The organism is Streptomyces sp. ISL-87, from assembly GCF_018614095.1.
Lineage (GTDB): Bacteria > Actinomycetota > Actinomycetes > Streptomycetales > Streptomycetaceae > Streptomyces.
This window is the reverse complement of sequence record NZ_JAGGOY010000119.1, coordinates 57,500-99,378: the sequence shown is the minus strand read 5'-3', so window position 1 is coordinate 99,378 and position 41,879 is coordinate 57,500. Positions and strand designations below refer to the sequence as shown.

Here is a 41,879-nt window from a genome sequence, read left to right as displayed (position 1 = left end):
CTGAGCCCCCCGCCGCCTGAGTCCCCCACCCCACCGAGCCCCCACCCTGAAGGAATGACCCTCATCGTGACCGCATCGCGCGTACTCGTCCTCAACTCCGGCTCCTCGTCCGTGAAGTACCAGCTGCTCGACATGGCGGACTCCTCCCGTCTCGCCGTCGGCCTGGTGGAGCGCATCGGCGAGGAGACCTCGCGGCTGGTCCACGAGCCGTTGACCGGGCCGGGCGCCGAGGGCGGAAAGCGGGAGCGGCTCGGCCCGATCGCCGACCACGAGGCCGCGCTCCAGGCCGTCGCGGCGGAGCTCGCCGCCGACGGGCTGGGGCTGGACTCTCCCGAACTGGCCGCCGTGGGACACCGGGTGGTGCACGGCGGGACCAGGTTCACGCAGCCGACGGTGATCGACGACGAGGTGCTCGCGGAGATCCGGAACCTGATCCCGCTGGCCCCGCTGCACAACCCGGCGAACGTGACCGGCATCGAGGTGGCGCGCTCGCTGCGTGCGGACCTCCCGCAGGTCGCGGTCTTCGACACGGCCTTCCACTCGACGATGCCGGAGTACGTGGCGCGGTACGCGATAGACGCCGCGACGGCGGACAAGTACGCCATCCGGCGGTACGGCTTCCACGGCACCTCCCACGCGTACGTCTCGCGGGCCACGGCCCGGCTGCTCGGCAAGCCGGTGGAGGACGTGAACGTGATCGTGCTGCACCTGGGCAACGGCGCCTCGGCCTCGGCGGTGCGGGGCGGGGTGTGCGTGGAGACGTCGATGGGTCTGACCCCGCTGGAGGGCCTGGTCATGGGGACCCGCTCGGGCGATCTGGATCCGGCGGTCGTGTTCCACCTGGCGCGGGTGGGCGGTTTCTCGGTGGATGAGATCGATTCGCTCCTGAACAAGAAGAGCGGTCTGCTGGGCATGTGCGGCGACAACGACATGCGCGAGGTACTGCGGCGCGCGGGCGAGGGCGACGAGGCGGCGACGGTCGCCTTCGACGCGTACATCCACCGCCTGAAGAAGTACATCGGCGCCTACTCGGCGGTCCTCGGCCGGGTGGACGCGGTGGCGTTCACGGCCGGGGTGGGCGAGAACGCCCACCAGGTCCGGGAAGCTGCCGTGGAGGGTCTGGCGGAGCTGGGCCTGGTGCTGGACCTGGAGGCGAACGCGGTGCGCTCCCGGGAGCCGCGGCTGATCTCCGCGGAGTACGCCCGGGTGGCGGTGGCCGTGGTCCCGACGGATGAGGAGCTGGAGATCGCCGCGCAGGCCTACGCGCTGGTTACCGGGTAGTCACTTTGGACTTTCCACCAGACGGAATATTCCGCTACGAAACAAACCGATAGGATCCGCTCCATGCGCCGTTCCAAAATCGTCTGCACGCTGGGCCCCGCCGTCGACTCGTATGAGCAGCTGAAAGCGCTCATCGAGGCAGGTATGAACGTGGCCCGATTCAACTTCAGCCACGGATCCCAGGCAGAACACCAGGAGCGGTACGACCGCGTCCGGAAGGTCTCCGAGGACACCGGGCGCGCGGTCGGCGTCCTCGCCGACCTCCAGGGCCCGAAGATCCGTCTGGAGACCTTCGCCGAGGGTCCCGTCGAGCTGGTGCGCGGTGACGAGTTCACCATCACCACCGAGGACGTCCCGGGCGACAAGTCCATCTGTGGAACCACCTACAAGGGCCTCCCGGGCGATGTGTCCAAGGGCGACCAGATCCTGATCAACGACGGCAACGTCGAGCTCCGGGTGACGGAGGTCGACGGCCCGCGGGTCAAGACCATCGTCATCGAGGGCGGTGTCATCTCGGACCACAAGGGCATCAACCTGCCGGGTGCCGCCGTGAACGTCCCCGCCCTGTCGGAGAAGGACGTCGACGACCTCCGCTTCGCCCTGCGGATGGGCTGCGACATGGTCGCCCTGTCCTTCGTCCGCGACGCCAGCGACGTCAAGGACGTCCACAAGGTGATGGACGAGGAGGGCCGCCGGGTCCCCGTCATCGCCAAGGTGGAGAAGCCGCAGGCCGTCGAGAACATGGCCGCCGTGGTCGACGCCTTCGACGCGGTCATGGTGGCCCGTGGCGACCTGGCCGTCGAGTACCCGCTCGAAAAGGTCCCGATGGTCCAGAAGCGGCTCATCGAGATGTGCCGCCGCAACGCCAAGCCGGTGATCGTCGCGACCCAGATGATGGAGTCGATGATCACCAACTCCCGCCCGACCCGCGCCGAGGCGTCCGACGTCGCCAACGCGATCCTGGACGGGGCGGACGCGGTCATGCTGTCGGCCGAGTCCTCGGTGGGCGCCTACCCGATCGAGACCGTCAAGACGATGTCGAAGATCGTCGCGGCGGCCGAGGAGGAGCTCCTCTCCAAGGGCCTCCAGCCGCTGGTCCCGGGTAAGAAGCCCCGTACCCAGGGCGGCTCCGTGGCCCGCGCGGCCTGCGAGATCGCGGACTTCCTGGACGCGAAGTCGCTGGTCGCCTTCACCCAGTCCGGTGACACCGCCCGCCGGCTGTCGCGCTACCGCGCCTCGCAGCCGATCCTGGCCTTCACCACCGACGTGAACACCCGCAACCAGCTCACGCTGAGCTGGGGCGTCGAGTCGGCCATCGTCCCGCACGTGGACAACACCGACGCGATGGTCGACCTGGTGGACGCCGAGGTGCGCAAGCTGGGGCGCCACAACCAGGGCGACATCATGATCATCACGGCCGGCTCTCCCCCCGGCGTCCCGGGCACGACCAACATGGTCCGCGTCCACCACCTGGGCGCGGCTGCCGCCCAGGCCTGATCGACTCTGCCGCACAGAGACCGAGGGCGGCACCCGGGATCCCTTCCAGGATCCGGGGTGCCGCCCTCGGTGTGTTCTCACCCGGCGTCGGTCTCGGCGATCTGCCGCCGGGAGACGTCCGGGAACGGTAGACGTTGAACCCGTTGCCCTCGTCATACGAGAACGGCCCGCGCTTCGGGCGAAGCGCGGGCCGTCAACAGCTCATATAGGGCTACTACTCCGGCGGGCCGACGTAGTTCTTGAGGCCCGGGACGGTGAGGGTGCCGCCGAACTGGCCGGCCTGGACGACCTTGACGTTCGTGAAGAACGCGAACGGGACGTTCAGGGGCGGCGGGCTGTTCGGGGTGAACTCGATCGGGATGAGCCCGAAGAGGTTGCCCTTGAGACTCTCGGTGTACATCGTCACCGTGGCGCCGCGGATCTTGGAGGTGGAGCCAGGGCGGGACTTCAGGTGCGCGACGTTCCCGGTCTTGCCGACCGTCTGGTAGAGGTCCTTGATGTCCAGCGAGTCCGCGGTGAACTTCAGGACCTTCTTGGTCTTGCCGCCCGCCGTCTTCACCTCGACGATGCCGTGGTAGTCCAGGCCGTAGAGGGTCAGCAGCGAGCTGTCGAGGTACCACGGCTCGTCCGGCAGGAGCGGGATCCCCGTCTCCAGTTCGGCGTCCGCGAGCGCCTTGGCGTCGTACGTCGGACAGGGGAAGGGTTCCTTCCCGTCCGCGTCCTTCGTCGCCGAGGCCGAGGGGGAGGGCGAGGCGGTCGCCTTGCCGTCGGTGGCCTTGCCCGTCTCGTCCTTCGGGGTCTTGGCCGTGTCCTTGACGTCCTGGGTCAGCTCCTCGACCGAGACGCCCGCCTTCTTCGCCGCCTCGCGGATCGCGTCCGCGGACGGGTCGGGGGTGGGTGTCTTGGTCGTGGTCGACGGGGTCGGCGTCGGGGTGGCCGTCTTCGTCGCGTCCGCGAGGGGCTTGCCGAGCTCGTTCACGAGGCCCGTGAGGGCGTCGCCGACTCCCAGCGGGTCCAGCGGGTTCGTCGTCTTGGTCGCCGTCGGGGACGGGGACGCGGTCGGGGACGCCTGCTTCGCAGCCGGCGCCGTCGTCGTGGTGGCGGCCGGCTTCTCCGCCGTCTTGCTCGCGGACGGCTTCGGAGCCGACGGGGTCACCCCGGGCTTCGGGGCCGTCGCGGACGCGCTCGGCGAGGGGGTCGCGGTGGGCGACGTACTCGGCGAGGGCGTCTTGGACGGCGTGGGCGACGCCGACTCCGTGGGTTCGTCGGACCGCGTGACGCACGGTCCGGGCGCGAAGGGGATCTCCTTGTCGTCGGCCATGGCCAGCTTCGGCGCCATGCCCATCCCGACGAAGACCGCCGTCGGCATCGCCGCGAGCGCCATCGTCTTGCCGACAGGTATCTGGATCTTGTTCAGCAGCGACTTCCGGGGCGCCGCGTGCCGCGGGCCCCTTCCTTCGCGGGACTCTGCGCCTGGGGCCACGCCCCGCTGCGTCTCGTCACCCCGCACTGTTCCTCCCGCCATCGGCGTGGGCAGTCGTCTCGCTCGCGTATGCCGTTTCCGTATCGCGCGGGGCCGGGACGCCGTGGGGGCCGCCCGCCATCGCCTCGGCCTTGCCCAGGTCCACGGCCGGAGCGTCGGCCTCCTCCGCCGGACTGCCCGGGACCCACGCCAGGGCGAGGCCGCCGCCGACCATCGCCAGGGTGAAGCCGATGAAGAAGCCGCCGAGATTGGACACCGGCAGCGACACCAGGGCCAGCAGGATCGAGGCGACTCCCGCGAAGACCCGGATGCCCTGCTGGAACCAGAGGGCCAGACCCAACGTGATCAGCAGGACGCCGATGATCAGCGAGCCGGAGCCGGCCGTTGTCGCCATCGCGAGGGTGATGTTGCCCAGCCGGAGATCCGCGTACGGGAAGTACGCGATCGGGACGCCGCTGAGGAGCGTGAACAGCCCTGCCCAGAAGGGACGGCGACCGCGCCAGGCATAGAAGTGGTAGTACACGACGGTGAGCCAAGCGTCGTCGTCGCCGCGAACGTAAACCGGGGCCTGGGGGTTCATGGACAACAGCTCCCTGGAAACGGGTGGTACGGAGAACTCTGTGGAGCCCGGGCGGGCGGTCGGCGACGACAGCTGCCGACGCCGACCGCCCTTCCGGTCACGCACCGGGACTGATTACTTCTCGTCCTGGTAGCACGGCTGGTCGCCGCTCAGCAGACGCAGCTTGAGGTCGGGCAGTGTGAAAGTACCCGCCGTCGTCGCCCACGCCTTCTGGCGCACGTCCGTCAGCACGGCCTTCTTGGCGCGCTGGGCGAACAGGGCGCCGTTCGCCACCGTGCCGGCCTGCGGCGTGGTGGGGTGTTCCTTAGTGCCGCCCGCGGCGCCCACCGCGACACCGATGTCGAGGTCGGTGAACGTGGCGTCGGTGTCGAGCTCGGCGACATCCAGGTAGATGTTCTCCGCAATCGCCGGCTTGCCCTTGTCGCCGGTCTGCAGCCTCATCGTGATGTTGCCGAGGCCCGGAATCGGCGTGACCAGCGACTGGCACATGTTGGTGATTTCCGCGTGGCGGAACCCGGAGATGGTGACCGGGTGCGCAGCATCCTTGCCGTCGAGGCCCTTGCCCTTGGCGATGCTGCCGTACTGGATGAGGTCGTCACCGTCGAGCTTGTCGGCCGAGACCTTGAAGTCCTGGCCGGAGACGCTGAAGGACGCCGCGAGGGCACCCTGCGCCAGACCCACACCGACCGCGGCCGTGGCCGCGATGCTCGGGACCATGACGAGCGCGAAGCGCTTCCATCTGGTCCCACCACGAACCTGAGAACTCATTTTCGTTCCTCCTTCTCGGACGTACATCTCCGGTCCGGGCCGTGCCCGTCCTGGGATGGGAGAAGTGCTACGTCCTCGGGAAGGAGCGCAGGCGGCCGGGCCGCGGCGCCAAGCCGCGTCCGATACACCGGCGATCACCCCCGAGCGACAACCACTGGGTCACGCGTTCGCGCAACCAGGAGGACAGGCTCCGCCGGTGTGGCGAAGACCCCCCTGTCCTACGGCCGGTGCCACTGCCACCGGCCGACTCGGTGGGGACCCTTCGCCGCGGCTCCGGATGAGCGGCTCTGCGGGAAGGACCGAGCGTCGCCGATCGTGGTCCATTCCAGGCCGGGGCACAAGGGGGGTCGTTACTGGCGGGTAACGGCCAGATAACCGGGGTTCGACCCAGCGCCGTCGGGCAGCGACACAGGGTGTCACCAAGGGCCACGACAGACCGGTGGATTCAGGAATACTCCGGACAGTTCACGGGGTTCCACTTACTGCGAGTAACAGCGGCCGCAATTGCCAAGCTTTGGCAAAGTGCGGCCGTTGTTCCTCTACGTGTCAATAAATCGTCGGTGCTCCGCGCGGACCCGGGACACGCCCGGGCGGCGTCCTAGAACAGCACCCGCGCGAGCGCCGTGCGCGCCGCCGTCACCCGGGGGTCGTCCGCCCCGATGACCTCGAACAGCTCCAGCAGCCGCACCCGTACCACGTCGCGGTCCTCACCGAACGTCACTCGAACGGTGTCCACCAGGCGCCCGAAGGCGTCCTCCACATGACCGCCGACCAGGTCCAGGTCGGCCGCGGCGATCTGCGCCTGCGGGTCGCCCGGGTTCGCGGCGGCCGCCTCGCGCACCGCCTGCGGGTTCATGTGCTGCACCCGGGAGAGCAGCTCGGCCTGGGCCAGGCCCAGCTTGGCCTCGATGTTCGCCGGGTCGTCCGCCAGTACGTTCTTGTACGCCTGAACCGCGCCGCCGAGGTCACCGGCGTCCAGCGCCTCGACCGCCGCCGCCAGCAGCGCGTCGTACGGGCCGACCGGCTCGGCGGCCGTGCCCGCCGCCGGGGCGGGGGCGACTTCGGCGTCCGGGTCGACCTGGATGCCGAGGAGGCCGAAGCGCTCCTCGCCGAGCTGGACCAGCTGGGCGAGGGTCTCGCGGATCTGCTGTTCGGGCGCCACGCCCTGGAACAGCGGCACCACCTGGCCGGCGACCACGGCGAAGACGGCGGGAATGCCCTGGATCCCGAACTGCTGCATCAGCATCTGGTTGGCGTCGACGTCGATCTTCGCCAGGACGAGGCGGCCGTTCGCCTCGAAGGTGAGCCGCTCCAGCAGCGGGCTGAGCTGCTTGCACGGCTCGCACCACTCGGCCCAGAAGTCGAGGACGACCGGGACCTCGTTGGAGAGCTGGATGACATCGCGCTCGAAGCCGGCCTCGTCTACGTCGATGACGAGCGCGGACGGCGGCACGGCGCCGGGGTGCGCGGCGCCCGCGTCGGCGCCACCCCGCCGGGCCGATTCGGCTCGCACCTGCTCGGCCTTCGCCTTGGCTTCGCCGGCCGCCTTCACCGCGGCGAGGTCGACGACGCCGCTCATGGACATGTTTCTGGGCTGCATGCGTACATCCTCCCCCGTGTGCGCGCGCCTGCGAAAAAGATCGCGTGAATTCGCCGATGTGGTGCTGCGGTTATGCGGTCTGCGGTGATGCGGTGCGGCGCCGGGTCCCCACCTGGCGCCTGTAGCTTCGCGTGGTTGTCGCTCTTACGCTACGACCCGTAGCGTAACTCCCTGCGGCCATCCGCGCCCAGTGATCTCAACCACAGCGATTCGGGGTCCGGTGGTTCCGCTACCGGCGGGTATGGTCACCGCCATGCGCAACCCCAGCCCAGGCATCGGCCCCCCGACCGGCCGCACAGGCCGCCCCCGCAGCGCCGCTGCGGACGCGGCGATCCTCGCCGCGACGCGGGACGCGCTGGTCGAGCTGGGCTGGTCGAAGCTGACGATGAGCGACGTCTCGGCCCGGGCGGGGGTCGCGAAGACCACCCTCTACCGGCGCTGGGCGGGCAAGAACGAGCTGGTCGTGGACGCGGTCGCGGAGCTCTTCGACGCCCTCGAACTCCCCGACCGGGGTTCTCTCGAATCGGACATCGAGTACGTGGTCCTGCAGTTCGCGGATCTGCTGCGGCGCCCGGAGGCCCGGACGGCCCTGATGGCGGTGGTGGCCGAGTCCACGCGGGACGAGGCGCTGCGCGACCGGATCCGGTCGGCGATCGTGGACCGGCAGAAACGTCTCGTCGTACTGGGTCGCGAGCGGGCGCAGGCGCGGGGTGAACTCCCGTACGAGGAGGACGAGTCCCTGGCCGGCCACACCACGGACCTGATCTTCGACGTCATCGCGGGCACGGTGGTCCATCGCGCGCTGGTCAGCTCGGAACCCGTGGACGAGCTGTGGGTGGCCACCTTCACCACCCTCCTGATACACGGCCTCAAGGGCCCGGCCGGCGTTTGAGGCGGCAACGGTGAAGGGCGGGGAGAGGCTCCGCGCAACGGCAGCCTCTCTCCCCGCCCCCCCGGGTGGCTAGAATCCCGGCGGCTCCGTGTACGTGCCCCACTCGTCCCGCAGGGCGTTGCAGATCTCGCCCAGCGTGGCCTCGGCGCGTACGGCGTCCAGCATCGCCGGGATCATGTTCGACCCGTCCCGGGCGGCATCCAGCATGGCGGCCAGGGCCCCGGCGACCTTCGCGTCGTCCCGCCGCCCCTTCCGCGCCGCCAGCTCCTGCACCTGTACGCGCTCCACCTCGTGGCTGACCCGGAGGATCTCCAGGTCCCCGGTGACCGAGCCGTGGTGGACGTTGACGCCGACGACCCGCTTGTCGCCCTTCTCCAGCGACCGCTGGTACGTGAAGGCCGACTCGGCGATCTCCCCGGTGAACCAGCCGTCCTCGATGCCGCGCAGGATGCCCGAGGTGATCGGCCCGATCGGGTGCTGCCCGTCCGGGTGGGCGCGCAGCCCACGCTCCTTGATCTGGTCGAAGATCTTCTCGGCTTCGGCCTCGATGCGGTCGGTGAGCTGCTCGACGAACCACGAACCGCCCAGCGGGTCGGCCACATTGGCCACCCCGGTCTCCTCCATCAGCACCTGCTGCGTACGCAGGGCGATCTCCGCCGCCTGCTCGCTCGGCAGCGCGAGGGTCTCGTCGAGGGCGTTGGTGTGCAGCGAGTTCGTGCCGCCGAGGACGGCCGCGAGGGCCTCCACGGCGGTGCGTACGACGTTGTTGTACGGCTGCTGGGCGGTCAGCGAGACGCCGGCGGTCTGGGTGTGGAAGCGCAGCCACATCGACTTGTCGCTCTTCGCCCCGTACACCTCCTTCATCCAGCGCGCCCAGATCCGGCGGGCGGCGCGGAACTTGGCGATCTCCTCGAAGAAGTCGAGGTGCGCGTCGAAGAAGAAGGAGAGCCCGGGCGCGAAGACGTCGACGTCCATGCCGCGCGAGAGGCCCAGCTCCACGTAGCCGAAGCCGTCCGCCAGGGTGTACGCGAGCTCCTGCGCGGCCGTCGCCCCGGCCTCGCGGATGTGGTAGCCGGAGACCGACAGCGGCTTGTACGCCGGGATGCCGGTGGCGCAGTACTCCATGAGGTCGCCGATGAGGCGCAGGTGCGGCTCGGGTTCGAAGAGCCACTCCTTCTGGGCGATGTACTCCTTGAAGATGTCGGTCTGGAGCGTGCCGTTGAGGACGGCCGGGTCCACGCCCTGCCGCTCGGCGGCGACCAGGTACATGCAGAAGGCGGGCACGGCGGGGCCCGAGATCGTCATCGAGGTGGTCACGTCACCGAGCGGGATGTCCTTGAACAGGATCTCCATGTCGGCGGCGGAGTCTATGGCGACCCCGCAGTGCCCGACCTCGCCGAGGGCGCGCGGGTCGTCGGAGTCGCGCCCCATGAGGGTCGGCATGTCGAAGGCCACGGAGAGCCCGCCGCCGCCGGCGGCCAGGATCATCTTGTAGCGCTCGTTGGTCTGCTCGGCGTTCCCGAACCCGGCGAACTGCCGGATGGTCCAGGTCCGCCCGCGGTAGCCGGTGGCGTGCAGGCCTCGGGTGTACGGGTACTCCCCCGGCCAGCCGATGCGCTCGAACCCCTCGTACGAGTCCCCGGGCCGGGGCCCGTAGACCGGATCGACGGCATCGCCGGAGAGTGTGGTGAAGTCGGCCTCGCGCTTGCGGGCCTTGTCATAGCGGGCCTGCCAGCGAAGGCGGCCTTCCTCGATGGCGTCTGCGTCCATGACTCGAATTTACTAGGACGTCCTAGTAAATGTCGATGGGCAACCCCCGGGGAGTCACCCCGGGGGTGGTAACGGTTACGCCTTGGCGGTGGCCAGAGCGCCGCTGAACAGCGGCTCGACCTCGGCGCGGACCTTGCGCTCGACGAAGAACGCGGCCAGCGGGATCGTCCCCGACACGAGCACCCAGAGCAGCTTGCCGAAGGGCCACTTGGCCTTGGAGCCCAGGTCGAAGGCGAACACCAGGTAGATCATGAACATCACACCGTGGGCCTGCGAGACCGCGAAGGTCAGGTCGGCGCCGGTGTCGAAGCCGTACTTCGCCACCATGCAGGCACAGAGGATCAACAGCATGACCGCCGTCACGTAGGCCATGACGCGGTAGCGGGTCAGCACGCTTCGTTTCATGCCGACGAGCCTAACCGCCCGTTTTGCGCGATCTGGACCGGGGCGGGGTACGGGCAGCGTGACGGTGGCTACTTCTCCTCGAAGTCGGCGGCGGCCACCCGCAGGGGGCGCAGGAGCGCGAAGATCTCGCCGCACTCCTCGGCGTCGTACACGCCGAGCCCGAAGTCGATCTCCATCAGGTCCTTCGTGGCGGCCTCGACGACCTCTCGGCCCTTGTCCGTGATGGAGGCGAGGGTTCCGCGACCGTCGTTCGGGTTGGGCCGCTTGTCGACCAGGCCCGACCTCACCAGCCGGTCCACGGTGTTCGTCACCGAGGTCGGGTGCACCATCAGCCGCTCGCCGATCTTCGACATCGGCAGCTCGCCGGCCTTCGAGAAGGTGAGCAGCACCAGCGCCTCGTACCGCGCGAAGGTCAGTCCGTACGGCTTGACCACCGCGTCGACCTCGCCGAGCAGGATCTGGTGCGCCCTCATGATCGAGGTGATGGCGGCCATCGAGGGCACCGGTCCCCAGCGCTGCTGCCACAGTTCGTCGGCGCGGGCGATGGGATCGAAGGGAAGACTGAGCGGCTTGGGCACGCATCAGACCCTACCGGCAGGTCATTTGATGGCCAGCCCCGTCTCATTCCTCGGCCCGCGCAGCGGCCGGGCGGTGGCGCGGAGTTCGGCAAGGAGCAGCAGCACGACCCCGGTGCCGAGGACCGCGGCGGCGGTGACGACCACGTGGACCGCGAGGAATTCGGCGGCCAGACCGGCCAGCGCCATCCCGGCCCCCTGGAGGGTCATCATGCCGGTGCTGAGCAGGGTCATCGCCCGGCCGCGGAGCTCCTCGGGGACGGCGTCCACGTACATCCGGTCGAGTCCGAGGGTGTACGCGTGCGCCAGCCCGGCGAGCAGCAACGCAGCCAGTACGGCGACCGGGCCCGGCCGGACCGCGTAGACGAGCAGCGGCAGCAGGCCGACGGCGGCGAGCGGGGCCACTATTCGGGAACGCGTACGGGCGGTGAGGACGGAGCCGGCCCACAGTTCACCCGCGATGGTGCCGACGGGCAACGCGCACATCAGCAGCCCGAGGGCGGCGGTCCCGGCCCCGAGGCCGTCGGCGTACGGGGCGAGCAGCGCCTCCGGTACGACGAGGAACACGGGCGGCAGCCAGAACAGCAGGGTGAGCACCCGCAGCCGGCGCTCGCCGAAGACGGCCCGCAGGCCCGCGAGCGGGGAGGTGCGGCCGGCGGCCGCCGCACGGGCGGGGCGGGCCCGGGTGCCGAAGCGCAGCAGGAGCGCCGACCCGAGGAACCCGGCGGCGGTGAGCGCGATCGCCCCGCGCGGTGCGAGGACGGTGAGCAGCAGCCCGCCGAGCCCGAAGCCGATGAGCTGGGCGCTCTGGGCCACCATGCGCAGCAGCGAGCGGCCGAGGACGAAGGTCTCGCCGGAGCCGAGGATATCGGCGAGGGAGGCGCTGCGGGCTCCCTGGAACAGCGGCGCGACGAAGGCCATCGCGCAGCGGAGTACGAGGAGCCCCGCGACCGGGGTGCCCGGCAGCACCATGGCCGCGGCGCACACGGCGCAGACGAGGTCGCACCCGACGAGCACGCGCCGGGCGGGGCGGCGGTCGGCGGTGCCGGCGAGCAGGGTGCCGCCGAGGGCGTACGGGAGGAAGCCGAGGGCGAAGGTGAGGGCGCTCATCAGGGGCGAGCCGGTGAGTCGGTAGACGAGGACGGTGAGGGCGATCTCGGCGACGACGACGCCGAGGACGGACATCAGGTGCGCGGCGAAGACGGCACGGAACTCCCGGACCCGGAAGACGGAGCGGTAGCCGCCGGAAGGATTCGAGGGGGTGCCGGCCGTGGCCTGGTTGACGGTTGCCATACGCGACACCCTGGGCGGGCTACGGTGACGACGGTAGAGATTCGTCTCAGCCCGAATCATGGCCCGGATCATCGCGCCGGATCATCGAGGTCCTTCTCATCGAGTTGTAGGTGTCTGTCTCATGGGGTTCCACTTCCGCTTCGGACCCGGGGACCTGCTCCGCTGCCGGTTCTCCATCTCCCCGCAGTGGGAGACACAGGCGGCCGTACGGACGCTGCTGCGGCCGGGACGGCAGGCGTACCACCTCCCCTGGCTCCGGCAGATCCGCGCCGCGGCCGACAGGCTGGACCTGCGGCCGCTGTGGCTGCTGATGCCGCAAGCCGGTCACAACCCGGACTTCCTCAGCCCGCCGCCGATCGGACCCTCCGTCACCTTCGAGGAGGAGCTGGCGCGGGTGCGGGCCGCCGATCCCGAGGAGGCCCGGGAGGATCTCCGGCGCTCGCTGGTCTGCACCCCGGGTGCGGCGGAGAGCGACCCCGGGCGGCGGATGCTCGCGGATCCCGCGCGGGCGGTACGGGAGCTGGCCGACCTGTACGAACAGGCCTGGGCGGCGCTGATCGCCCCGCACTGGCCGCGGCTGCGGGGGCTGCTGGAGGCGGACATCCTGTTCCACTCGCGGCGGCTGGCGGCGGGCGGGCTGGAGGCGCTGTTCGACGGGCTCCACCCGGACCTGACCTGGCAGGGGAGCACGCTGACGATCCGGCGCCGCACGCACCACGACCGTTCGCTGGACGGGCAGGGCCTGCTGCTGATGCCGAGCGCGTTCGTCTGGCCGGAGGTGGTCGGCGGCTACGACCCGCCCTGGCAGCCGACCCTGGTGTACCCGGCCCGGGGCATCGGCGCGCTGTGGACGGCCTCGGCGGGACCGACCCCGCAGGCGCTGGCCCGGCTGCTCGGCCGCGTCCGCGCCGATGTGCTGTGCGCCCTCCACGAACCCGCCTCGACCACGGCCCTCGCCCACCGGCTGGGCCTGGCCCCGTCCACGGTGTCGGCCCACCTCAAGACCCTGCACGCGGCGGGCCTGGTCATCTCGGCCCGCCACGGGCACCAGATCCACTACGAGCGCACCCCGCTGGCGATCGCCCTGACCACGGGCACGTCACCGTAGGCGTCGGGAGTCAGCCGGTGTCGCGAGCCGTCGCCGCCGCCCCGCCGCCGCCCCGCCGCCGGCGGTAGTGCTGCGACTGGATCGGCTCGTCACGCTTCTCGTAGTAGTCGAGTCTCCGGGTCTTGTGATCCGCTGGAATGGGCGCCGCATACGGGTCGCGAGCCGCTATCGGCGGGGGTGCCTGGGCTTGCGCCCGCCGGCCTGAGGCACGTCAGGGCAGCTGGATCACCACACATGTGGGCCCGCGCTCCGCGAGCGTCTCGCAAACGTCCGACCCGTTGGCGGCCACGGCGTTGATAGCGATGCCCCACGCCCCGGCCGGAATGGCGACCGGTGTGTCGACCCGGTGCTCGATCACGCCCCGGTCATTGGGCCGGAGATTGCTGCGGAAGAAGTCCACCGGCGCCAGAGCTTCCCCGTCCGCATCCACGGCATACGCGTACACCTCGACGGTGGCCCATGTATCAACGCCGTCGGCGTGCACGCCGAACCTCAGCCTCGCATCGGACCGGGGCCCCGTGAGGCTGACATCGATAATGGACGGCCGCCCGTTCCCGCCCGCCGCCTTCGCGGCACCGACCACCGCCACGCTCAGCGCGACCATGTAGAAGATCACTCCGAGGATGAGCACGGCGGTCTCCCACATGTTGCCCCGCCGCGTGGGACGAATCAGCAATGCCACGATGCTGCAGACAATCGCCAGGATGGCGCAGAGCGACGCCACGTAGATGGGCCACGACTCGTTGTTGAGCGCGACGAAGACGACGTCGCTGGTGAGCCCGAGAGCGGTCATGACGCCCGCTACGGTGACCAGGGTCCCGGCGAGGATCTTGGCGACATCGTCCAGGCGCTTCCCGAGTTTGGCCTGGATTTCGTCGGGCAGCGAGGCGTGTTCCTGCCCATCGCCCGGCCTTCTCAGCCCGCTCATGGAACAGACGCTAGTCGTGGACGCGATCTCAGGCGCCAGGGTGTGGGCCGAACGGAGCAACGGCGCCGCCAACTGTGGCCAGTTTCGCGCATGACCGGCCGGTCCCGCTGGCCGGAGTGAAGGAAGCCGGAAGGCCGCGATGGACGCGGGAGGGTTCCAGTGGATCGCCCGTACGGCGTGCTGCGTGCCTCTGAGACGGCGCGCGCCACGGGAGAAGCCCCCGGTCCGCATCCCGCCGGGTACGGCCCCCGTGGATTGTCAGCCGCATGAACTCAAGGTCGGTGATCACGTCTTAGCGGGCGGTCATCTGATCCCGATCGCGGATCTCCGCTACGGGCCGGAGCCACCCGAACGATGATCCTCCGCAACGGGGCCGTGTGCGTCGCGGAGAGAACCATCCGCGTCTACCGCAGGTTCTAGGCTCCCGGCCCGCCGAGCGACGGCTCTTCACCGACCCCCAGCGGGGTCACCGAGAACGCGGTGATCATGCGTCGGCCACCTCACGGGCACGGGCCGCGATGACGCTGTCGGCCTCTTCGCGCTTGAGCAGCTTGTCGCCGTAGAGGCCGCCGAACGGCACCAGCGCGAGCAGGAAGAACAGCGCGGCCTTCTTGAAGGGCCACTTGGCCTTGTTCCAGACATCCAGCAGGAAGACCGAGTAGATGAGGAAGAGGATGCCGTGCAGCATGCCCAGCGGCATCTTCAGGTAGTCGATGTCGGTGAGCCAGCTGAGCAGCGAGCCGAAGATCAGCAGGGCCGGGAACGACAGCGCCTCCGGGACGGAGACGAGGCGGAGGCGGTGCAGGGCGGAGGCGGTCTTGATGTCCACGTGTGAACCTTCGGGATGGAGGCCTGGGGGCTGTCCCAGTGTCTCAGCCGCTTTGCGGGACCTTGACCCGGGTGCCCGTCAGCTGTCCGTACCGCCCGAGTGTGGCGGATATCGGCCGCGCAGCCCTGTTCGGGTTCGCCCGCTGCCGATAACGTCTCCCCGTGGCTCAGTTCCGACTCCAAGGCAGCAAGGTGCTCGCCGTCGACCTGACCGGGGATGCCGTCAAAGCGAAAAACGGCTCCATGGTCGCGTACGACGGTCAGATGGCCTTCAAGAAGATGACCGGCGGCGGCGAAGGCCTCCGCGGGATGGTGACCCGCCGGCTGACCGGCGAGCAGATGACCGTGATGGAGGTACAGGGGCACGGCACCTGCTTCTTCGCCGACCGCGCCAGTGAGATCAATCTGGTCAATCTGCGCGGCGAGAAGCTCTACGTCGAGTCCAGCAACCTGCTGTGCACCGACGCCGGGCTGCGCACCGGCACGACCTTCACGGGTCTGCGCGGCGCGACGACGGGCAACGGCCTGTTCACCACGACCGTCGAGGGCAGCGGCCAGGCGGCGATCATGTCCGACGGCCCGGCGGTGGTGCTGCGCGTCAGCGCCCAGTACCCGCTCTCCGTCGACCCGGGGGCGTACATCGCGCACACCGGCAACCTCCAGCAGTCCTTCCAGTCCGGCGTGAACTTCCGCACGCTGATCGGCGAGGGCTCCGGCGAGGCGTTCCAGATCCGCTTCGAGGGCGAGGGCCTGGTCTACGTGCAGCCCAGCGAGCGCAACACCGTCGGGGGCGACATCTGATGCCGTTCCGCGAGATCAACTCGAAGATGGTCGAGGCCCAGGTCATCCCGGGCCAGAAGATGTACAGCCAGCGGGGCGCGATGCTCGCGTACCGCGGCGAGGTCTCCTTCACCCCGAGCCTGACCGGCGGTCAGGGCGGGGTGATGGGCATGATCGGGCGCCGGGTGGCGAACGAGCAGACCCCGCTGATGACGGTCGAGGGCAGCGGCACCGTGATGTTCGGCAACGGCGGCCACCACATCCAGGTGATCAACCTGACCGGCGAGACGCTGTACGTCGAGGCCGACCGGCTGCTGGCCTTCGACGGCACCCTCCAGCAGGGCACGATGTTCATGGGCTCGCAGGGCGGTGTCATGGGCATGGTGCGCGGCCAGGTGACCGGCCAGGGCCTGTTCACGACCACGCTCAAGGGTCACGGCGCGGTCGCCGTGATGGCCCACGGCGGGGTCATCGAGCTCCCCATCACCCCCCAGCGGCCGGTCCACGTGGACCCGCAGGCGTACGTCGCCCACCACGGCGAGGTCCGCAACAAGCTGTCGGCGGCCCTCGGGTGGCGCGACATGGTGGGACGCGGTTCGGGTGAGGCGTTCCAGCTGGAGCTGTCCGGCCAGGGCGCCGTATATGTGCAGGCCTCGGAGGAAAAGCTGTGAATTTTGGACCCGTGACCGGCGGACCCGGCGGCCCGACGGTGTTCGACCCGTACACCCTGCCCTCCGACGACAACGTGAACGCCTACACCTTCTGCGTGGAGCTCAAGGGGAGCCAGTGGTTCCTGCAGAAGGGCAAGATGATCTCGTACTACGGGCGCATCGAGTTCAACGGCATCGGCAACGGCCGCTTCGACCGGCTGCTGCGCACCAGCTTCCACTCGCCGCTGCACGCCAGCGACTGGGTGGTGGCCGAGGGGCAGGGCAAGATGCTGCTGGCCGACCGGGCCTTCGACGTGAACTCGTACGACCTGGACAACGGGAACCTGACGATTCGGTCAGGCAACCTGCTCGCCTACCAGCCGACGCTGGCGCTGAAGCAGTCGATCGTCCCGGGTTTCCTGACGCTGATCGGAACCGGGAAGTTCGTGGCGGCGTCCAACGGACCGGTGGTGTTCATGGAGCCGCCACTGCGTGTGGACCCGCAGGCGCTGGTGGGCTGGGCCGACTGTCCCTCGCCGTGCCACCACTACGACCACGGCTACATGTCGGGCGTGATGGGCGGCCTGCGCTCGCTGACCGGCCTCGGTGGCGCCTCGGGAGAGGAGCACCAGTTCGAGTTCGTGGGGGCGGGGACGGTACTGCTCCAGTCGTCGGAGATGCTGATGGCGGAGCAGGCGGTCGGCGCGGTGGGCGCCGGGGCGGAGTCGGCCGGCGTTCCGGGGGCCGGTCACGGCGGTGGCCAGGGACCGCTGGGGCAGCTGGGTGTGCCGCGGATGCCGGGGCAGCTGGGTGACCTCCAGCGCCGCTTCGGGCTGTGAGCGCCCGCGGCGGCAGCCGTAGATCTTCATATTTTTGTACGTAATTCAACTTCTTAGGTAGAGTTCATTCATGGAGACCATCGAGACCGAGACGGCCACGCGCTGGCTGACCGACGCCGAGCAGTGCGCCTGGCGCACCCACCTGGACGTCAGCAGACTGCTGATGCACCAGCTGGAAAAGGATCTCCAGCCCTTCGGACTCACCAACAACGACTACGAGATCCTCGTGAACCTCTCGGAGTCGGAGGGTCTGCGGATGCGGATGAGCGACCTCGCGACGTCGACGCTCCAGTCGAAGAGCCGGCTGTCCCACCAGATCACGCGGATGGAGACGGCGGGCCTGGTCCGTCGCGTGAACTGCGAGTCCGACCGCCGGGGGCTGTACGCGGTGCTCACCGACGAGGGCATGGAGCTCATGCGCAAGGTCGCCCCGCACCACGTGGCATCCGTCCGCCGGCATTTCATCGACCTGCTCTCCCCGGCGGCCCTGGCGGCGCTGCGGGAGTCGCTGAACCCGGTGGCGGACCACCTGCGGGACAACCGCGGCAAGGTCTGACCGCGGCCCGCGCGCTGATCACACGCTGACCACGCACTGACCGCGCGCCGTCCTCGCGGGTCCCGGAGAATGGGCGGTAACGCTCACTCGCCGGCCCCGCCGAGCAACCGTAAGCGCATGGCCGGCCCGAGGAGGTCAGCCATGAAGCGCACTGTGTACATCTCGACGGCCGCGGCCGTGGTCCTGATGGTCGGGGGCCCGGTGGCGGCCGCCGCCGCGTCCACCGCGGACGCGGCGAGAACCACCGTGGGCGCCGCCACCGCGGCGCGCGCCGACACGGACGCCTGGGGGGCGGCGCAGGCGGCCGTGAAGCACTATCCGGGCACCGTCCAGTCCCTCGACAAGGACGGCTCGACCTGGCACGTCGACGTGATCGGCAAGAACGGCAAACACGCCGAGGTGGACGTGAGCGCCCGCACCGGCGCGGCCACCACGCGGAACACGGACGACGACGGGGACAGCGCCAAGAACAAGAAGCTGCTCGCCGCGAAGTACAACGCCCAGAAGGCGATCAAGGCGGCCGTCGCCGTCCACGCCGGCCAGGTCTGGTCGGTGGAGTGGGACGACGATGACAACGGCGGCGCCCCCCACTGGAACGTGGCGATCAAGTCCGGCAACAAGACCCAGAACGTCCACGTCGACCCCACGACGGGCAAGGCCACGCTGTCCGGCTCGGACGGCGACGGCGACAACGGCTACTGACACCGCCCGCCGCTGACACCGCCGGCCACTGACACGGGAGCCGCGCCCCTCTCGCAGGGGCGCGGCTCTCGTGCGTCGGTCAGGCGGGCCGGTCAGGCGTTGGGACGCTTGCCGTGGTTCGCCTTCTTCTTCTTGCGGGCCCGCTTCTTGTTGCCGCGCTTCGCCATGACGCCACTCCCTGTATCGGGGCATTCCGGGCGTTCGCCAGTCTATGTTCGCCCCTGGGAGTGCGCATCAGCCGGCATCGGCCCGCGGACGCCTCAGGCCTCCGTCAGCGTCGCCAGCAGGTTGTCCGCCGCCGCGTACGGATCCAGCTCGCCCTGGGCCACACGGGTGGCCAGCGCGTCGAGCCGGGCGTCCCCGTGCAGATCGGCCATCCGGGCCCGCAGGGCCGTCACCGCGATGGTCTCCACCTCGTGCGCGGCACGGGCCCTGCGCCGCTCGGCGAGGACACCCCGCTCGTCCATCCACGCCCGGTGCTTCTCCAGCGCCTCGACCAGCTCGTCGATGCCCTGCCCGCGCGCCGCGACCGTCTTGACGATCGGCGGCCGCCAGTCGTCCTTGCCCCGGGACTCCCCGAGGCCCAGCATGTGGTTCAGCTCCCGGGCGGTGGCGTCCGCGCCGTCCCGGTCCGCCTTGTTCACCACGTACACATCGCCGATCTCCAGGATTCCCGCCTTCGCGGCCTGGATCCCGTCGCCCATCCCCGGCGCCAGCAGCACCACCGAGGTGTCGGCCTGCGAGGCGATCTCCACCTCCGACTGCCCGACCCCGACCGTCTCGACCAGGATCACCTCGCAGCCGGCGGCGTCCAGCACCCGGATCGCCTGCGGGGCGGCCCACGCGAGGCCGCCCAGGTGGCCCCGGGTGGCCATGGAGCGGATGTAGACCCCCGGGTCGGAGGCGTGGTCCGACATCCGCACCCGGTCGCCGAGCAGCGCGCCGCCGGAGAACGGCGAGGACGGGTCGACGGCGAGCACGCCGACCCGCTTGCCGGCCTTCCGGTACGCCGACACCAGCGCCGAGGTGGACGTGGACTTGCCCACGCCCGGGGAGCCGGTGAGGCCGACGACGTACGCGCCGCCGGTCAGCGGGGCCAGGGTCGCCATCACCTCGCGCAGGTGCGGGGACGCCCCCTCGACCAGTGAGATCAGCCGGGCCACCGCCCGCGGCCGGCCTTCTCGGGCCTGCGCCACCAGCGTGGGGACGTCCACCGTCGTCATCCGAGCAGCACCTACGCCTTCGCGCCGGTGCCCGGGACGCGCACGATGAGCGCGTCGCCCTGACCGCCGCCACCGCACAGTGCGGCCGCGCCGACGCCGCCACCGCGGCGCTTCAGCTCCAGCGCCAGGTGCAGCACCACACGCGCGCCGGACATGCCGATCGGGTGCCCCAGGGCAATGGCGCCGCCGTTGACGTTCACCTTTTCCGGGGTCACGCCGAGGTCCTTCATTGACTGCACGGCGACCGCCGCGAAGGCCTCGTTGATCTCGATGAGGTCCAGGTCGCCGACCTCCAGGCCCTCCTTCTTCAGGGCGTGCAGGATGGCGTTGGACGGCTGCGACTGGAGGGAGTTGTCGGGACCGGCCACGTTGCCGTGGGCGCCGATCTCGGCGATCCACTCCAGGCCCAGCTCCTCGGCCTTCGCCTTGCTCATCACGACGACGGCGGCCGCGCCATCGCTGATCTGCGAAGACGTACCCGCGGTGATGGTGCCGTCCTTCGCGAAGGCCGGGCGCAGCTTGCCCAGCGACTCCGCCGTGGTCTCCGGGCGGATGCCCTCGTCCTGGGAGAAGACGACCGGGTCGCCCTTGCGCTGCGGGATCTCCACCGGGGTGATCTCGGCCTCGAAGACGCCGTTCTTCTGCGCGGCCGCGGCCCGCTGGTGCGAGGCGGCGGCGAACTCGTCCTGCGGGGCGCGCTCGATGCCCAGGCGGGTGTTGTGCTTCTCGGTGGACTCGCCCATCGCGATGTTCTCGAAGGCGTCGGTGAGGCCGTCGTAGGCCATCGCGTCGAGCATCTCGATGGCGCCGTACTTGAAGCCCTCGCGGGACTTCGGCAGCAGGTGCGGGGCGTTGGTCATGGACTCCTGGCCGCCCGCGACCACGATGTCGAACTCCCCGGCACGGATCAGCTGGTCGGCGAGCGCGATGGCGTCGAGACCCGAGAGGCACACCTTGTTGATGGTGAGCGCGGGCACGTTCATGGGGATGCCCGCCTTGACGGCGGCCTGGCGGGCGGGGATCTGGCCCGCGCCGGCCTGGAGCACCTGGCCCATGATCACGTACTGGACCTGGTCGCCGGCGATCCCGGCCCGGTCCAGCGCGGACTTGATGGCGAAGCCGCCGAGGTCGGCGCCCGAGAAGGACTTCAGCGAGCCGAGCAGCCGCCCCATGGGCGTGCGGGCCCCGGCGACGATCACTGAAGTGGTGTTGTTCGTTCCGGACATGAGGCACAGCCCCTTGGATGAGGAGTGAACGAGGGTTTACCCGAATGTACTGAGCAGTACCCGCGCAGTCACCGGCCTGCCGGTGTGATCGCTGGCACGTTGCGTGACCACCCTCCTCGGCGGTGCACTGTTCCCATGCTGACAAGAATCGACCACATCGGGATCGCCTGCTTCGACCTGGACAAGACTGTCGAGTTCTACCGTGCCACCTACGGCTTCGAAGTGTTCCACTCCGAGGTCAACGAGGAGCAGGGCGTGCGCGAGGCCATGCTCAAGATCAACGAGACCTCCGACGGCGGCGCCTCCTACCTCCAGCTCCTGGAGCCCACCCGCGAGGACTCCGCGGTGGGCAAGTGGCTGGCCAAGAACGGCGAGGGCGTCCACCACATCGCCTTCGGCACGGAGGACGTCCTGGGCGACTCCGAGGCCATCCGCGGCAAGGGCGTCCGCGTCCTCTACGACCAGCCCCGCACCGGCTCGATGGGCTCCTCCATCACCTTCCTCCACCCCAAGGACTGCCACGGCGTTCTCACCGAACTGGTCACGAGCAACCCAGAGCACTGATGGCCCGATTCCCCGGCCGGTAGAGTGGCCATGGCTCGGCCGGGGTTCGGTGCGGAGACGAGGTCGGGGCCTGTGATCCCCGCCTCGGTATCTGACACCATTCCCCGGGGGCGTCGTTCAGCGGGCGGACGATGCTCATTTGGGAATGAGCTTGCGACCAGGGGACGGATGGGACCGCGCTGTGCGGGGCTACGAAAGCCAGGAGAGCCATCAGGCTGAGGCCGACCATCTCTCGCGCTTCGAGGCCGAGATGGAGCGGCTGAAGAAGGAACGCGGGAAGGCCGTCCAGCACGCCGAGGACCTGGGGTACCAGGTCGAGGTGCTGCGCGCCAAGCTCCACGAGGTACGCCGCAATCTGGCGTCCCGTCCTGCCTACGACAGCGCGGACATGGGGTATCAGGCGGAGCAGCTGCTCCGTAATGCCCAGATCCAGGCCGACCAGATGCGCTCGGACGCCGAGCGCGAGCTGCGCGACGCCCGGGCACAGACCCAGCGCATCCTCCAGGAGCACGCCGAGCACCAGGCGCGCCTCCAGGCCGAGCTGCACGCCGAGGCCGTCAACCGCCGCCAGCGGCTGGACCAGGAGCTCAACGAGCGCCGCCAGACCGTCGAGGCGCACGTCAACGAGAACGTGGCGTGGGCCGAGCAGCTGCGTGCCCGTACGGAGTCCCAGGCCCGCCGGCTCATGGACGAGTCCCGTGCCGAGGCCGAGCAGGCGCTGAACGCCGCCCGCGCCGAGGCCGCCCGGCTCGCCGAGGAGGCCCGCCGCAGGCTGACCGCCGACGCGGAGGCCGCCCGTACCGAGGCCGAGGCCACCCTGCTGCGCGCCCGCAAGGAGGCCGAGCGGCTGCTGACCGCCGCCTCCGCACAGGCCCAGGAGGCCACCGAGCACGCGGAGCGGCTGCGTTCCACCACGTCCGCCGAGGCCGAGCAGACCCGGCAGCAGACCCTGGACCTCGGCCGGGTGGCCGAAGCCCGGGCCCAGGAGGCCGAGGGGGCGCTGCGCAGTGCCCGCGCCGAGGCCGAGAAGCTGCTCGCGGAGGCCAAGGAGAGCTCCGCCCGGCAGCTCGCCTCGGCCGAGTCCGTCAACGAGCAGCGCACCCGTACCGCCAAGGAGCAGGTCGCCCGGCTGGTCGGCGAGGCCACCAAGGAGGCCGAAGTCCTCAAGGCGGAGGCCGAGCAGACCCTGGCCGACGCCCGCGCCGATGTGGAGCGGATGCGCGCCGAGGCCGGCGAGCAGGCCCGTGCGGCCGCCGCCGAGGACGCGGCGGCGCAGCTGTCGAAGGCGGCCCGGACGGCAGAGGACGTACTGACCAAGGCCTCGGAGGACGCCCGGGCCACCACCCGTGCCGCGTCCGAGGAGGCCGAGCGGATCCGCCGTGAGGCGGAGGCCGAGGCGGACCGGCTGCGCCTCCAGGCGGCGGCCACGGCCGATGAGCTCAAGGGCGCCGCGAAGGACGACACCGAGGAGTACCGGGCCCGTACGGTCGAACTCCAGGAGGAGGCCCGGCGGCTGCGCGGCGAGGCCGAGCAGCTGCGCGCGGAGGCCGTCGCCGAGGGCGAGCGGATCCGCGGCGAGGCCCGCCGTGAGGCGGTCCAGCAGATCGAGGAGGCGGCGAAGACCGCCGAGGAGCTGCTGGGCAAGGCCAAGTCGGACGCGGACGAGCTGCGCGGCGGGGCGAGCGCCGAGAGCGAGCGGGTCCGTGCCGAGGCCGTGGAGCGGGCTACCGCGCTGCGCAAGCAGGCCGAGGAGACGCTGGAGCGGACCCGTGCCGAGGCGGAGCGGCTGCGCGCCGAGGCCGAGGAGCAGGCGGAAGCCGTCCGGGCCGAGGCGGACGCGGCGGCGCGCGAGCGGCGCGAGCAGACCGAGCAGGCGCTGGCCGCGAAGCGGGCGGAGGCCGACGAGGAGCTCGTACGGCTGCACACGGACGCGGAGAGCCGGCTGACGACGGCCGAGCAGACGCTGCGTGACGCCCGTGCGGCGGCGGAGAACATCCGCCGGGAGACCGGCGAGGAGACCGACCGGCTGCGCGCCGAGTCGGCGGAGCGGATCCGGACCCTCCAGGCGCAGTCGGAGACGGAGGCCGACCAGCTGCGGATCGACGCGGCGGAGGACGCCGGCCGGGTCCGCGCGGAGGCCGAGCAGGTCGCCGTACGGCTGCGCGGCGAGGCCGCGGCCGAGGCGGAGCGGGTGCGCTCCGAAGCGCAGGAGACCGCGGACCGGCTGCGCGCGGAGGCGAAGGCAGCCGCGGAGCGGGTCGCCGCGGAGGCCGCGGAGGCGCTGGCCGCCGCCCAGGAGGAGGCCGCCCGGCGTCGCCGGGAGGCCGAGGAGACCCTGGCGTCGGCGCGGACGGACGCTTCGGCCGAGCGGGAGCAGGCCCGCGAGCAGAGCGAGGAGCTGCTGGCGCAGGCCCGCAAGCGCTCGCAGGAGGCGCAGGCCGAGGCGGAGCGGCTGACCGACGAGGCGGAGCGGCGCGCGTCGGAACTGGTGTCGGCGGCGGAGGCCACCGCCCAGCAGGTACGGGACTCCGTGGCCGGGCTGCACGAGCAGGCCGAGGAAGAGATCACCGGGCTGCGCAGCGCGGCCGAGCACGCGGCGGAGCGGACGAAGACGGAGGCGGAGGAAGAGGCCTCCCGAGTCCGCAAGGACGCTCACGAGGAGCGGGAGCGGGCCACCGAGGACGCCAACCGGATCCGGACCGAGGCCCGGGCCGAGACGGACGCGGCGAAGGCGCTGGCGGAGCGTACGGTCGGCGACGCGATCGCCGAGGCCGAGCAGCTGCGCAGCGACACCGCGGAGTACGCGCAGCGGGTGCGCACCGAGGCCACGGACGCGCTGGCCGCGTCCGAGCGGGATGCGGCCCGTACCAGGGCGGACGCCCGCGACGACGCCAACCGCATCCGCGGCGAGGCGGCCGAGTCCCTTGAGGCCTCCCGCGCCGAAGGCGGCCGGATCGTCGCCGAGGCGACGGCGGAGGCCGAGCGCCTGGCCGCCGAGGCGACGGCGGAGGCCGAGCGCCTGGCCGCCGAGGCGACGGCGGAGGCCGAGCGGCTCACCGCGGAGGCCGCGGGCACGCTGGACACCGCCCGCGTCGAGGCGGGCCGGCTGCGTACGCAAGCGGCCGAGCAGGCCGACCAGCTCATCGCGGAGGCCACGGCGGAAGCCGACCGGCACACCGAGGAGACCCGCGCGGCCAACGCGGCGACCGTCACCGAGGCCGAGACCGCCGCGGACGCCATCCGCGCCGAGGCGGCCGGCACCCTGGACGAGGCCCGGTCGGAGGCCAACCGCCTGCGGAGCGAGGCCGCCGAGCAGGCCGACAGCCTGGTCGCCGAGGCCACCGCGGCGGCGGACCGGCTCACCGCGCAGGCGGCGGACACGCTGGCCGCGGCCGAGCGGGACGCGGCGCGGATCCTGGTCGACGCCCGGACCGAGGGCGACCGGCTGGTCGACGAGACCCGGGCGGCGAACGAACTCACGGTCGGCGAGGCGGCGGCGGAGGCCGAGCGGCTGCGCACCGAGGCGGCCAAGACCCTGGACGACGCCCGCGCGGAGGGCGGCCGGATCATCGGCGAGGCCACCGCGGAGGCGGAGCGGGTCACGGTCGCGGCGAACGAGACCCTGGCGAGCGCCGAGCGGGAGTCCGAGCAGACGCTGGACGAGGCGCGCGTCGAGGCGGGCCGGCAGCGTACGGAGGCGGCCGAGCAGGCGGACCGGCTCATCGGCGAGGCCGCGTCCGAGGCGGAGAAGCTCACCGAGCAGACCCGCAAGGACAATGAGCGCACGGTCGGCGAGGCCCAGACCGAGGCCGAGCGGCTGCGCGCGGAGGCGGCGGACACGGTCGCCTCGGCGCAGGAGCACGCGGCCCGGACCCGGTCGGAGGCCGAGCGGGTCAAGGCGGAGGCGGCGACCGAGGCGGAGCGCACCCGCACGGAGGCCCGTACCGAGTCCGAGCGGGTGCTGGACGAGGCCCGCGAGGAGGCCAACAAGCGCCGCAGCGAGGCCGCGGAGCAGGTGGACCGGCTCATCACCGAAGCGTCGGCGGAGGCCGAGAAGCTGACCGCGGACGCTCAGAAGCAGGCCCTGGCCGCCACCACGGCGGCCGAGGAGCAGGCCGACGCGATGGTCGACGCGGCCCGCAAGGAGGCCGCGCGGATCACCTCCGAGGCGACCGTCGAGGGCAACACCACGGTGGAGAAGGCCCGTACCGACGCCGACGAGCTGCTGGTCGGAGCGCGCACGGACGCCGCCGCCATAAGGGAGCGGGCGGAGGAGCTGCGCGCCCGGGTCGAGGGCGAGGTCGAGGAGCTGCACGAGCGGGCCCGCCGGGAGTCGGCCGAGCAGATGAAGTCGGCCGGCGAGCGCGTGGACAAGCTGGTGCGGGCGGCGACCGAACAGAGCGTCGAGGCCGAGGCGAAGGCCAAGGCGCTGGTGTCGGACGCGAGCAGTGAGGCGAGCAAGGTCCGGATCGCGGCGGTCCGCAAGGCGGAGGCGCTCCTGAAGGAGGCCGAGCAGAAGAAGGCCGATGTGGTCCGGGAGGCCGATGCGACCCTGGCGCAGGCCAAGGCGGAGGCCGAACGGCTCGTCGAGGAGGGCCGGCGTGAGCTGGAGGTCCTGGTGCGCAGGCGCGAGGACATTCAGGCGGAGATCTCCCGTGTCCAGGACGTTCTTGAGGCGTTGGAATCATTCGAGGCGCCTTCGGGCGGCGGAAAGCCTGTGGTCGGCGGCCAGGGCGCGGGGGGCGTGAAGGCCGGCGCGACAGCGGGTTCCACTCGTTCGGGTGGGAAGACGTCGGAGGGGTAGTCACAGCGGTTGGATGTGTGCACCTGATGGAGGTTCAGGCGAACGAGTGACAAGCATTCTGTCGCCTTGCCACTCAAAAGGGGTGTCATTGTCCAGATCAAACGCGGATTGACTCGATGACACGCCGCTTGGGCGCCTAGGATTCCCCTAACACCTCACGTAGCACCTCATCGGTCTCATTCGACAGGAACCCCATGAGCGACACTTCCTCCCCCTTCGGCTTCGAGCTCGTGCGGCGTGGTTACGACCGCGGTCAGGTGGACGACCGCATTACCAAGCTGGTCTCCGACCGCGACAGCGCCCTTGGACGAATCAACTCTCTGGAAAAGCGGATCGAGGAGTTGCACCTCGAGACGCAGAACGCCCAGGCCCAGGTGAGCGACGCCGAGCCGTCGTACGCCGGTCTCGGCGCCCGGGTCGAGAAGATCCTGCGCCTCGCCGAGGAGGAGGCGAAGGACCTGCGCGAGGAGGCCCGTCGCGCGGCCGAGCAGCACCGTGAGCTCGCCGAGTCGGCCGCCCAGCAGGTGCGCAACGACGCCGAGTCGTTCGCAGCCGACCGCAAGTCGAAGGCGGAGGACGAGGGCGTCCGCATCGTCGAGAAGGCCAAGGGCGATTCCGCCACCCTGCGTGCCGAGGCCCAGAAGGACGCGGCCTCCAAGCGCGAGGAGGCCGACGCGCTCTTCGAGGAGACCCGCGCCAAGGCCGCCCAGGCCGCCGCGGACTTCGAGACCAACCTGGCCAAGCGCCGCGAGCAGTCCGAGCGCGACCTGGCCTCGCGTCAGGCCAAGGCCGAGAAGCGCCTCGCGGAGATCGAGCACCGCGCGGAGCAGCTGCGCCTGGAGGCCGAGAAGCTCCGTACGGACGCCGAGCGCCGCGCCCGTCAGACGGTGGAGACCGCGCAGCGCCAGGCCGAGGACATCGTGGCCGACGCCAACGCCAAGGCGGACCGCATCCGCAGCGAGTCCGAGCGCGAGCTGGCGGCGCTCACCAACCGCCGCGACTCCATCAACGCGCAGCTGACCAACGTCCGCGAGATGCTGGCCACGCTGACCGGTGCGGCCGTCGCCGCCGCTGGCTCCCCGATCGACGACGAGCCGGTCACCCGGGGCGTCCCGGCGCAGCAGAGCCGCTAGTTCGCCCGGCGTTCACGCGCCGGTCGCTGTGTGATCTTCGATGATCGCCTGCCCGAGGGCCTTATGTCACCGTTTTGAGGTGGCGTAGGGCCCTCGGGCGTTCTAGCGTGAGCGGCATGATCGAGCTTGAGGGCCTTACCAAACGATTCGGCGACAAGGTCGCCGTGGACCACCTCAGCTTCCAGGTCAGACCGGGGGTGGTGACCGGCTTCCTCGGCCCCAACGGGGCGGGGAAGTCCACGACCATGCGCATGATGCTCGACCTCGACAACCCGACCAGCGGCACGGTCCGGATCGACGGGAAGCACTACCGGGACCTGCCGGAGCCGCTGAAGTACATCGGGGCGCTGCTGGACGCGAAAGCCATGAACGGCGGCCGCAGCGCGTACAACAACCTTCTCTGCCTTGCCCAGTCGAACCGGATCCCGGAGCGCCGGGTGAACGAGGTGCTGGACCTGGTCGGTCTGACGGCCGTGGCGAAGAAGAAGTCGAAAGGATTTTCGCTCGGTATGGGGCAGCGGCTGGGAATCGCCTCCGCGCTGCTCGGTGACCCGGAGATCTTGATGTTCGACGAACCCGTCAATGGTCTGGACCCGGAGGGAATTCTCTGGATCCGCAATCTGATGAAGGGTCTGGCCGCAGAGGGAAGAACGATCTTCGTTTCCTCCCATCTGATGAGCGAAATGGCGCTGACCGCAGACCATTTGATCGTCATCGGTCAGGGAAGGCTGCTCGCCGACTTGTCCATGGCCGATTTCATTCACCAGAACTCCCGCAGTTACGTGCGGCTTCGTTCGCCGCAGCAGGAGCGCCTCAAGGACGTGCTGCACGAGGCCGGGATCGACGCCATCAGCGTCCCGGCCACCGGCGCGCTGGAGATCGACGGGGTCGCCGCGGAGCAGCTCGGCGAGCTGGCCGCCCGGCACCAGATCGTGCTGCACGAACTCAGCCCGCAACGGGCTTCACTGGAGGAAGCGTTCATGCGCATGACGGCGGACTCCGTCGAGTACCACGCCCACGCACCGGGAGCACCGGGAGCACCGGGAGCACCGGGAGTTCCCCTTCCCGGCATGGCGGCGGACAACCCGGCCCGGCCGGCCGACGTCCCCGCGTGGGGCGCCGGGTACGAGGCGACGCGCAAGGGCGGAAAGTGACCATGTCCTCCTTCTCCGCCGTTCTCAAGTCCGAGTGGACCAAGATCCGCACGGTCGCCTCCACCACCTGGACCCTGGTGGCCGCCCTGGTGGTCACGGTCGGCATCAGCGCCGGCCTGTGCGCGGTCTTGAACGCCTCCTTCGACAACATGAGGCCCGAGGAGCGGGCGACCTTCGACCCGACCCTGGCCAGCTTCGCCGGCATGACCCTCGGTCAGCTCGCCATGATCGTCTTCGGCGTCCTGGTCGTCGGCACCGAGTACAGCTCGGGCATGATCCGCACCTCGCTGGCCGCCGTACCGCGCCGCGCGAGCTTCCTCTTCGGCAAGCTCATCGTGGCCACCTCGCTCGCCCTGGTGGTGGGTCTGGTCACCAGCTTCCTGTCCTTCTTCCTCGGACAGGCCATCCTGGGCGACCGCAGCATCGGCATCGACGCGCCGGGCGTCCTGCGCGCGGTGATCGGCGCCGGGCTCTACATGGCCATGATCGCCCTGTTCTCCATGGGTGTGGCCGCGATCCTGCGCAGCTCGATGCTCTCGCTCGGCATCCTGATGCCGTTCTTCTTCCTGGTGTCGAACATCCTCGGAGCCGTCTCGGCGACCCGGAAGGTGGCCCAGTACTTCCCGGACCAGGCCGGGTCCAAGATCATGCAGGTGGTTCCCGGCGCGATGGACACCGGTGACACCCCCTACGGCCCCTGGGGCGGCTTCGGGATCATGGCCCTGTGGACACTGGCCGCCGTACTCGGCGGCTACCTCATCCTCAAGAAGAGGGATGCCTGACGTACTACGGGGGAACCCCGGGTCGGTCTCAGGGGTAGCTCAGGGATCCGGCCCGGGACGGAACCGGCGGAGGCTCGATATCCTCTTAACCCTTACGCGGGCGAGAGTCGTCCCGGCCTGGTAAGGGGCAGATCCATGATCGAGGCAGTCGGCCTGACCAAGCGCTTCGGCGCCAAGACCGCCGTCGACCAGCTGTCCTTCCAGGTCAGGCCTGGTCACGTCACCGGATTCCTGGGGCCCAACGGCTCCGGGAAGTCCACCACCATGCGCATGATCGTCGGCCTCGACCGTCCCACGGCGGGCCATGTCACGATCAACGGCCTCCCCTTCCGGGAGCTGCCGAACGCCCAGCGGCACGTCGGCGCACTGCTCGACGCCAAGGCACTGCACGGCGGCCGCCGGGCCCGCACCCACCTCCTCGCCGTCGCCCAGCTCTCCGGGATCCCGGAGAAGCGGGTGGACGAGGTACTGGGCGTGGTCGGGATCCAGGACGTCGCCCGGCAGCGTACGAAGGGCTTCTCGCTCGGCATGGGCCAGCGGCTCGGCATCGCCACCGCCCTGCTCGGCGACCCCCAGGTGCTGCTGTTCGACGAGCCGGTCAACGGCCTCGACCCCGAGGGCATCCTCTGGGTCCGGAATCTGATGAAGCAGCTCGCCGCCGAGGGCCGCACCGTCCTCGTCTCCTCGCACCTGATGAGCGAGATGGCGCTGACCGCCGACCACCTGATCGTGATCGGCCGGGGCCGGCTGCTGGCCGACATGGGAACCCAGGAGTTCATCACGCACAATTCGGCCGGATTCGCGCGGGTGCGCGCGGCCGGCTCCGGTCCGGAGGACCGGGACGCGCTGGGCACGGCCCTGACCAAGGCCGGCGGCCGGGTGCTCAAGGAGCCCGACGGGGCGCTGAGGGTGACCGGGCTGGAGCTGCCCGCCATCTCGGACCTCGCGCACGAGGCCGGCGTACGGCTGTGGGAGCTGTCCCCTCACCGGGCCTCGCTGGAGGAGGCGTACATGCGGATGACGCAGTCCTCGCTCGAATACACCTCCACCGAGGACCCGCGGGCCGAGCTGTGGGAGCCCGAGCCGCTGAGCGTCCCGGAGTGGGAGGACGGCCCGGCCGCCCCGGAGGTCCCCCGGACGGGCTTCTACGCGCCCCCGCCGCCCGGGGAGGGCGGGCAGCCCTTCCTGATGCCGAGCAGTCCCGGCGAGCTCGCCGGAGCCGCCAAGAACAACCCCGAGGACTCCCGATGACCGGCCCGACCACGACCGGCTCCGCGACCACGACCGGCTCCGCGCGCCGGCCGGAGAGCTACAGCTCTCCCCTGCCCACCCCCCGGCCCCACCTGGGGCACGCACTGGCCTCGGAGTGGACCAAGCTGACCTCCGTACGCTCCACGGTATCGACGCTCAGCTCGCTGGTGGTGCTGGTCGTCGGCGTGGGGCTGCTCTTCGTCGCGCAGACCGACGACCCGGACTACGTGAGGATCCCGTTCACCACTCCGGCGCTGTTCGGGCTGCTCGTCGGACAGCTCTCAGTGATGGTGCTCGGGGTGCTGACGATGACCTCCGAATACGGCACCGGGCTGATCCGCACCACCTTCACCGCCGCCCCCGAGCGGCACCGGGTGCTCACCGCCAAGTACATCGTCTTCAGCATCGCCGCGTTCCTCACCACCGCCGGGTCGGTGGCCGTGGTCGGGCTGTCGGCCGCGATCCTGCACAACGGGCCGGGCGCCGGGGGGCACAGCGGCAGCGAGTGGACGAACGGGCTGCTCGGCAGCCTCTACGTGACGCTGCTCGGGGTGCTCGCGCTCGCCATCGGGGCGCTGGTGCGGCATTCGGCCGGGGCGATCGCCGTCATGCTCGGCGTGGTCACGCTGCCGCCGGTGATAGGAGCGATGCTCAGCGCGTGGGAGTTCGGCGCCCCGGTCGGCGCCGCGGTGCTGCGGCACAACGCGCCCGTGGCCCTGATGGAGCTGTTCGGCTTGCCGAGCGGCATCGGGGCGGACGTGCCCGGCAAGGCCAGCCACATGGTGCTGATCCTGCTGGTGACGGGCGCCGCGGTGGCGGCCTCGTACGTGGTGGTCGGCCGCCGGGACGTTTAGCCGCCGGGACGTGCGGGGCCCGCCCCGGCCGCACTCCGGCCCGGCAGCACTGCGCACTCCGCACCGGCGCTGTTCTCAGTACTTGGGGGCGTTCCTGGACCGCTGCACCCGCGAGGTGCGGCGGTCCTTGGCGTTCCAGCAGGCCTTGTGCCAGTGCCGCCGGTCGTCCACCCCGCCGTAGTCCGGCCAGGCCACCAGGTGCGGGGTGCCGGAAGGGATCTCCTGGTCGCAGCCGGGGCAGCGGTAGCGCTTGCCCGCCGCGCTGGCGCCCGCGACGTGCCGGACCTTCCAGTCCTCGCCCTGGTACTCCTCGGTGCGCTCCAGCCCGTACCGGTCCAGGCCCCCCGCGCCCGATCCCGAACCCGATCCCGAACCGGCGTCCGAACGGTCGGCTGGATTCCCGCCGCCCTTGGGGCGGTTGTGGCGCGGAGACACGTATACCTCACGGATGGGCGGACGGCAGTGACTTTCTCCCAGACTACGCGCAGCGAACCCGGGTACCCGCAGGGTGTCTGACGAAGGCCCTGTGAACTCGGGGACTGGCCCGACAATCTCAATAACTTTCCTGTCAGGCCGTGCCTTTGGCACGTGTCAGACGTTGTTGCCAACAGATAAGCCAGCAGGAAAACCGGTCCACCTGGGGGAGGCCGCGTCAGCCGCGAGGAGGCTAAGGCGATGCGCGTAGGAGCGTTTGTACTGGCGGCCCAGTTCCCGGGCCAGGGACAAGGGGAGCCGCTGCACCGGGCGGTACGGACCGCGGAGGCGGCCGAGGAGGCCGGGCTGGACTCGGTCTGGCTGGCCGAGCACCACTTCGTCCCGTACGGGGTATGCCCGTCGGCGGTGACCCTGGCGGCCCTGCTGCTCGGGCGGACCCGGCGGCTGCGGGTGGGGACGGCGGTGAGCGTGCTGCCGAACACGCACCCGGTGGCCCTCGGCGAGCAGGCCGCGCTGCTGCACCTGACTTCGGGCGGCCGGTTCACCCTCGGGGTGGGCCGCGGGGGGCCGTGGGTCGACCTGGAGGTGTTCGGGGGCGGCCTGGAGGCCTACGAGAACGGGTTCCCGGAGGATCTGGACCTGCTGCGGCGCTGGCTGGCCGAGCCGAGCGTGGGGGCCTCGGGCCAGCGGCACGGCTTCCGCGAGGTGGCCGTCGTACCGCGGCCGTCGGAGGCGCTGGACGCGGACGGGACTGGGCCGGAAGTGATCGTCGCCTGCACCTCGCCGGCCTCGGTACGGCTGGCCGCCGAGCGCGGGCTGCCGATGCTGCTGGGCATGCACTGCGGGGACGAGGACAAGGCCGGCATGGTCGCGCTGTGGCGGCAGACCGCCCTGGCCGCGGGCCACACGAGGGAGGCCGTACAGGAGGCCGGGCACGTGTCGGCAGGCGTCTGCCAGCTGGCGGACCGCACCGTGGACGCCCGCGAGACCCTGCTGAAGGCGATGCCGGGGTGGTTCAAGCTGGGCCTGGACGCGCATGTGACGGTGGACGACCGGCACCGCGCGATGCGCGACCCGGTCGCGTACACGGAGCTGCTGTGCGACCTGCACCCGGTCGGCACCCCCGAGCTGGCCGCGGACCGGCTGGCGGCCACGTCCCGGCGTACGGGGATCACGCGGTTCGCCCTGCTGACGGAAGGTTCCGGCGATCTCGCCGCGACGGAGGAGAACGTACGACGCCTGGGCGCCGAGGTCCTCCCCCGCCTCAGCTGAGGCCTGGGGCGTGCTGTGAAAGGCCTGGCTCTGGAACGCCTGGCCTTGAAAGGCCCGGGGGCTGCCGCTCCGCAATCAGTCGCCCCTCCCGCGCTACGGAGCGGCAGCGACGTACGGCCGTACTAGCAGTCCCGCAGTCCGGGCGACTGGTTGAGCAGCTGGCCCCGGATCGACGTGAACTTGGCCAGTCGGTCGTCGACCGAAGGGTCCAGCGGGAAGACGGCCACACGGTGACAGTTCTGGAATGCCAGGCGCACTCCGAAGTGCCGCTGCAGCGCACCACGTATCGCGTCACTCGCGAGGGCGCGCAGCAACTGCCCACGCGCCTGCTCGTCGGGCGGCGGCGTCTGGTTGTCGGCGAACTGTCCGCCGTCCACCTTCAGCTGGGCCACCAGCGAGCTGATCATCTCCCATGCGTAAGGCAGGGAGGTCCGGACGCAGTCGACGAAAGCGGCTTCGTCGACCTCGCCTCGCTCGGCCTGTTCGAGTAGGGCCGGTGAGACGTCGAGCGACATGGGTTCTCCTCTCGTGACCCCGGCGATTGGGTTGCCGGAGTCTTACGGGCAGGGAAGAAGGCCGCGACGCAGTGTGCACGCTCGACAACCTCCCGCTAACCACGGTAGGCGCCCCCGGGGTACCGCACCAGGAGAATGCGCATACAACGCGCCATCGGCGAAGGGGGCTTTCAGGGGCGAATCGCGTGGAGGCCCGTCGGTCGAGTAGCGTTGCCGACCATGCGTCTCGTGATTGCCCGCTGCTCCGTCGACTACGCGGGTCGGCTCACCGCCCATCTGCCCTCGGCACCCCGTCTGATCCTCGTGAAGGCCGACGGCAGTGTCTCGATCCACGCGGACGACCGGGCGTACAAACCGCTCAACTGGATGTCTCCGCCGTGCACCCTCAAGGAGGGGAGCGGTGACGAGGCCGGCGTCTGGACCGTCGTCAACAAGGCGGGCGAGAAGCTCATCATCACGATGGAAGAAGTCCTCCACGACTCCTCCCACGAGCTGGGCATCGACCCGGGCCTGATCAAGGACGGCGTCGAGGCACACCTCCAGGAACTCCTCGCGGACCGCATCGAAACACTGGGCGAGGGCTACAGCCTGATCCGGCGCGAGTACATGACGGCGATCGGCCCGGTGGACATCCTGTGCCGGGACGCCTCCGGCGCGACGGTCGCGGTCGAGATCAAGCGGCGCGGCGAGATCGACGGCGTCGAGCAGCTGACCCGCTACCTGGAGCTGCTGAACCGGGATCCGCACCTGGCGCCCGTGCGGGGCGTGTTCGCGGCGCAGGAGATCAAGCCGCAGGCGCGCGTGCTGGCGACGGACCGCGGCATGGACTGCGTGGTCCTGGACTACAACGCGATGCGCGGCATCGAGGACGACAAGCTCCGCCTCTTCTAGGCCGAACTTTCCGGGCCGAAGCCACGCCCTTGGCCTCCGGGGGTGGCCGGGGGCCTTACGCGTGCGCCGGACGCGGGCGCTCGCCCTGACCGGGCACGCCCTCCGGGCTGCGGCGGATCGACGCCGAGCAGGTACGGCCCGGGTGCGGCCGTGCGCGCCGCCCGGGCGGTCGCCGCCACGGCCGCACGAGTGCGGCGGAGACAGCCGGCAGTGCGCGGGTCCGTCCGCCCGTCCGCTACCGCTGCCCCCTCTCGGTCGACCGCCTTACGTCGACGGCGGCTCCGCCGGGGACGGGGCCGTCGGGCTCTGCGTCGGCGGGACGGACTGCGAGGTGCTCGTCGACGGGGTCGGCGCCGGGGACGTCGAGGTCGGCGGGGGCGTGGTCGCCGGGGTCGTGGGCAGGGTCGAGGACGGCTTCCGCGTGGGCGTGCGCGGCGTCGAGGACGGTTTCACGCTCACACCCGGAGCGGGCCGAGAGCCCGGGCTGAGGTTCGGCTCGGGGCTCGTCGGGTCCTCCGTCGGCGCCGTGCCGCCCGGGGCCGAGCTGCCCGGCTCGGGCGCGGGCGGCATGTCGTTCGTGCCCGTCTCCGTGCCCGTCTCCGTGCCCGGCACCACCGGAGCCGCAGGCGCCGGGGTCGACGACACCGCCGGACCCTGCGGCGGCTCGGCGTCCCCCGACTGCACCGCCAGGGCCACCACCGTGCCCAGCGCCACCACTGCCAACGCCCCGGCAGCCGCGAGCAGCGCGGGCCGCTTCCGGGACGGCGTGTCCTTCACCGGCGCCGGAACGGGCTCCGCCGCCGGCGCCGCCTTCGGCGTCAGCGGGAACGCGTCCTCGAACACCGCCGAGAGCGTGGCGGGTGCCACCGTACGCTGAATCACCGGGGCCACTGGGGTTACAGGGGTCACGGCGGTCACCGGGGTTGCGGGCGTCACCTGCGTCACGGCCTCCGAAGCCGCCGGCAGGGCCACCGTCGCGGCTGCCGGGGCCGAGGCCGGCGCCTCCAGCCGCAGCGGCGGCGACACCTCCACCCCCGCCGCTTCCCGGTCCGTGACGAGCGCCAGCGCGCGCCGCCCCGCCACCGTGCCCCGCTTGTCCGCGAGCGCGCCCCGCAGCCCGATCGACGCCTCCAGCTCGGCCCGCGCCCGCTCCAGCCGCCCCTCGCACAGCGCGAGCACACCGAGCTCGTGGTGGAAGTACGCCTGTTCCGCGACCTCGCCCGCCTTCCGCGCGGCCTCCGCCCCGGAGCGCAGCACCCGCTCCCACGCCTCCCAGTGCAGCGATGCCGCGAACGCCGGAGCCGCCGTCCGCGCCAGCAGTATGGCGGCCACCACATCCGCGCCGGCCAGCGCGGCCAGTACCGCGTCCGCTTCCGCCGCGACCCGCTGCGGGGTCACCGACGTGTGCCCGGTCCACCAGGCGTAGTGCCGGGCGGCCGTCCGGGCCTCCTCGGCCGCGGAATCCCCGTACCCGGCCTCCTCCAGCTGCCGCGCGACCCCCGCGGCCAGCCGGTACCGCGTCCCGACCGGCGTCAGCAGCCCGCAGTCCAGCAGCTCCGCCACCGCCGTGTCGGCGTGGGTGTCCCCCACCAGCGCCGGCAGGTGCGCGTGGTGCGGCAGCTCCCCGCCCAGCGCGCAGGCTATCCGCAGGGCCGCCCGCGCCGATTCGCTCACCCGCGAGGCCAGCAGCTCGGCCGGAGCCGCCCCCTCGGCCAGCGTCGGCAGCGGCACGAACGCCGCGTCGCGCGGCCGCTCCTCGAAGACGCCGGGCTCCTCGTCGTCGTCCTCGGTGGCGGTCCCGTTGAGCTCGTCCCGCTGCCGCAACAGTGCGGCCGCCTGGACGAAGCGCAGCGGCAGTCCCTCCGAGGCGAATCGCAGATCCCCCGCCCAGGCCGTTTCCTGCTCCGTCAGCTCCCGGCCGAGGCGCGCCTCCAGCAGCGCGACGCAGTCGGCCCGGCCGAGGCCCCCGAGGAAGATCTCTTCCAGGTGCGAGTCGTCGGAGGGCGCTTTGGTGTCCGGGGTGGCGGCCAGCAGGTAGGCGCATTCGGGTGTGGCGCGCAGCAGTTCGTCGAGGGCGCTCCCGCCCATGTCCAGGTCGTCGAGGAGGACGACGGCGCCGATCTCCCGTACCCGTGCGAGCAGTTCATCCCGGTCGGGCCGCTCCTGGGGGGCTTCGTACACGGCCGCGTACAGCGCGTGGAGCAGCTCGGCCGGCTGCTGGTGCCCGTACCCGGAGAGCCGTACGACGCCGTCCGGCGCGACGCCCGCGCACTTGGCGGCGACCACGTCGAGCAGCGCGGAACGGCCGGATCCGGCGGGCCCGGTCAGCCGTACGGACCGTCCGCGCGCGAGCAGTCGTACCAGCCGCTCACGCTCCTCCTCGCGCTCCAGCAGCGGCCGGGCGGGGGCGGGAGTCCCGGGGATCCGGGGGAGTACGGGCGGCCGTGCGGCGGCCTCATGGGCGGTGCGGGCGGCCGCGTCGCGCTTGGCGGGGCGGTTCGGCCGGCCGCCGGGCCGGAGCGGCTCGATCTCGCTTCCGTCGACGGGGTTCACGGTGAGGGTGAAGTCCCCGGCGGTCAGGCTGACCACCCTGGCGGGCGCCCACGGCGCGCCCGCCGGCTGCTCCGCCGGATCGGCGTGCCCTTGAGTACGGTCCATGACCAAGTCCCCCGATCGCGTCGCTCGCGCCGCCGTCGTACCGCCCGGCCTTTCGCACGCACACGCCGCTGTCGCTACTGGTCCGGTTTCCGCCCGAACCCTAGACGGTGACCTGGCGCTCGGGAACCCCGGGGCCCCTTCAGCACGGGACCGTTACGTTTCCGCAGGAAAGAAAACACCTGGTGATCACACCCGCGGGAGGGATTCCGCTTCCAGTCCGCCCTCGATCGCGAGGATCCTGTGCAGCCGGGTGGCGACCAGCAGCCGCTGCATCCGCGGCGGCACCCCGCGCAGCACCAGGCGCCGCCCGGTGCGCCCGGCGCGCCGGTGGGCGCCCATGATCACGCCGAGGCCGGTCGCGTCCCAGGAGTCGAGCCCGGTCAGGTCCAGCACGAGGTCGCCGCGACCGTCGTCGAGGGCGGTGTGCAGGGCCGTACGGGCGTCCGCCGCGCTGCGCACGTCGAGGCGGCCCCCGACAGCGAGTTCGGCGTGGTCGCCCCTGATGTGCATGTGTGCTCCCGGCAGTCCTGCGTACGGATGGTCCGATGGGCCGTGGTCGGCAACTCTCACTGCAACTGACTGCCGTGCGGGCAGGGAAGTTGCCGACCGTGAGCGAACCGATACCTAATTCACTCCGTGGGGTGAGGGAATTCGAACGGTCGAGCTCAGTGCTTGTAGAAGCCCTGCCCGCTCTTGCGGCCGATGTCGCCCGCGTCCACCATGCGGCGCATCAGCTCCGGCGGCGCGAACTTCTCGTCCTGCGACTCGGTGTAGATGTTGCTGGTGGCGTGCAGCAGGATGTCGACGCCGGTGAGGTCGGCGGTGGCCAGCGGGCCCATCGCGTGCCCGAAGCCCAGCTTGCAGGCGATGTCGATGTCCTCGGCGGACGCGACGCCCGATTCGTACAGCTTGGCCGCCTCCACGACGAGCGCGGAGATCAGACGGGTCGTCACGAAGCCGGCGACGTCGCGGTTGACGACGATGCAGGTCTTGCCGACGGACTCGGCGAACGCCCGGGTGGTGGCGAGGGTTTCGTCGCTCGTCTTGTAGCCGCGCACCAGCTCGCAGAGCTGCATCATCGGGACGGGCGAGAAGAAGTGCGCGCCGACGACCCGCTCCGGGCGCTCCGTCACGGCCGCGATCTTGGTGATCGGGATGGCCGAGGTGTTGGACGCCAGGATCGCGTCGTCCCGTACGAGCTTGTCGAGCGTACGGAAGATCTCGTGCTTGACCTCGAGCTTCTCGAAGACGGCCTCGACGACGACGTCCACGTCGGCGACCGCGTCGAGGTCGGTGGTCGTGGTGATGCGGGCGAGCGCGGCCTCGGCGTCCTCGGCCGTCATCTTGCCCTTGGAGACGAACTTGTCGTACGAGGCCTTGATCCCGTCGGTTCCCCGGGTCAGCGCGGCATCGGTGACATCACGCAGCACGACCTCCCAGCCCGCCTGAGCGGAGACCTGAGCGATCCCGGAACCCATCAGTCCGGCACCGATGACGGCAAGCTTCCCAGCCACTGCACACCCCACGTTCTTCAATACGGCCCAGTCTCTTAGCCTCTCGGCCGGAGACTAGCGCCAGTGAGCGGCGGTGTGACCCTGAAGTAACACGCGTCACGTCTCAGATGACGGACATCACACTGGTACGGCTCAGCCGTCGCCGTCCGTCAACCGCGCCTCGATCGCCCGCAGTCGCTCGACCTCGCGCGCCGCCGCGTCGGCGTGGCCCAGGTCCAGGGCCATCCGCCCGCGGGCATGGACGTAGTGGATGTCCTCGCGGGTCTGCGGGTCGAGCTCCGGGTGCCCGCACAGCCTCCGGTGGAGGACGGACAGGGAGACGTGCGGGAAGTCCAGCCGGTCGAGCTCGACGGGGGACAGTACGCCGCGCAGCCGGTCCTTCACGTAGTCGCGCACCTGCCCGTCCGCGTCGGCCGGGCGCGGCACGGCCGGGAAGTGGGGGTGGCCGCGCCAGTCCGCCGCCCGGCGCTCCAGTGCGTCGAGGCAGTCCTGCGCCCGCCACGGGTCGGCGGCGGCGAGGGCCGTGCGGGCCGCTGCGGCGTCCGATGCCACCTCCCGGGACAAGGCGGGGTCGCCGGCGTACCGAGAGCCGAGGAAGCTCTCCAAGACATCGACCCGCTTGGCCAGTTCGGCCCGCTGCCAGATTTCGAACATGTCGGTCAAACCGTCACCTCTCCGCCCTCGTGCTCCCCGGTGGACCCTGGTGGACCCCGGCAGCGGACGGTACCGGTCACGGGAGCGCCGCCGCGTGCGAATTTCGGGCGGGCCTCACTACGCTGGCGGACATGGTGAACCTCACGCGTATCTACACCCGCACCGGCGACAAGGGCACGACCGCCCTCGGCGACATGAGCCGCACGGCCAAGACAGATCTGCGGATCTCCGCCTACGCCGACGCCAACGAGGCCAACGCGGCGATCGGGACGGCGATCGCCCTCGGCACCCTGCCGGCGGATGTCGTCAAGGTCCTGGTCCGGGTGCAGAACGACCTGTTCGACGTCGGCGCGGACCTGTGCACCCCGGTGGTCGAGAACCCCGAGTACCCGCCCCTGCGGGTCGAGCAGTTCTACGTCGACAAGCTGGAGGCGGACTGCGACCGCTTCAACGCGGAGCTGGAGAAACTGCGCAGCTTCATCCTCCCCGGCGGCACCCCGGGCGCGGCGCTGCTGCACCAGGCCTGCACGGTGGTCCGGCGCGCCGAGCGCTCCACGTGGGCGGCGCTGGAGGCGCACGGCGAGGTGATGAACCCGCTGACCGCCACTTACCTGAACCGGCTCTCCGACCTCCTGTTCATCCTGGCCCGTACGGCCAACAAGGAGGTCGGGGACGTGCTCTGGGTGCCGGGCGGCGAGCGCTAGGCCCGTCGCCGCGCCACCGGAGGCCGGTCCTGCGAGGCACCGGCCTCCGGGGCGCCGGCCTTCATCCGGGGCCCCGGCCTTCAGGGCACCGGCGGCCTGGAGCAGCCCGATCGCGACGGCCGCGACGGCCAGGGTGACGAATCCCCGCCCCGGCCACTGCATCCTTCGATGTAGTCGGCTTCCGCCCCGGCGGCGAGGCCCGGGGCCCGAGTCACCGTGTTGGATGGGACTGTGACCGAGAAGATCCTCCGCCCGCACCGCGACGACGTGCTCCTCGCCGTGATCAGCGTGCTCGCGGGCCTGCTGATGTGGTCACTCGGGGTCCACAGCAACAGCGGCCGGCACTTCCTCCCCGGCTGGGCCGCCCTGGTCCCGCTCGTGGTGCTCGCGGCGATGGAGCTGCTGCGCCGCACCGCGCCGCGCGCGGGCCTGGTCGTCGGCACCCTCGGGGTGGTCGCGGACCAGTTCACGGTGGGAAGTCTGGCCACCGTCCTGATCTTCACCGACCTGATGTACGCGGCCGTCGTCTACGGCAAGCCCTCCATGGCCCGGCGCCTCCCGGTCACCACCGGCCTGATCACCGTCGCCGTCACCGTCGCCTCGCTCGCCTGGCTGCGCACCCCGCAGGCCCTGCTCATCGGCGTGATCACCGGCCTCGTGAGCTTCGGCCCCGCCCTGACCGGCGCCACCCTGCGCAATCACCGTGAGGCCGCCGTGGCCGCCCGGCTGCGCGCCGAGCAGACCGCGCTGCTGGCCGAAATGGACCGCGCCCAGGCGGTCGTCGCCGAGCGCGCCCGGATGGCCCGCGAGCTGCACGACATGGTGGCCAACCATCTCTCCGCCATCGCGATCCACTCCACCGCCGCGCTGTCCATCGACTCCCCCGCCACGAGCCGCGAGGCGCTCGGGGTGATCCGCGAGAACAGCGTGCAGGGACTGGCCGAAATGCGCCGGCTGATCGGGCTGCTGCGGGACGCCGGCGTCGATCAGGAGGCGGCGGCCGTTCCCTCGCTGGACGGCCTGGACGCCCTGCTGGAGCAGGCCCGTACCAACGGCACCGCGAGCGGGCTGGAATTCGTACTCCACGACGACCGGCCGCCCGGGCGGCCGCTGCCGGCCCCCGTCGAACTGGCGGCGTACCGGATCGTGCAGGAGTCGCTGACCAATGCCCTCAAGCACGCCGCGCGGGGCACGGTCGCGGTCCGCGTGGCCCGCGACGACGGGCTGCTGACGGTGCGGGTGGACTCCCCGTACGGGGACCGGCCGGGCCCCCGCGCGCCGGGCTCCGGGGCCGGGCTGATCGGCATGCGGGAGCGGACCGAGCTGCTGGGCGGGGCGTTCACGGCGGGTCCTGCGGGCCCGGTCTGGCAGGTGCGGGCGACGCTGCCCGCCGAGGAGAAGGCGGTACGCGAGTGACGATCAAAGTCGTGGTGGCGGAGGACCAGAGCGCGGTACGGGCCGGGCTGGTGCTGATCCTGCGCAGCGCGGGCGACATCGAGGTGGCGGGCGAGGCCGCCGACGGGCAGGAGGCGGTGCGCCTGGCCCGGGAGCTACGGCCGGATCTGGTCCTCATGGACGTGCAGATGCCGCGCCTCGACGGGGTCTCGGCGACCCGTCAGGTGGTCGCGGAGGGGCTGGCGGACGTCCTCGTACTCACCACCTTCGACCTCGACGAGTACGTCTTCGGGGCGCTGCGCGCGGGAGCGGCCG

The 41,879-nt window shown here is 71.3% G+C and carries 40 protein-coding genes (1 of these 40 cut by a window edge); 21 read left to right on the top strand and 19 right to left on the bottom strand.

The window, feature by feature from the left end:
• Nucleotides 1-54: 54 nt before the first annotated feature.
• Complete coding sequence (locus tag J7I97_RS34435; protein WP_214943376.1) at nt 55-1,281, top strand: acetate kinase; 1,227 nt, start codon at nt 55-57, stop codon at nt 1,279-1,281.
• Nucleotides 1,282-1,344: 63 nt separating this feature from the next.
• Nucleotides 1,345-2,778: a pyruvate kinase gene (gene pyk, locus J7I97_RS34430; RefSeq protein ID WP_214943373.1), complete on the top strand. Its 1,434-nt coding sequence runs from the start codon at nt 1,345-1,347 to the stop codon at nt 2,776-2,778.
• A gap of 214 nt (nt 2,779-2,992) precedes the next feature.
• On the opposite strand, the gene J7I97_RS34425 is transcribed toward pyk, so the two are convergent.
• The 4 genes from J7I97_RS34425 to J7I97_RS34410 all read right to left on the bottom strand — a co-directional run bounded on the left by J7I97_RS34425 (nt 2,993) and on the right by J7I97_RS34410 (nt 7,209).
• Nucleotides 2,993-4,288 carry a hypothetical protein gene (locus J7I97_RS34425; protein WP_214943370.1) on the bottom strand — a complete coding sequence of 432 codons (1,296 nt, stop codon included), beginning with the start codon at nt 4,286-4,288 and terminating at the stop codon, nt 2,993-2,995.
• A complete protein-coding gene (locus J7I97_RS34420; RefSeq protein WP_214943367.1) occupies nt 4,278-4,841 on the bottom strand; it encodes a DUF6114 domain-containing protein in 564 nt (187 codons plus the stop codon). The genes J7I97_RS34425 and J7I97_RS34420 overlap by 11 nt, the downstream gene beginning before the upstream one ends.
• A gap of 114 nt (nt 4,842-4,955) precedes the next feature.
• Nucleotides 4,956-5,609, bottom strand: a complete 654-nt coding sequence (locus tag J7I97_RS34415; RefSeq protein ID WP_214943363.1) for a DUF6230 family protein — start codon at nt 5,607-5,609, stop codon at nt 4,956-4,958.
• 598 nt (nt 5,610-6,207) lie between these two features.
• The gene (locus J7I97_RS34410) at nt 6,208-7,209 is read right to left on the bottom strand and encodes a tetratricopeptide repeat protein (protein ID WP_214943359.1); all 1,002 of its coding nucleotides are present in this window, start codon (nt 7,207-7,209) and stop codon (nt 6,208-6,210) included.
• Nucleotides 7,210-7,462: 253 nt separating this feature from the next.
• Between J7I97_RS34410 and J7I97_RS34405 the strand changes: the two genes are divergently transcribed.
• Nucleotides 7,463-8,101: a TetR/AcrR family transcriptional regulator gene (locus J7I97_RS34405; RefSeq protein WP_251051387.1), complete on the top strand. Its 639-nt coding sequence runs from the start codon at nt 7,463-7,465 to the stop codon at nt 8,099-8,101.
• 69 nt (nt 8,102-8,170) lie between these two features.
• On the opposite strand, the gene J7I97_RS34400 is transcribed toward J7I97_RS34405, so the two are convergent.
• From J7I97_RS34400 to J7I97_RS34385, 4 genes are all read right to left on the bottom strand, one after another.
• On the bottom strand, nt 8,171-9,871 hold the full coding sequence (locus J7I97_RS34400; protein ID WP_214943353.1) for a methylmalonyl-CoA mutase: 1,701 nt from the start codon (nt 9,869-9,871) through the stop codon (nt 8,171-8,173).
• A gap of 75 nt (nt 9,872-9,946) precedes the next feature.
• Nucleotides 9,947-10,276 (bottom strand): DUF3817 domain-containing protein, encoded by a 330-nt coding sequence (locus J7I97_RS34395; RefSeq protein ID WP_214943350.1) that lies wholly within the window; start codon nt 10,274-10,276, stop codon nt 9,947-9,949.
• A gap of 68 nt (nt 10,277-10,344) precedes the next feature.
• Nucleotides 10,345-10,854 (bottom strand): MarR family winged helix-turn-helix transcriptional regulator, encoded by a 510-nt coding sequence (locus J7I97_RS34390; protein WP_214943347.1) that lies wholly within the window; start codon nt 10,852-10,854, stop codon nt 10,345-10,347.
• 21 nt (nt 10,855-10,875) lie between these two features.
• Nucleotides 10,876-12,144: an MFS transporter gene (locus J7I97_RS34385; protein ID WP_214943344.1), complete on the bottom strand. Its 1,269-nt coding sequence runs from the start codon at nt 12,142-12,144 to the stop codon at nt 10,876-10,878.
• A gap of 121 nt (nt 12,145-12,265) precedes the next feature.
• Between J7I97_RS34385 and J7I97_RS34380 the strand changes: the two genes are divergently transcribed.
• Nucleotides 12,266-13,252 (top strand): DUF5937 family protein, encoded by a 987-nt coding sequence (locus J7I97_RS34380; protein ID WP_214943341.1) that lies wholly within the window; start codon nt 12,266-12,268, stop codon nt 13,250-13,252.
• 211 nt (nt 13,253-13,463) lie between these two features.
• On the opposite strand, the gene J7I97_RS34375 is transcribed toward J7I97_RS34380, so the two are convergent.
• Together J7I97_RS34375 and J7I97_RS34370 are read right to left on the bottom strand one after the other, a co-directional pair.
• Nucleotides 13,464-14,180: a hypothetical protein gene (locus J7I97_RS34375; protein ID WP_214943339.1), complete on the bottom strand. Its 717-nt coding sequence runs from the start codon at nt 14,178-14,180 to the stop codon at nt 13,464-13,466.
• A gap of 484 nt (nt 14,181-14,664) precedes the next feature.
• Nucleotides 14,665-15,009 (bottom strand): DUF3817 domain-containing protein, encoded by a 345-nt coding sequence (locus J7I97_RS34370; protein ID WP_214943337.1) that lies wholly within the window; start codon nt 15,007-15,009, stop codon nt 14,665-14,667.
• 161 nt (nt 15,010-15,170) lie between these two features.
• Here J7I97_RS34370 and J7I97_RS34365 point away from each other — a divergent pair, with 161 nt between their 5' ends.
• The 5 genes from J7I97_RS34365 (at nt 15,171) to J7I97_RS34345 (ending at nt 18,535) form a co-directional block, all read left to right on the top strand.
• Nucleotides 15,171-15,809 carry an AIM24 family protein gene (locus tag J7I97_RS34365; RefSeq protein WP_030009698.1) on the top strand — a complete coding sequence of 213 codons (639 nt, stop codon included), beginning with the start codon at nt 15,171-15,173 and terminating at the stop codon, nt 15,807-15,809.
• Nucleotides 15,809-16,459, top strand: coding sequence for an AIM24 family protein (locus J7I97_RS34360; RefSeq protein ID WP_214943334.1), 651 nt, complete (start codon nt 15,809-15,811; stop codon nt 16,457-16,459). The genes J7I97_RS34365 and J7I97_RS34360 overlap by 1 nt, the downstream gene beginning before the upstream one ends.
• Before the next feature lie 11 nt (nt 16,460-16,470).
• Nucleotides 16,471-17,277 carry an AIM24 family protein gene (locus J7I97_RS34355; protein WP_214943331.1) on the top strand — a complete coding sequence of 269 codons (807 nt, stop codon included), beginning with the start codon at nt 16,471-16,473 and terminating at the stop codon, nt 17,275-17,277.
• A 79-nt stretch (nt 17,278-17,356) separates the two neighbouring features.
• Nucleotides 17,357-17,833 (top strand): MarR family winged helix-turn-helix transcriptional regulator, encoded by a 477-nt coding sequence (locus J7I97_RS34350; protein WP_214943390.1) that lies wholly within the window; start codon nt 17,357-17,359, stop codon nt 17,831-17,833.
• Nucleotides 17,834-17,974: 141 nt separating this feature from the next.
• A complete protein-coding gene (locus J7I97_RS34345) occupies nt 17,975-18,535 on the top strand; it encodes a PepSY domain-containing protein (protein WP_214943327.1) in 561 nt (186 codons plus the stop codon).
• A gap of 92 nt (nt 18,536-18,627) precedes the next feature.
• Here J7I97_RS34345 and J7I97_RS40515 read toward each other — a convergent pair whose 3' ends face one another.
• From J7I97_RS40515 to J7I97_RS34335, 3 genes are all read right to left on the bottom strand, one after another.
• On the bottom strand, nt 18,628-18,702 hold the full coding sequence (locus J7I97_RS40515; RefSeq protein WP_099895366.1) for a 50S ribosomal protein bL37: 75 nt from the start codon (nt 18,700-18,702) through the stop codon (nt 18,628-18,630).
• 93 nt (nt 18,703-18,795) lie between these two features.
• Nucleotides 18,796-19,758: a methylmalonyl Co-A mutase-associated GTPase MeaB gene (gene meaB / locus J7I97_RS34340; protein WP_214943324.1), complete on the bottom strand. Its 963-nt coding sequence runs from the start codon at nt 19,756-19,758 to the stop codon at nt 18,796-18,798.
• 11 nt (nt 19,759-19,769) lie between these two features.
• A complete protein-coding gene (locus J7I97_RS34335; protein WP_214943321.1) occupies nt 19,770-20,984 on the bottom strand; it encodes an acetyl-CoA C-acetyltransferase in 1,215 nt (404 codons plus the stop codon).
• Nucleotides 20,985-21,119: 135 nt separating this feature from the next.
• Here J7I97_RS34335 and mce point away from each other — a divergent pair, with 135 nt between their 5' ends.
• The 7 genes from mce (at nt 21,120) to J7I97_RS34300 (ending at nt 31,526) form a co-directional block, all read left to right on the top strand.
• A complete protein-coding gene (gene mce / locus J7I97_RS34330) occupies nt 21,120-21,548 on the top strand; it encodes a methylmalonyl-CoA epimerase (RefSeq protein WP_214943319.1) in 429 nt (142 codons plus the stop codon).
• A gap of 181 nt (nt 21,549-21,729) precedes the next feature.
• Nucleotides 21,730-26,352 (top strand): polarized growth protein Scy, encoded by a 4,623-nt coding sequence (gene scy / locus J7I97_RS34325; protein ID WP_214943316.1) that lies wholly within the window; start codon nt 21,730-21,732, stop codon nt 26,350-26,352.
• A 194-nt stretch (nt 26,353-26,546) separates the two neighbouring features.
• Nucleotides 26,547-27,485: a cellulose-binding protein gene (locus tag J7I97_RS34320; RefSeq protein WP_214943313.1), complete on the top strand. Its 939-nt coding sequence runs from the start codon at nt 26,547-26,549 to the stop codon at nt 27,483-27,485.
• Nucleotides 27,486-27,601: 116 nt separating this feature from the next.
• Nucleotides 27,602-28,639, top strand: a complete 1,038-nt coding sequence (locus tag J7I97_RS34315; protein ID WP_214943308.1) for an ABC transporter ATP-binding protein — start codon at nt 27,602-27,604, stop codon at nt 28,637-28,639.
• 2 nt (nt 28,640-28,641) lie between these two features.
• Nucleotides 28,642-29,421, top strand: a complete 780-nt coding sequence (locus J7I97_RS34310; RefSeq protein ID WP_214943306.1) for an ABC transporter permease subunit — start codon at nt 28,642-28,644, stop codon at nt 29,419-29,421.
• 135 nt (nt 29,422-29,556) lie between these two features.
• Nucleotides 29,557-30,672, top strand: a complete 1,116-nt coding sequence (locus tag J7I97_RS34305) for an ABC transporter ATP-binding protein (protein ID WP_214943303.1) — start codon at nt 29,557-29,559, stop codon at nt 30,670-30,672.
• Nucleotides 30,669-31,526, top strand: a complete 858-nt coding sequence (locus J7I97_RS34300; RefSeq protein ID WP_214943301.1) for an ABC transporter permease — start codon at nt 30,669-30,671, stop codon at nt 31,524-31,526. The genes J7I97_RS34305 and J7I97_RS34300 overlap by 4 nt, the downstream gene beginning before the upstream one ends.
• A 75-nt stretch (nt 31,527-31,601) precedes the next feature.
• On the opposite strand, the gene J7I97_RS34295 is transcribed toward J7I97_RS34300, so the two are convergent.
• Nucleotides 31,602-31,961 (bottom strand): ATP/GTP-binding protein, encoded by a 360-nt coding sequence (locus J7I97_RS34295; protein ID WP_214943299.1) that lies wholly within the window; start codon nt 31,959-31,961, stop codon nt 31,602-31,604.
• A gap of 240 nt (nt 31,962-32,201) precedes the next feature.
• On the opposite strand from J7I97_RS34295, the gene J7I97_RS34290 reads away from it, so the two are divergent.
• Nucleotides 32,202-33,233, top strand: a complete 1,032-nt coding sequence (locus tag J7I97_RS34290) for an LLM class flavin-dependent oxidoreductase (RefSeq protein ID WP_214943296.1) — start codon at nt 32,202-32,204, stop codon at nt 33,231-33,233.
• Between the two features lie 122 nt (nt 33,234-33,355).
• Here J7I97_RS34290 and J7I97_RS34285 read toward each other — a convergent pair whose 3' ends face one another.
• Complete coding sequence (locus tag J7I97_RS34285; protein WP_214943294.1) at nt 33,356-33,748, bottom strand: SCO5389 family protein; 393 nt, start codon at nt 33,746-33,748, stop codon at nt 33,356-33,358.
• Nucleotides 33,749-33,967: 219 nt separating this feature from the next.
• Between J7I97_RS34285 and nucS the strand changes: the two genes are divergently transcribed.
• Nucleotides 33,968-34,639 carry an endonuclease NucS gene (nucS, locus tag J7I97_RS34280; RefSeq protein ID WP_214943291.1) on the top strand — a complete coding sequence of 224 codons (672 nt, stop codon included), beginning with the start codon at nt 33,968-33,970 and terminating at the stop codon, nt 34,637-34,639.
• A gap of 264 nt (nt 34,640-34,903) precedes the next feature.
• On the opposite strand, the gene J7I97_RS34275 is transcribed toward nucS, so the two are convergent.
• The 4 genes from J7I97_RS34275 to J7I97_RS34260 all read right to left on the bottom strand — a co-directional run bounded on the left by J7I97_RS34275 (nt 34,904) and on the right by J7I97_RS34260 (nt 39,474).
• Nucleotides 34,904-37,297, bottom strand: a complete 2,394-nt coding sequence (locus J7I97_RS34275) for an ATP-binding protein (protein WP_214943289.1) — start codon at nt 37,295-37,297, stop codon at nt 34,904-34,906.
• A gap of 186 nt (nt 37,298-37,483) precedes the next feature.
• The gene (locus tag J7I97_RS34270; protein ID WP_214943286.1) at nt 37,484-37,807 is read right to left on the bottom strand and encodes an STAS domain-containing protein; all 324 of its coding nucleotides are present in this window, start codon (nt 37,805-37,807) and stop codon (nt 37,484-37,486) included.
• Between the two features lie 155 nt (nt 37,808-37,962).
• Nucleotides 37,963-38,811 carry a 3-hydroxyacyl-CoA dehydrogenase family protein gene (locus J7I97_RS34265; RefSeq protein ID WP_214943283.1) on the bottom strand — a complete coding sequence of 283 codons (849 nt, stop codon included), beginning with the start codon at nt 38,809-38,811 and terminating at the stop codon, nt 37,963-37,965.
• Nucleotides 38,812-38,943: 132 nt separating this feature from the next.
• Nucleotides 38,944-39,474, bottom strand: a complete 531-nt coding sequence (locus tag J7I97_RS34260; protein WP_214943280.1) for a hypothetical protein — start codon at nt 39,472-39,474, stop codon at nt 38,944-38,946.
• A gap of 122 nt (nt 39,475-39,596) precedes the next feature.
• Between J7I97_RS34260 and J7I97_RS34255 the strand changes: the two genes are divergently transcribed.
• The 3 genes from J7I97_RS34255 to J7I97_RS34245 all read left to right on the top strand — a co-directional run.
• On the top strand, nt 39,597-40,169 hold the full coding sequence (locus J7I97_RS34255; protein WP_214943278.1) for a cob(I)yrinic acid a,c-diamide adenosyltransferase: 573 nt from the start codon (nt 39,597-39,599) through the stop codon (nt 40,167-40,169).
• A gap of 306 nt (nt 40,170-40,475) precedes the next feature.
• The gene (locus tag J7I97_RS34250; protein ID WP_374103756.1) at nt 40,476-41,585 is read left to right on the top strand and encodes a sensor histidine kinase; all 1,110 of its coding nucleotides are present in this window, start codon (nt 40,476-40,478) and stop codon (nt 41,583-41,585) included.
• Nucleotides 41,582-41,879: the 5' end (the start) of a response regulator transcription factor gene (locus J7I97_RS34245; protein WP_214943272.1), read on the top strand. It continues 344 nt past the right edge of the window; 298 of the gene's 642 nt are visible here — the first part of the coding sequence; it begins with the start codon at nt 41,582-41,584; the stop codon falls past the right edge of the window. Before J7I97_RS34250 ends, J7I97_RS34245 begins: the two co-directional genes overlap by 4 nt.

Coding starts and splice junctions, on each gene's coding strand:
- J7I97_RS34435 (WP_214943376.1), top strand. CDS start 55: ATGACCCTCATCGTGACCGCATCGCGCGTACTCGTCCTCAACTCCGGC.
- pyk (WP_214943373.1), top strand. CDS start 1,345: ATGCGCCGTTCCAAAATCGTCTGCACGCTGGGCCCCGCCGTCGACTCG.
- J7I97_RS34420 (WP_214943367.1), bottom strand. CDS start 4,841: ATGAACCCCCAGGCCCCGGTTTACGTTCGCGGCGACGACGACGCTTGG.
- J7I97_RS34415 (WP_214943363.1), bottom strand. CDS start 5,609: ATGAGTTCTCAGGTTCGTGGTGGGACCAGATGGAAGCGCTTCGCGCTC.
- J7I97_RS34410 (WP_214943359.1), bottom strand. CDS start 7,209: ATGCAGCCCAGAAACATGTCCATGAGCGGCGTCGTCGACCTCGCCGCG.
- J7I97_RS34405 (WP_251051387.1), top strand. CDS start 7,463: ATGCGCAACCCCAGCCCAGGCATCGGCCCCCCGACCGGCCGCACAGGC.
- J7I97_RS34400 (WP_214943353.1), bottom strand. CDS start 9,871: ATGGACGCAGACGCCATCGAGGAAGGCCGCCTTCGCTGGCAGGCCCGC.
- J7I97_RS34395 (WP_214943350.1), bottom strand. CDS start 10,276: ATGAAACGAAGCGTGCTGACCCGCTACCGCGTCATGGCCTACGTGACG.
- J7I97_RS34385 (WP_214943344.1), bottom strand. CDS start 12,144: ATGGCAACCGTCAACCAGGCCACGGCCGGCACCCCCTCGAATCCTTCC.
- J7I97_RS34380 (WP_214943341.1), top strand. CDS start 12,266: ATGGGGTTCCACTTCCGCTTCGGACCCGGGGACCTGCTCCGCTGCCGG.
- J7I97_RS34375 (WP_214943339.1), bottom strand. CDS start 14,180: ATGAGCGGGCTGAGAAGGCCGGGCGATGGGCAGGAACACGCCTCGCTG.
- J7I97_RS34360 (WP_214943334.1), top strand. CDS start 15,809: ATGCCGTTCCGCGAGATCAACTCGAAGATGGTCGAGGCCCAGGTCATC.
- J7I97_RS34345 (WP_214943327.1), top strand. CDS start 17,975: ATGAAGCGCACTGTGTACATCTCGACGGCCGCGGCCGTGGTCCTGATG.
- meaB (WP_214943324.1), bottom strand. CDS start 19,758: ATGACGACGGTGGACGTCCCCACGCTGGTGGCGCAGGCCCGAGAAGGC.
- J7I97_RS34335 (WP_214943321.1), bottom strand. CDS start 20,984: ATGTCCGGAACGAACAACACCACTTCAGTGATCGTCGCCGGGGCCCGC.
- mce (WP_214943319.1), top strand. CDS start 21,120: ATGCTGACAAGAATCGACCACATCGGGATCGCCTGCTTCGACCTGGAC.
- J7I97_RS34320 (WP_214943313.1), top strand. CDS start 26,547: ATGAGCGACACTTCCTCCCCCTTCGGCTTCGAGCTCGTGCGGCGTGGT.
- J7I97_RS34315 (WP_214943308.1), top strand. CDS start 27,602: ATGATCGAGCTTGAGGGCCTTACCAAACGATTCGGCGACAAGGTCGCC.
- J7I97_RS34310 (WP_214943306.1), top strand. CDS start 28,642: ATGTCCTCCTTCTCCGCCGTTCTCAAGTCCGAGTGGACCAAGATCCGC.
- J7I97_RS34305 (WP_214943303.1), top strand. CDS start 29,557: ATGATCGAGGCAGTCGGCCTGACCAAGCGCTTCGGCGCCAAGACCGCC.
- J7I97_RS34300 (WP_214943301.1), top strand. CDS start 30,669: ATGACCGGCCCGACCACGACCGGCTCCGCGACCACGACCGGCTCCGCG.
- J7I97_RS34290 (WP_214943296.1), top strand. CDS start 32,202: ATGCGCGTAGGAGCGTTTGTACTGGCGGCCCAGTTCCCGGGCCAGGGA.
- J7I97_RS34285 (WP_214943294.1), bottom strand. CDS start 33,748: ATGTCGCTCGACGTCTCACCGGCCCTACTCGAACAGGCCGAGCGAGGC.
- nucS (WP_214943291.1), top strand. CDS start 33,968: ATGCGTCTCGTGATTGCCCGCTGCTCCGTCGACTACGCGGGTCGGCTC.
- J7I97_RS34275 (WP_214943289.1), bottom strand. CDS start 37,297: ATGGACCGTACTCAAGGGCACGCCGATCCGGCGGAGCAGCCGGCGGGC.
- J7I97_RS34270 (WP_214943286.1), bottom strand. CDS start 37,807: ATGCACATCAGGGGCGACCACGCCGAACTCGCTGTCGGGGGCCGCCTC.
- J7I97_RS34255 (WP_214943278.1), top strand. CDS start 39,597: ATGGTGAACCTCACGCGTATCTACACCCGCACCGGCGACAAGGGCACG.
- J7I97_RS34250 (WP_374103756.1), top strand. CDS start 40,476: ATGTGGTCACTCGGGGTCCACAGCAACAGCGGCCGGCACTTCCTCCCC.